39 protein-coding genes, 1 tRNA gene and 6 rRNA genes (1 of these 46 running past the window's edge) are annotated in these 57,671 nt (G+C 40.8%); 30 read left to right on the forward strand and 16 right to left on the reverse strand.

Annotation, left to right across the window (positions count from 1 at the left end; genetic code table 11):
• Window positions 1-126: 126 nt before the first annotated feature.
• Window positions 127-2,685: a penicillin-binding protein 1A gene (locus CMT41_RS01980; RefSeq protein ID WP_058026196.1), complete on the reverse strand. Its 2,559-nt coding sequence runs from the start codon at window positions 2,683-2,685 to the stop codon at window positions 127-129.
• Between the two features lie 127 nt (window positions 2,686-2,812).
• On the opposite strand from CMT41_RS01980, the gene CMT41_RS01985 reads away from it, so the two are divergent.
• From CMT41_RS01985 to CMT41_RS02025, 9 genes are all read left to right on the forward strand, one after another.
• Entirely contained in the window at window positions 2,813-3,892 is a 1,080-nt protein-coding gene (locus CMT41_RS01985) for a pilus assembly protein PilM (RefSeq protein ID WP_057179492.1), read from the forward strand.
• Entirely contained in the window at window positions 3,880-4,455 is a 576-nt protein-coding gene (locus CMT41_RS01990; RefSeq protein WP_057179493.1) for a PilN domain-containing protein, read from the forward strand. The genes CMT41_RS01985 and CMT41_RS01990 overlap by 13 nt, the downstream gene beginning before the upstream one ends.
• Window positions 4,455-5,051, forward strand: coding sequence for a type 4a pilus biogenesis protein PilO (locus CMT41_RS01995; RefSeq protein ID WP_057179494.1), 597 nt, complete (start codon window positions 4,455-4,457; stop codon window positions 5,049-5,051). The genes CMT41_RS01990 and CMT41_RS01995 overlap by 1 nt, the downstream gene beginning before the upstream one ends.
• Window positions 5,048-5,605: a pilus assembly protein PilP gene (locus tag CMT41_RS02000; protein WP_058026197.1), complete on the forward strand. Its 558-nt coding sequence runs from the start codon at window positions 5,048-5,050 to the stop codon at window positions 5,603-5,605. The genes CMT41_RS01995 and CMT41_RS02000 overlap by 4 nt, the downstream gene beginning before the upstream one ends.
• A gap of 11 nt (window positions 5,606-5,616) precedes the next feature.
• Entirely contained in the window at window positions 5,617-7,695 is a 2,079-nt protein-coding gene (locus CMT41_RS02005) for a type IV pilus secretin PilQ (RefSeq protein ID WP_058026198.1), read from the forward strand.
• A gap of 242 nt (window positions 7,696-7,937) precedes the next feature.
• Window positions 7,938-8,456, forward strand: coding sequence for a shikimate kinase AroK (gene aroK, locus CMT41_RS02010; RefSeq protein ID WP_057179497.1), 519 nt, complete (start codon window positions 7,938-7,940; stop codon window positions 8,454-8,456).
• Between the two features lie 36 nt (window positions 8,457-8,492).
• A complete protein-coding gene (aroB, locus tag CMT41_RS02015) occupies window positions 8,493-9,557 on the forward strand; it encodes a 3-dehydroquinate synthase (RefSeq protein ID WP_057179498.1) in 1,065 nt (354 codons plus the stop codon).
• A 63-nt stretch (window positions 9,558-9,620) separates the two neighbouring features.
• Complete coding sequence (locus tag CMT41_RS02020) at window positions 9,621-11,069, forward strand: SPOR domain-containing protein (RefSeq protein ID WP_058026199.1); 1,449 nt, start codon at window positions 9,621-9,623, stop codon at window positions 11,067-11,069.
• A 58-nt stretch (window positions 11,070-11,127) separates the two neighbouring features.
• On the forward strand, window positions 11,128-11,946 hold the full coding sequence (locus tag CMT41_RS02025; protein WP_057179500.1) for a Dam family site-specific DNA-(adenine-N6)-methyltransferase: 819 nt from the start codon (window positions 11,128-11,130) through the stop codon (window positions 11,944-11,946).
• Between the two features lie 11 nt (window positions 11,947-11,957).
• Here the strand turns inward: CMT41_RS02025 and CMT41_RS02030 are convergent, their stop codons facing one another.
• Together CMT41_RS02030 and CMT41_RS02040 are read right to left on the reverse strand one after the other, a co-directional pair.
• A complete protein-coding gene (locus CMT41_RS02030) occupies window positions 11,958-12,146 on the reverse strand; it encodes a DUF2970 domain-containing protein (RefSeq protein WP_057179501.1) in 189 nt (62 codons plus the stop codon).
• A 426-nt stretch (window positions 12,147-12,572) separates the two neighbouring features.
• The gene (locus tag CMT41_RS02040; RefSeq protein ID WP_057179510.1) at window positions 12,573-13,253 is read right to left on the reverse strand and encodes a TorF family putative porin; all 681 of its coding nucleotides are present in this window, start codon (window positions 13,251-13,253) and stop codon (window positions 12,573-12,575) included.
• A 313-nt stretch (window positions 13,254-13,566) separates the two neighbouring features.
• Between CMT41_RS02040 and rpe the strand changes: the two genes are divergently transcribed.
• Together rpe and trpS are read left to right on the forward strand one after the other, a co-directional pair.
• On the forward strand, window positions 13,567-14,247 hold the full coding sequence (rpe, locus tag CMT41_RS02045; RefSeq protein ID WP_057179503.1) for a ribulose-phosphate 3-epimerase: 681 nt from the start codon (window positions 13,567-13,569) through the stop codon (window positions 14,245-14,247).
• 41 nt (window positions 14,248-14,288) lie between these two features.
• A complete protein-coding gene (trpS, locus tag CMT41_RS02050; protein WP_057179504.1) occupies window positions 14,289-15,296 on the forward strand; it encodes a tryptophan--tRNA ligase in 1,008 nt (335 codons plus the stop codon).
• A gap of 80 nt (window positions 15,297-15,376) precedes the next feature.
• Here the strand turns inward: trpS and CMT41_RS02055 are convergent, their stop codons facing one another.
• Both CMT41_RS02055 and CMT41_RS02060 read right to left on the reverse strand, forming a co-directional pair.
• Entirely contained in the window at window positions 15,377-16,423 is a 1,047-nt protein-coding gene (locus CMT41_RS02055; protein ID WP_058026201.1) for an FHA domain-containing protein, read from the reverse strand.
• The gene (locus CMT41_RS02060; protein ID WP_057179506.1) at window positions 16,414-17,685 is read right to left on the reverse strand and encodes a S1 family peptidase; all 1,272 of its coding nucleotides are present in this window, start codon (window positions 17,683-17,685) and stop codon (window positions 16,414-16,416) included. The genes CMT41_RS02055 and CMT41_RS02060 overlap by 10 nt, the downstream gene beginning before the upstream one ends.
• Before the next feature lie 645 nt (window positions 17,686-18,330).
• On the opposite strand from CMT41_RS02060, the gene CMT41_RS02065 reads away from it, so the two are divergent.
• Window positions 18,331-18,552 (forward strand): hypothetical protein, encoded by a 222-nt coding sequence (locus CMT41_RS02065; RefSeq protein ID WP_058026202.1) that lies wholly within the window; start codon window positions 18,331-18,333, stop codon window positions 18,550-18,552.
• A 729-nt stretch (window positions 18,553-19,281) separates the two neighbouring features.
• Window positions 19,282-20,085: a PEP-CTERM sorting domain-containing protein gene (locus tag CMT41_RS02070; RefSeq protein ID WP_157466246.1), complete on the forward strand. Its 804-nt coding sequence runs from the start codon at window positions 19,282-19,284 to the stop codon at window positions 20,083-20,085.
• Between the two features lie 183 nt (window positions 20,086-20,268).
• On the opposite strand, the gene CMT41_RS02075 is transcribed toward CMT41_RS02070, so the two are convergent.
• Together CMT41_RS02075 and CMT41_RS02080 are read right to left on the reverse strand one after the other, a co-directional pair.
• Window positions 20,269-21,234: a siroheme synthase gene (locus CMT41_RS02075; protein ID WP_058026204.1), complete on the reverse strand. Its 966-nt coding sequence runs from the start codon at window positions 21,232-21,234 to the stop codon at window positions 20,269-20,271.
• A 117-nt stretch (window positions 21,235-21,351) separates the two neighbouring features.
• On the reverse strand, window positions 21,352-21,843 hold the full coding sequence (locus tag CMT41_RS02080; RefSeq protein ID WP_058026205.1) for a putative 4-hydroxy-4-methyl-2-oxoglutarate aldolase: 492 nt from the start codon (window positions 21,841-21,843) through the stop codon (window positions 21,352-21,354).
• 171 nt (window positions 21,844-22,014) lie between these two features.
• On the opposite strand from CMT41_RS02080, the gene prmA reads away from it, so the two are divergent.
• Entirely contained in the window at window positions 22,015-22,896 is an 882-nt protein-coding gene (prmA, locus tag CMT41_RS02085) for a 50S ribosomal protein L11 methyltransferase (protein ID WP_057179514.1), read from the forward strand.
• 268 nt (window positions 22,897-23,164) lie between these two features.
• Here the strand turns inward: prmA and CMT41_RS02090 are convergent, their stop codons facing one another.
• The 7 genes from CMT41_RS02090 to CMT41_RS18915 all read right to left on the reverse strand — a co-directional run bounded on the left by CMT41_RS02090 (window position 23,165) and on the right by CMT41_RS18915 (window position 30,060).
• Entirely contained in the window at window positions 23,165-24,970 is a 1,806-nt protein-coding gene (locus tag CMT41_RS02090; protein WP_157466248.1) for a GGDEF domain-containing protein, read from the reverse strand.
• A 96-nt stretch (window positions 24,971-25,066) separates the two neighbouring features.
• Entirely contained in the window at window positions 25,067-25,324 is a 258-nt protein-coding gene (locus CMT41_RS02095) for a hypothetical protein (RefSeq protein WP_057179516.1), read from the reverse strand.
• 57 nt (window positions 25,325-25,381) lie between these two features.
• On the reverse strand, window positions 25,382-26,203 hold the full coding sequence (locus CMT41_RS02100) for an SAM-dependent methyltransferase (RefSeq protein WP_058026207.1): 822 nt from the start codon (window positions 26,201-26,203) through the stop codon (window positions 25,382-25,384).
• A gap of 198 nt (window positions 26,204-26,401) precedes the next feature.
• Window positions 26,402-26,983 carry a GNAT family N-acetyltransferase gene (locus CMT41_RS02105; protein ID WP_057179518.1) on the reverse strand — a complete coding sequence of 194 codons (582 nt, stop codon included), beginning with the start codon at window positions 26,981-26,983 and terminating at the stop codon, window positions 26,402-26,404.
• 98 nt (window positions 26,984-27,081) lie between these two features.
• A complete protein-coding gene (locus CMT41_RS02110) occupies window positions 27,082-28,947 on the reverse strand; it encodes a GGDEF domain-containing protein (RefSeq protein ID WP_157466250.1) in 1,866 nt (621 codons plus the stop codon).
• Window positions 28,948-28,992: 45 nt separating this feature from the next.
• On the reverse strand, window positions 28,993-29,271 hold the full coding sequence (locus CMT41_RS02115) for a hypothetical protein (RefSeq protein WP_057179520.1): 279 nt from the start codon (window positions 29,269-29,271) through the stop codon (window positions 28,993-28,995).
• 642 nt (window positions 29,272-29,913) lie between these two features.
• Complete coding sequence (locus tag CMT41_RS18915) at window positions 29,914-30,060, reverse strand: hypothetical protein (protein WP_157466252.1); 147 nt, start codon at window positions 30,058-30,060, stop codon at window positions 29,914-29,916.
• 337 nt (window positions 30,061-30,397) lie between these two features.
• Here CMT41_RS18915 and dusB point away from each other — a divergent pair, with 337 nt between their 5' ends.
• The 13 genes from dusB (at window position 30,398) to CMT41_RS02180 (ending at window position 50,751) form a co-directional block, all read left to right on the forward strand.
• On the forward strand, window positions 30,398-31,435 hold the full coding sequence (gene dusB / locus CMT41_RS02120; RefSeq protein WP_058026209.1) for a tRNA dihydrouridine synthase DusB: 1,038 nt from the start codon (window positions 30,398-30,400) through the stop codon (window positions 31,433-31,435).
• A 41-nt stretch (window positions 31,436-31,476) separates the two neighbouring features.
• Window positions 31,477-31,764, forward strand: a complete 288-nt coding sequence (gene fis / locus CMT41_RS02125; protein ID WP_019029596.1) for a DNA-binding transcriptional regulator Fis — start codon at window positions 31,477-31,479, stop codon at window positions 31,762-31,764.
• 192 nt (window positions 31,765-31,956) lie between these two features.
• Window positions 31,957-33,558 (forward strand): bifunctional phosphoribosylaminoimidazolecarboxamide formyltransferase/IMP cyclohydrolase, encoded by a 1,602-nt coding sequence (purH, locus tag CMT41_RS02130; protein WP_057179522.1) that lies wholly within the window; start codon window positions 31,957-31,959, stop codon window positions 33,556-33,558.
• Between the two features lie 448 nt (window positions 33,559-34,006).
• Window positions 34,007-34,861, forward strand: a complete 855-nt coding sequence (locus CMT41_RS02135) for a class I SAM-dependent methyltransferase (RefSeq protein WP_057179523.1) — start codon at window positions 34,007-34,009, stop codon at window positions 34,859-34,861.
• 40 nt (window positions 34,862-34,901) lie between these two features.
• Window positions 34,902-36,197 carry a phosphoribosylamine--glycine ligase gene (gene purD, locus CMT41_RS02140; RefSeq protein WP_057179524.1) on the forward strand — a complete coding sequence of 432 codons (1,296 nt, stop codon included), beginning with the start codon at window positions 34,902-34,904 and terminating at the stop codon, window positions 36,195-36,197.
• A gap of 879 nt (window positions 36,198-37,076) precedes the next feature.
• Window positions 37,077-38,632, forward strand: a 16S ribosomal RNA gene (locus CMT41_RS02145).
• 676 nt (window positions 38,633-39,308) lie between these two features.
• A 23S ribosomal RNA gene (locus CMT41_RS02150) occupies window positions 39,309-42,213 on the forward strand.
• Window positions 42,214-42,345: 132 nt separating this feature from the next.
• A 5S ribosomal RNA gene (gene rrf / locus CMT41_RS02155) occupies window positions 42,346-42,460 on the forward strand.
• Between the two features lie 597 nt (window positions 42,461-43,057).
• Window positions 43,058-44,613 (forward strand): 16S ribosomal RNA (locus tag CMT41_RS02160).
• A 229-nt stretch (window positions 44,614-44,842) separates the two neighbouring features.
• Window positions 44,843-44,918: transfer RNA gene (locus tag CMT41_RS02165), tRNA-Ala, on the forward strand.
• 620 nt (window positions 44,919-45,538) lie between these two features.
• A 23S ribosomal RNA gene (locus CMT41_RS02170) occupies window positions 45,539-48,443 on the forward strand.
• A 130-nt stretch (window positions 48,444-48,573) separates the two neighbouring features.
• Window positions 48,574-48,688, forward strand: a 5S ribosomal RNA gene (gene rrf / locus CMT41_RS02175).
• Together the 16S, 23S and 5S rRNA genes with 1 tRNA gene alongside form the textbook arrangement of a ribosomal RNA operon.
• Window positions 48,689-49,929: 1,241 nt before the next feature.
• The gene (locus tag CMT41_RS02180) at window positions 49,930-50,751 is read left to right on the forward strand and encodes a crotonase/enoyl-CoA hydratase family protein (protein ID WP_058026210.1); all 822 of its coding nucleotides are present in this window, start codon (window positions 49,930-49,932) and stop codon (window positions 50,749-50,751) included.
• A 760-nt stretch (window positions 50,752-51,511) separates the two neighbouring features.
• On the opposite strand, the gene CMT41_RS02190 is transcribed toward CMT41_RS02180, so the two are convergent.
• Window positions 51,512-53,602: a YjbH domain-containing protein gene (locus CMT41_RS02190; protein WP_058026212.1), complete on the reverse strand. Its 2,091-nt coding sequence runs from the start codon at window positions 53,600-53,602 to the stop codon at window positions 51,512-51,514.
• A gap of 153 nt (window positions 53,603-53,755) precedes the next feature.
• Window positions 53,756-54,796 carry a hypothetical protein gene (locus CMT41_RS02195; RefSeq protein ID WP_058026213.1) on the reverse strand — a complete coding sequence of 347 codons (1,041 nt, stop codon included), beginning with the start codon at window positions 54,794-54,796 and terminating at the stop codon, window positions 53,756-53,758.
• Window positions 54,797-55,779: 983 nt separating this feature from the next.
• Here CMT41_RS02195 and CMT41_RS02200 point away from each other — a divergent pair.
• From CMT41_RS02200 to CMT41_RS02210, 3 genes are all read left to right on the forward strand, one after another.
• Complete coding sequence (locus CMT41_RS02200; RefSeq protein ID WP_058026214.1) at window positions 55,780-56,907, forward strand: polysaccharide export protein; 1,128 nt, start codon at window positions 55,780-55,782, stop codon at window positions 56,905-56,907.
• Window positions 56,908-56,912: 5 nt separating this feature from the next.
• The gene (locus CMT41_RS02205) at window positions 56,913-57,371 is read left to right on the forward strand and encodes a low molecular weight protein-tyrosine-phosphatase (RefSeq protein ID WP_058028115.1); all 459 of its coding nucleotides are present in this window, start codon (window positions 56,913-56,915) and stop codon (window positions 57,369-57,371) included.
• Window positions 57,372-57,650: 279 nt separating this feature from the next.
• A protein-coding gene (locus CMT41_RS02210; RefSeq protein ID WP_058026215.1) for a polysaccharide biosynthesis tyrosine autokinase crosses the window boundary here: on the forward strand, window positions 57,651-57,671 show its 5' end (the start). The gene runs 2,289 nt beyond the window's last position; the window shows 21 of its 2,310 coding nt (coding positions 1-21); its start codon is at window positions 57,651-57,653; its stop codon lies off the right edge, out of view.

Below are 57,671 nucleotides of genomic sequence, written 5' to 3' on the forward strand. Positions count from 1 at the left end.
AAAGCCATTGCTATAGAGCCTCACTAAAGCAAGTACTAAAGGCAAGGCAAAAAAATTAAAGCAGCTAACTTAAAATGTTAGCTGCTTTTTATTATTTTAACATGGGATACTGTTGTTCTTGCAGGATTAGAACAACTCTTCTTCCTCTTCTTTTTGCATACTGCCAGATAATATTGCGCTAGTATTATCTGCACTGACATAGTCAGTTGGTACATGTCCTAGGCGGAAATACTCAAATTGACTCGTTCTATCGGTTTTAGTGGTTAATTTTCCGGTTGCTTTATCAATACGTACTGAAACTATATCAACAGGTAGCTGAAAAGCTTCAACTTCAATATCCGCTAAGGCAACGCGCATAAATTCAATCCAAGCAGGTTGTGCTGATTTAGCACCGAACTCTTTACCCGTGGTTTGATTCTTGCCTAAATTATTATTATAAACTGTTTGGCCTAGGATATGACGGGGATCATCAAAGCCTATCCATGAGGTAGTTATTAAACGTCGACTAAAACCTGAAAACCAAGCATCTTTTGCTTCGTTAGTGGTACCCGTTTTACCGGCAATATCACGGCGTTTTAAGGTTCTAGCGCGCCAGCCAGTTCCTTGCCAACCAGGTTTTACCGACCAATCTGCATCCCAAATAGCACTATTAAGCGCTTGGGTAATTAAAAATGCATTCTGTGGGCTGATAATGCGAGTCGCTTGTTTAACTTTAGTAATTTGAGGGTTTTCGGCCAGCGTACTACTACTACTATCCTGAAAGTCTGTTTCTTGTGCTGGCATGCCTAAATTATTTGCTGGCAGGCAAGGGTCACAAGCTAAGGCTGGATTGGCCTGATAAATAACGTCTCCGTCACTGTTTTCTATACGTTCAATTAAATACGGTTCAATTAAAAAACCACCATTGGCAAAAGTGGCGAAGCCAGTAGCAACTTCTAATGGTGTTAAAGAGGCAGAGCCAAGTGCTAAGGTTTCATTGTGAGGTAAGTCGTTAGCATTAAAACCGAAAGCAGTTAAATGTTTGATGGTATTAGTAACGCCGATACTTTGTAATAATCGTACCGCGATAACATTTTTTGATTGCGCTAAAGCTAAACGAACTCTTAAAAGACCAGCATAAGTTTCCGGGGAGTTTCTGGGTCGCCAAACCACACCTGAACTCCTGTCCCATTGATTTATTGGTGCGTCGTTGACCAATGATGCTAGGGTAAAGCCGTGTTCAAGGGCGGCAGAATAGATAAATGGCTTAATGTTTGAGCCTACTTGACGTTTTGCTTGCGTAACACGGTTAAACTGACTTTGTTTGAAACTAAAACCGCCTACCGCTGCTTTAATGGCGCCATCATCTGGGGATAATGACACTATGGCGGCACTTGCTGTTGGCAGTTGTCCTAAACGGTAGCTACTGTCCGCCATTTTACTGACTAGAATAATATCACCGTAGTGGAGAATATCACTTGCTACTTTGGGTGGTCGGCCTTGTTTTTGATCATTAATATAAGGTCGTGCCCAGGCTAATCCAGGCCAGTCAATGGTAGCAAGTTCGTTATTACGTAATTGGATAGTAACAGACTTATTTTCAACAGCGGTAACCACCGCAGGAACAAGCATTTGATAAGAATTGTTTTGAGCAAGGACGTTGGTAATTTCGTCTTGTGTTAGCAATTGAGCTTGTTGTTCGGTAAGTTTATTGATTTTTGTTGCTTGCTTTGGTCTAAGGGAATTTAAAGGGCCGCGAAATCCGTGGCGCTGATCATAGTTCAATAAATTATTCACTAATGCTTGCTGGGCAGCCGTTTGAAGTTTTGCCGTAACCGTAGTGAAAACTTTATAACCTTCTGTATATGCTTTTTCTTTACCATAACGTTTAAGAATTTCTTGGTGAGCCATTTCAGCGATATAGGGGGCATTAAGCTCTATCTCAGCGCCATGTTTCTTAGCGCTAATGGGGGCAGCTTTTGCACTTTGGTATTCTTGCTCACTGATATAGCCGCTAACTAGCATACGCTGTAATACCACTGCGCGCCGGGCTTTAGCGCGTGATGGCGAACGGATAGGGTTTAATGTTGAGGGTGCTTTAGGCAAACCTGCTAGCACGGCAATTTGTGCTAGGTTGAGCTGCTTAATGTTTTTACCATAATAAACTTGCGCGGCAGCACCAAAACCAAAGGCTCTATGACCCAGCTCAATTTTATTAATGTATAGCATTAATATCTCATCTTTACTGAGCAATTTTTCAATGTGGAAGGATAAGAATATTTCTCGAATTTTTCGGGTATATGTTACTTCTCGAGTGAGGAAAAAATTACGTGCTACCTGCATGGTGATGGTACTTGCGCCGCCTTTGTCTTGTCCCATTAATTTACCAAGTATTGCGCGGCCCATGCCTATGGGATCAACACCAAAATGCAAATAAAAGCGGTCATCTTCTGTGGCCAATAAAGCGTCGATAAGTTGTTGTGGTACTTGCTCAAATGTTAAGGGTATGCGTTTCTTTTCACCAAACTGTGAGATTAACAAACCATCTCGACTATAAACTTGCATGGGTGTTTGCCAGTGCAAGTCTTTTAATGAGTCTACACTGGGTAAGTCTGAACGCATTGATAGATATAAAATATAGACGGAAATGAATGCTAAAATGAGCACTATCAGACTGACTTTTAATAATTTTTTGATTAAAAACACAACAGAAGACCAAGTAAGTGGATTAAAATGTAAGATAATACTAGTATATCGTGTAAAAGCATGTAATAAATGTATTTATGCGTATTTTACGTCTAAAATAATTACAAAAATAGAATCGTAGGTTGTTATGCTAGACAAACTGTGGAAAAAGAAGAATACAATGATGGTGGGGATCGATATTGGTTCTCATTCTGCCAAAGCTGTATTGTTGAGTCAGGGAAGTGAAGGTTTTGTAATGGAGGACTTTGCCATAGAACCAATGCCACGAGGTTCGGTGGTGGACCGTGAAATTCAAGATATTGAATCGGTAGGCGCTGTTATTGCGAAACTTAGAAAGAAAATATCAGCTAAAGCTACCGACGCCGCTGCTGCGGTATCAGGACAAACGGTTATTACCAAAGTTATCTATATGGATGTCGCCTTAACTGAAGAGGAACTTGCTAGCCAAATTGAAATTGAAGCAGACAGTCTTATTCCATTCCCCTTAGATGAAGTCAGTTTAGACTTTGAAACCCTTGATGTTAACGAGTCCGATCCTAGTAAAGTTAATGTTTTACTCAGTGCAGCACGCACTGAGTCCATTGAAGCTCGTGTTGCTGCTCTCGAAGCAGGTGACTTTCAAGCCAAGGTAATTGATGTTGAATCATATGCCGTTGGTCGAGCTTATGATCTTTGTTTAACGCAATTGCCAGAGGATGCTAAAGATAAAGTTGTTGCGATAGTAGATATCGGTTCAACGGTAACACTTTTTTCTGCTACAGACGCGGGTAAACATATTTATAGCCGTGATCAAATGTTCGGTGGTGAGCAATATACTCGCTCAATTGTTTCATATTATAATAAATCTTTTGAACAAGCTGAAGAGGCTAAAACCACAAATGATTTACCGCCAAATTATACCTTTGAAGTCTTAGCTCCATTTCACACCGTATTAATGCAACAAATACGTCGAGCCATTCAAATGTTTCTGACTACTAGTGGCCAAGAAAAAGTTGATTATTTATTAATTTCTGGTGGCACAGCTGCATTAGAAGGACTTGAAAGTTTACTTACTGAAGAACTGGGTATTCATACCGTTATTGCTAACCCCTTTCATGATATGTCAATCAGTGACTCAGTCGATAAAGACGAACTTGCTAATGTCGCTGCTCAATTGATGGTAGCAACTGGCTTAGCTTTAAGGAGTTTTACGCCATGGCACATATAAATCTACTGCCTTGGCGTGAAGCAGCCCTCAAGGCACAACAAAAAGAATACTTCAGTATTTTAGCCGCAGTTGGTCTAACCGTATTAGCACTAGTACTTATCATTAATTTTTATTTTCAAGCTCGTATTGATGGACAAAACAGTAAAAATCAATATCTTAAAAATGAGATTGTGCAACTGGATATTAAAATTGATGAAATAAAAACCCTCAATGATAAAAAAGCATCTTTACAGAAACGAATTGAAGTTGTTGAACAATTACAGCGTAGTCGAAATGTAGGTACGCAAGTACTTGATGAAATAGCAAAGATTATTCCCAATGGTATATATATTACGGAAATGGAAAAAAAGGGTAATACTTTACACCTGATTGGAAAAAGTGAATCGAATAACCATTTAGCTAATATGATTCGAGCGGTTGAATTATCTGACTTTTTTATTGATGCTACACCTGAGTCGATTACGGCTGACGATGGCTCACCTAAGTTACTTAGCAGCTTTATCATGAAAGTTAAAATAAAGGGGTTAATGGATGATGCTAAAACAAGCAAGGGAGGCAAATAATGAAGTTTGATGCATCCCAATTTGACAATCTCGAACTTGATAATATTGGCCAGTGGCCTGCTGCAGCCAAGTTGTTGCTAGCTATTTTTTTAGCGGTTACCGTGGCATTTTTGGGTTATATGGGCTTAATCAGTGATCAAATTAAGCAACTTGATCGTGCTTTTGCTGAAGAGATCACCTTAAAACAGTCATACCGGACAAAATATCATGTATCGGCAAATTTAGATTTGTTCAGAGCACAAATGACAGAAGCTGAAGATACTTTCGCCATTCAACTTAGAAGCTTACCAAATAGTCATGAAATTCCTGGCTTATTAGATGATATAACTTTTGTGGGTACCACCAGTGGTCTTGATTTTGTTAAATTAGAATGGCAACCAGAAATTAGTAAAGAAATATACATTGAATTACCCATCAATATCGAAGTAATAGGCTCGTACCATTCATTTGGTCAATTCGTCAGTAAAATTGCCGCTTTGCCAAGGATTGTAACAGTGCATGATTTTAAAATTAAGATTGAACGAGACGATAAAGGTACCCTAAATTTAAAGTTACAAGCTAAAACCTACCGTTATCAACAGGAGGTAGCCAAATGACCACTGATAGATTAACGGCTAAAACAATAAAGATACTTGGTGTCGTATCACTCGCTTTAGTTTCTGGCTGTTTTGATGATACCACGGCAATAAAAACCCATATGGCTCAAGTGAAAGCAACAACAACTAATTACATTGACCCTATGCCAGAGGTACATCCTTTTAATCATATTGCTTATTCAGCCGATGATTTGCGTAGCCCCTTTGTATTACCCAAACCTGAAGCAATTCAGCAAAAAATGCAACAAATGGCGGGCTGTTTAAGTCCTGATACTAACCGCCGAAAACAACCGTTAGAAAAGTATGCTTTAAGTGACTTAACAATGCGTGGCACCTTAGGTGATGCAAGTAAACTATGGGCTTTATTAGAAGCCTCAGATTTAAGTTTACATCGAGTGGCTGCTGGAAATTACCTAGGCTTATACAATGGTCGTATCACACAAGTGAGTGCAAAAACAGTGAAAATAATTGAATTAGCACCAGATGGTGCCGGATGTTGGGCAGAGCGTGAAACTAAATTGAGTATCGTACAATCTGAAGTGTCAAATAAGTAAAGGAATTAATAATGCTATTTAATCAAATGAAAAATTATAAAGGCTTTATTGCTATTAAAGAACTCTGGCTTACGGCACTATTACTGTTATCAACTACTTTACTGTCAATATCAGTCAGTGCTACTGAACATAACAATGAACTGCTCGGTATTTCTTATAACACCATACAAAGCGATCAGATTGTTTTAGTTTTTAGCTTTGCTGAAAATATTACTACTCTTCCAGAAATTCAAACATCAATGACACCCGCTTTTGTTGAAGTAACTTTTGATGCCAAAGCATATGGGCAAGAATTTAAAGAAACATTTGTTAATCATGCGGGTGTTAAACGTATTAATTTAGATGCGGGCACTGGTAAAGTAATCGCTTTAATTCACTTGGAAAAACTTGCTGTTTTTGATGTTGCTCTACTTAACGACAAAGAGTTTGCCATTACTTTTAACTATGGCGAATCAGCAGATGTGGTTGAAGCGTTAAGGCCTGCGGGTGAAGCGTATATCAACCATATAGAGTCAATAGACTTTAGATTAAATAGTGAAAATGAAGGGCAAATATTAATTTACCTTAAAGATAGTATGTTAGCCGCAGATGTTAATGACAATTTAGGTAAATTAAATGTTGAATTCCATAATACTGAAATTATGGATGATTTACTTTATAAATTAGATGTAACTGACTTTGGTACGCTAGTAACTAGTATTGAAACGTTTAGGGAAGGCCGTAATGCGCGTCTAGTCATTGAAGTTGACAGTGGCTTTATCTTTAGCCAGAAACAGGAAGAAAACCTGTTTATATTGACGGTCAAAGAGAAACCGGTAAAAGCACCTGCTTATTTAGGAGAAACTGAGGATTTTCAAGGCCGCAGTATTTCATTGAGTTTTCAAGATATCCCGGTACGGACAGTGCTACAGATTATTGCCGATTATAATGGCTTTAATTTAATTATCAGCGATACAGTCACAGGTAATATTACGCTACGTCTTGATGGTGTGCCATGGGATCAAGCATTAAGTATTATTTTAAAAGTTAAGGGTTTGGATAAGCGGATGCAGGGCAATATATTAATGGTTGCGCCCAGTGAAGAACTCGCTGCCCGTGAAGCACAAGCCTTGCAAGCAAAACAGCAAGTTGAGGAACTAGCGACTTTATATTCTGAGTTTGTACAAATAAACTATGCAAAAGCGGCTGATTTTGCAGAATTAATTAAAAATGATGATACCAGTATATTATCTGCACGCGGTAGCGTCTCAGTCGATGAACGTACTAATACCTTGCTGATTCGTGATACTGCTAAAAGCATTGAAGACATTAAACGCATGGTTACAATTCTTGATGTTCCTATTCGTCAAGTTGTTATCGAAGCTAGGATGGTTACGGTAAAAGACAGTGTTAACGAAGAGTTAGGTATTCGGTGGGGGGCAACAAATACCGATGGTGAAGGCACTACATCCGGAAGTTTAGAAGGTGTTGATATAGCTCGTGGTGGCTCTGTTCCTTCATTAGTCGATAGATTGAATGTTAATCTTCCTGTGGTAACGCCAGCTGGAACTATTGCCTTCCAGATTGCTAGATTAGCCAGTGGTACTATTTTAGATCTTGAACTTTCTGCGCTTGAAAAAGAGAATAAAGGTGAGGTTATTGCTAGTCCACGTATTACTACCGCAAATCAGAAAGAAGCTTATATTGAACAAGGTGTTGAAATTCCTTATCAAGAGGCATCATCAAGTGGTGCGACCTCAACACAATTCAAAAAAGCAGTATTAAGTTTAACGGTAACGCCACATATTACTCCGGATGATAAAATCATTTTAGATCTAGTCATTACTCAAGATACTGTTTCAGACGTTAGAAGTGGCTTTGCTCCTGCGATTGATACCCAGCGTATAGGAACACAGGTATTGGTTAATAATGGTGAAACCATTGTACTAGGTGGTATTTATCAACAAGCAATTATAAGTACAGTTACTAAAATTCCGATTTTAGGTGATATACCCTATTTAGGTTGGTTATTTAGAAGCACAAGTCAGGTAAATGAGAAAAAAGAGCTATTGATCTTCGTTACGCCTAGAATTGTTACTGAAGAATATTAGCGTCTTGGATTAGATAAACGCCATCAAATACCGCCATATTCGGTGGTTTGATGGGTTTATTATTTAAAAATCGAATTTTTAACTAAGATATTACTATTGTTACTTGCATTTGATAGCCAACACTTGCGATAATTACGCCCTTGTAATTTCTGAGGGAGACCTCTTTTTTGCCAAAAGCACTTTTTCATTGAAATATAGGCTTCTGGCTGTTCTGTTAACACAACGAGTATTAAGTAAATCTAATGGCAGAAAAACGTAACATATTCCTTATAGGTCCTATGGGTGCAGGTAAAAGTACTATCGGTAGAGAGATAGCCGAACGATTGCACCTTGAATTTTTTGACTCTGATCAGGAGATAGAGCGCCGTACAGGAGCAGACATTGCTTGGGTTTTTGATCTTGAAGGTGAAGAAGGCTTCCGCAAAAGAGAAGAATCTGTAATTGAAGATTTGAGTGAGAAACAAGGTATTGTTTTAGCAACAGGTGGTGGTTCAGTAATAAGCGCTAGTGTTCGTAATCGCTTATCTGCTCGCGGTATCGTTGTTTACCTTGAAACAACAATCGACAAACAAGTTGCACGTACACAAAGAGATCGTCGTCGTCCACTATTACAAACATCTGAAGAGCCTCGTACAGTTTTGGAAAATCTGGCTGTAGAGCGTAACCCACTATACGAAGAAATTGCTGATATCATAGTACAAACTGATGAGCAAAGTGCCAAAGTTGTTGCACACAAAATCATAGAGCGACTTGATTTTTAAATTTCTCCACGGTGGAACTCGGGGTAGTATTCTAATATGGCAATTCTTAATCTTGATTTAGGTACACGTAGTTATCCTATATATATTGATTCAGGTCTGTTAAGTAAAACAGATCTGCTCTCTTCGCATATTCGGGCCAAGCGTGTTTGTATTGTATCAAACGATATTGTTGCTCCTTTATATATCGATGCACTTAAAGCAAAATTAACCGATTTTACCGTAGATGAAGTAATTCTTCCTGATGGTGAAGCTGAAAAAAGCTTAGCAAATTTTGAAGTTATCATGTCGCACTTGTTAACGAATGAGCATGGTCGAGATACTACTTTAATAGCCCTAGGTGGCGGTGTTATTGGTGATATAACGGGCTTTGCCGCAGCATGTTACCAGCGCGGTATTGATTTCATTCAAATACCAACAACGTTACTGTCACAGGTTGACTCTTCGGTTGGAGGGAAAACGGCGGTTAATCATCCTCTTGGTAAAAATATGATTGGCGCTTTTTACCAGCCTAAAGCTGTTTTCATTGATATTGATAGTCTGGCAACTCTGCCTGTCCGTGAGTTTAATGCAGGAATGGCTGAAGTAATTAAGTATGGTATCTTAGGTGATAAAGTATTTTTTGAGTGGCTTGAAGACAATATTTCTGGGATAAAGTCGGCCGACAAGCAGATTTTAGCGCAGATGATTGAAAAGTGCTGTCAATGTAAAGCTGATATTGTGGCAAGTGATGAAACCGAAACGGGCATCAGAGCTTTACTCAACTTAGGGCATACCTTTGGTCATGCCATCGAAGCTGAGCAGGGCTATGGCAAGTGGTTGCACGGTGAAGCAGTAGCAACTGGCATGGTCCTTGCTGCTAAATTAGCAGTAGCAATGAATTTGCTTGAAGTGTCAGAATTACGACGAATGGAAAAATTAATTTTAGCGTTTGACCTACCGGTAATAGCTCCACAGGATATGGGTTTTACTGAATTTATCCGTCATATGCGCCGAGATAAAAAGAATATTGCCGGTAAGCTCAGGTTTATTATACCAACCGCGATAGGCCAGTCAGAAATTCGTGATGATGTCAGCCAGGATACACTTCAAGAAATTCTATAATTATTTTCTTCTGATGGGCTTAGCTAGCATGAAGAAGAATTTACAGTATAGAAAGGATTAAGTATGTCCGCACTAGAGAATACTTCCACCACAGAGCTAACCCGAGCAGAAAATATACCCTTGTCTGAAAATGTGCCCTCAGCTATTAGTGTTCCCACACGGATAGATCATAACTTACGCTATACAAAACAAGCAGTGTTAGTTATAGGCAGAAATACCGAGCAATACTCTCAATTAGCTAGCCAGTATCTGGTCAGCCTTTCTAATGACCCTTCTACAGGGGCAGAGAGTCATATTAATGTTGCCTTTGTCTCAGCCTCAACAAAATTAAACGATATTCAAATTCGCTGTCGCTTGATTGAACAGTTGTTTATAAATACCCTATTTGATCCTGAGCAGTCATTAGCAGTAAGTGTTTTACGATTTGCCAAACAGCAGGGTGAAGCTATTTCTATAGTCATAGACCATGCACACGCCCTGTCTTTGCAGCTTAAGTATGAATTGTCACAATTAGTCAGCTTAGCAAAAAAAGACCAACTAATAATTAATGTCGTACTTTTTGGTTTAACCGAGGCCGCTAAGCAGTTATCGCTAAATAAAAGTTTATTTAAAGATAAAATGGTAGTTATTGAAGCTACATCTGGGCAAGTACTTAGCTTAGATGACAAAAAAATACACCATGAAAAAGCTACTAGTTCATTAACGTTTGGGCAGAAAGTAAGTTTGTTTTTCGTGATGTTAATGCTGTTAGCTATACTTATTTGGGGCTATCAAGTAATTGCCGATGCCTTAAATAAGCAAAGTAACCCGTTAGATAAACAGCTTAATAAATTTGATGTTAGTGATACCGTTTTACCCGCGAGGGACTCAATAGAGAGTGCAGATGAGCGAGTAGTTAGAAAAATGGCAAAGAAACAAAAACGAGTCACGGCTGATGAGTTAATTAAAGTCGGTAGCGGGGGAGCAGCGTCGAGTGAAGAGATTAATAGAGCCATATTGGCTTTACCTGTTTTAAGTCATGCTAAGCAGGTGCCTGCGAATGCCAGTGATGTCATCAACGCTTTAGCAAACTCATTTAATAATATAACAACAGGAGCAAGTCCTTCTATTGACGTGACTAACAAAAAGACAGAGTCAACGGCCGAAAAGAAAATTATTATAGAGCAAGCCGAGGACAAACAAATTCAACCGATTAGGCTGGCAAAAATTGCTAGTCATTACTATCAAAACCAAGCGGTAGTCTATGAGTATGGTTATGTTATTCAGTTAGCTGGTTTTTCCGATAGTAAGTTGTGGCATGAATTTATCGAAAATCATCGGTCAGAGAACTTGTTCAGCTATCAAAGGCTATTAACAGAGCAGCGTTTTATTGTGGTCACTTCAAGGGTTTATCCAAATAAAACCATGGCAAAATCAGCGATAAAGTTGTTGCCAGCAAGTCTGCTAATACGTGAACCATGGCTTAAGGATATTTCATTGGTAATCAGTGAAATAAATACCTTTAAGGGCTAATACAAGCTACAATCCGCCTTTAAATTTATCAAGTGAAGTCGCGGGTTTAATCGGTAGCATGAATAATAAACATCGAGCGTTTTTGAAGTGGGCTGGCGGTAAATATAGCCTGTGTGATGTTATTTCAAAAATGCTACCTAATGAACGTCGTCTTATTGAGCCTTTTGTTGGTGCCGGTTCGGTATTTCTAAATACTGACTTTGATGAATATATTCTTAATGATATTAACCAAGATTTAATAAACCTTTATAAAATTGTCCAAGAAAAACCTGATAGTTTCATTGAGGATGCGCGTAAATTTTTTAATCCTGAGCATAATCAAGCCGAGATCTATTACCAATTACGTATTGATTTCAATGCCAGTAAAGACAGTTACTTTCGCTCCCTAGTTTTTTTATACATGAATCGTCACGGTTATAACGGCTTATGTCGTTATAACAAGAAAGGTGGCTATAATGTTCCTTTCGGTAAATATAAACGTCCTTATTTCCCCGAGGCTGAATTAAACTATTTTGCTGAAAAATCGCAAAAAGCAACCTTTGTCTGTGAAGGTTATCGTCAAACCTTTGCGCGAGCAGAACAGGGTGATGTGATTTATTGTGATCCACCGTACGTACCACTGAGTAAAACGGCAAGTTTTACCAGTTACGCCGGCAATGGCTTTGGCTTAGATGAGCAAGCTGATCTTGCCACTGCCGCGGAAGAAGTTAGCGAAAAAGGCACTATTTCTGTGGTGATTTCTAATCATGATACCATTTGGACCCGAAAAATTTATGAGCATGCGGTAAAGATAAAATCAGTCAAGGTAGCTCGCACCATTAGTCAAAATGCGACTAAGCGTAAAAAGGTCGCAGAGTTACTGGCATTATATAAATAAGCTGGTCCGAATTAATTTGGTATAACTAAGCTAACAATGGCGATTAAGCAAGCGATAAAAATCAGTACAGATATAAGGCCAACAATAATAAAGTGACTAAGTTTACCCTGGGAAAAATCACGTTTGCGAGCACTTTCACTTTGCACGCCAAAAAATGCCGCGGCAACACTCTTAAAAGTATCTTTTAAGCTGCTCTGCATAACAAAGAACGTCTTAATGGAAGCTATAATGAATAAGCTCAACTAAATCTAAAAAGTGTAAATGTGTGGATTTACTGTCACCAGATAACCAGGATAACCAGCTTTTATTTGACATATTACTCGCTTGGCAGGGGTGGTTTACATGGTTCATTGGCAGATTTGATGCAACCGTCATACACAAGCTAGGTTGTTGTATTTGAGCGGTTTGTTTGTCGCTATATTGACTGAAGCTAACTAAAGTAGCTAGGGTCAAAGTACATGCAAAGATTAGTTGCATAAATTTTGATAAGTGTGGGTTTGTCATCATCCGTTTTGACATTTTGAGGTACTATCCATTATAACAGGCGAACCAGTATAACCTAGGTTCACCTTAATGTCTTTGACTGTTTCTTAGGTGCATTACTCATCAAAATGAGTAATCAATGCCTATAGGTCAATATCAATACTATAAGCAAGGTAGAATTTCATATCATCACTGTCTATACCGTCATCGTAATCTGTTTTTGAAACGCCAAAGGTGAAACCGTCTTTGCTTATTGAAACTCCAATGTCAGTTGAGTCAGTAGAGAAATCGCCACTGTAATTACCAATGTGGAAAGCAACTTCTGCATCGTTAGCTAAAGTAAAAGCGTAGTCAATGTTTGCATATAGTGAATCACCAAATTCTGCACCGTCGCCACCACCTTCTGAATCGGCTAATACAGCTAGCCCAAAAGTGAAACCACCCGTTGAAATGCTTGCATAGATTTCAGAGAAGGCATTTTTATCAGCAATTGAATCAGGGTATGCGAAGTAAATATAGCCGACATCATAAGAAAAACTTGCATTGATGTCGCCACTAAAGCCCAAGTATAAGTCTAGTTCAGTTTTCATGTCGCCCCAAGAAGCGTTTGATACCCAAGTACCGGCATAAAAGCCAGAATTTGTTGCGTAATCAATACCACCTGAAAGAGCCACATCACCACCTGTTTGTTCTAAGCCACGCCATAAGTAGTTGTTAGTAGCAGCAAAGTTGGCTGACAAGCCTTCAGTAGCTGATGCTTGGAATGAAATAGCAGAAGCTGCTAATAGTGATGTGATAACCATGGTAGTTATTGTTTTTTTCATAATTAGCTCTTGTTGTTGTTTGTTATAAAAAGTGTCTGCTAGATGCTTTGCAAGCATAATGCCCAAATCAAAAAAGATAATGTTTATTATCTACCGACTTTTTTATTACTAAAAATCATGTGGTTAGTATCAAGTTATTTTACATGAATTTTAATTAGTTGCTTACTTAACATCTGAGCTGAGCAATATTGGTGCGATTTTTTAGTAAATGTGCAAAAAAAGTGCAGTGGTATATGAAGTAACAATGGCGGGTAACTCGCATTTTCAATTAGCATGGGTATAATAGCGGCATATTTTTTTAGGATATACACTAATGTCACCATTTTTAATTGCTCCCTCTATTTTATCCGCCGATTTTGCTCGTTTAGGGGATGATGTTGCTAAGGTTTTAGCCGCCGGTGCCGACGTTGTTCATTTTGATGTCATGGATAATCACTTTGTACCAAATTTAACCTTCGGACCCATGATCTGTCAATCGTTACGTGATTACGGTATTAAAGCGCCCATTGATGTGCATTTAATGGTTAGGCAAGTTGATACGCTCATCCCTGCATTTGCTAAGGCCGGGGCTGATATAATCACCTTTCACCCGGAAGCAAGTGATCATATTGATAGAAACTTACAGCTAATTAAAGACCATGGCTGTAAAGCCGGCCTAGTCCTTAATCCTGCTACCCCTTTGCATTGTTTAGACTTTGTTATGGACAAACTTGACGTTATTTTATTAATGTCGGTCAATCCAGGCTTTGGTGGCCAATCTTTTATTCCGGCAACATTAGATAAATTACGTTTGGTAAAAGAAAAGATTAAACAAAGTGGCTATGATATACGTTTGCAAGTTGATGGTGGTGTTAAAGTGAACAATATTGCAGAAATTGCCGAGGCGGGTGCCGATATGTTTGTTGCGGGCTCGGCAATATTTTCTCAAGCTGATTATAAAGTGGCAATTGATGAAATGCGCGCAGAGTTAGCCACAGTATCGCAGTCAGTATAAGTAAACATAAGTTGAAATTTAGTATTTTAAGGGTATAAGAAATGACTAGTAAACCTATTGTATTAAGTGGCTGTCAGCCATCAGGCGAGTTAACTATCGGTAATTATTTAGGCGCATTAAAGCAATGGGTTAATATGCAATCGACCCATGAATGTTATTACATGCTTGTTGATCAACATGCCATTACCGTTCGCCCTAAAGCTGAGGATTTACGTAAAGCAACCTTAGATGGTTTAGCCTTATATCTTGCCTGTGGTGTTGACCCTGAGCAAAGTACTATTTTTATTCAGTCCCATGTACCTGAGCATGCGCAATTGAGCTGGGTACTTAATTGCTATACGCAAATGGGTGAATTAAATCGCATGACACAATATAAAGATAAGTCACAAAAGTCTGAAGTAAATATGAACTCAGGCTTATTTACTTATCCGGTATTGATGGCTGCTGATATATTACTTTACGGGGCTAACAAAGTGCCAGTAGGGGATGATCAAAAACAACACTTAGAATTAGCAAGAGTGATAGCTACGCGCTTTAATAATATTTATGGCGATATTTTTACTGTACCTGAGCCTTTTATTCCAGAGCATGGCGCACGGGTAATGAGCTTGCTTGAACCGACTAAAAAAATGTCTAAGTCGGATACTAATCCGGGTAACTTCATTGGTTTGTTAGAAGATCCTAAAAAGATTGCCAAGAAAATAAAACGCGCAGTTACTGATTCTGATGAGCAAGCGCGCATATATTTTGATAGCGAAGAAAAACCAGGCGTGTCGAATTTATTGTCGTTATTATCTTGTGCTACCGGACAAAGCATTGCTGACCTAGTACCAGCCTATGAAGATAAAATGTATGGTCATTTAAAAGGTGATGTCGCCAATGCGGTAGTAGCCTTATTAGAACCAATTCAAACCAAATACCATGAATATAGACAAGACCAAGCTTTCTTAGAGCAAGTCATGCGTAATGGTGCTGAAAAAGCTTCTGCTCGTGCGAGTAAAGTACTTCGCTCTGTATATGATGCGGTTGGTTTTATTCCTCGCCCATAGCTAGCCGTTTAACATAATTAATATAAAAGGCTTATTTTCTTATGAAAATAAGCCTTTTATCTAGTTAAGTTTTTAACCTTTTAATCTTGTTGTGCTGCTTTATTTGCTTGTTCAAATAATATATCACTTTGCTTTAAAAAAGTTTCAACATTATTGCTTGGCGCCATTAAATATCTGGGTGCCATTATCGTGGCATTATATTGTGGATGTGGATTAAACTCAGGCTTCTTACTGTATTGTAATAAGTAAGTACCGCCAAAGAGTAGTGCCGTAATACTTAACGCTACAACAATTCTACGTTTTGCACTAACATGAAAGCCAATATAGCTATTTAACCAAAACAGGCTAAAAGCTAGTCCAATGGGTACTAGCGTACTAATCAAACCGAGTAATGAATTACTCGAGGCGTTAAAAGCAATAATTTCTTCCAATAGATCACTAAGCCACAGCAGAATAAAAAAGCTAAAGCTAATACCAAGTTGAGCGAGTATCCGTGGATCATGCTTAGTGAGGTGAGACACTAAAGCCACACCTGCAGGCCATAAAGCAAATAATAAGCTCATACTAAAAGCGCTAACAAACAACTGGCTTATATTGGTTTCAGTTGGCTGGTTTAAATAGGAAATGTTTCCCGCTATCAGTATAAACAAAGCAATACTGATAAATACTGCAATAGGGTGGCGGATGAAGTCTATTAGCGACTCAAAGGGGCTAAAGGCAATGGTATCTGCTACTTGATGATCACTAAATAGTATTCTTAATTGGCTTTTACCTAAAACAATAACATCACCATCATTAATTACTTGTTGATGGTCATCTTTATTACTTGATTTGCTACCTTCTAATATTGTGCCATTTACTGAGTTATTATCATTAAGGCGCCAAGCACCTTGAGCAAAACTTAACGATAAGTGCTGCGGACAAATATGAGGGTCAGTTAAAATAATATCATTGTGATAACCCCGGCCAATGGAAATTTCGCTTTGCTTGAGTCGGTGACGATGCAGCAATTTATGATTACGGGTAATTTCTTCAATAATGATCTCACCTTGTTCACAGGGTAAATCATTACTTGTCATTGGCTCTGTTGCTGTGCAGCCATGCTCAGTATCTTTAATTATTTCCATGATACCGCCTCCATAAATTTACCAGTAAAAGCCAGGGCATTTTTTTTGCTGACACCGGCTAGAGTAAAGTGGCTGACTAAAGCTTGTTGATTTTTATCGATACTAGCGCCTAGATATAAGACATCAAATAATCCTGGGAATTCTTTGTAAGCACGAGTACAGAAAATACTTTTATTTTTAATTTCTTGGCTTGAACCAGCGGTACTTGCCGGTGTAATTATGTCATGGTGACATTGATACTCAGTGACATCATCTTTACCTGCTCTATTGCCCGCACCAGCTCGTGATATTTGCCGTTGATATAAATGATAAAATTTATTATCACTTAAATTCTTTGCTTGCATATAACGAAATTCAATTTCAACACTGCCAGTAAAAAAGTGTGACGAAAGATAAGTGTTTTCATCTAAAGAGCAATTAGCAATGGCCGCTAAAATAAGGGCATCTTTTTTATCCGCATTAGAGTCACCCCAGCAGCGAATGAAAGGTACGTCAATAATCGGGATCATAGCCTTACCGGCAAGCTCTTTACTTTGCCAAGTATTATTAAGTAGTGCTGACATTAGTTTATTTTGGTTGGCCATTAATTGAGCTGACATTTGTTGCTTAATATCTGTCGGTGCATTTTTTTTATAGTCACTGAAAAGTGTCACCAATTTTTCATGTGGAACCAAAAAACCAATTTGGTTACCCGATGTGGCTACATTAATGCCAACTACCTTTTCATCTTTGTTAACCACAGGACCACCACTCATGCCTGAATTAATAGAACCAGTGAAATGGATACGCTCATTGAACGATTCTTTTTTTAAACCGTTATAAGTACCGGGTACCACAATCATGCCTAAGTCATGAGGGTTGCCCAGAGCAAATAACTGCTCACCTTTAATCGGCTTTTTATCCGAAAGTATGAAGTAGGGCATATCAAGGTCAACATGACGTTTTACTAAGGCTAGATCATTAATAACATCGACACTCACCAAGTCGACTTGCCCCGATTTTCCTTGGTAGTCTAAATATTCAATGCGATATTTTTCTGGGTGACGGGCATAGCTAGATATTACATGGTAGTTAGTGGCAATAATGCCGTCTGCACTGATCTGAAAACCAGAGCCAATCGACGATTTCTCGCCACTGGCTTTATCAATCAATTTTATTTGATAAAGGGAAGGTGTTAGCTGGGCGAAAATTTCTTCAGCTTGCTCGGCGGCAAAAATAGTATGACTTAATAGTATAAAAACTAAGGTAAAAAGAGTTTTCATTCATCTTCCTGTGGATAAGCAATTCATCCATTGTGACACTAAATTAGCATTTGTCACTCTCTCAATAACATTAATCATCTTGCTTGATTGATGTCATTGTTTACCATGTTGAAGCCAAGTATGTTTTTCCCTAAATACCAATGAATAAACTTGCCATGACCAGCCTTAATAATCAACAAGCTGAGCAGTACTTACTTAACAAACCTGAGGCTAGCTTAGATTATCCTTTTGGCTATGATGTTAAAATTTTCAACGTTAAAAATTAAATTTTTGCTACTTTAGTGCTTGGAAACGTGGCTAAAGGAGATGCTAAAGACGTTATGCTGCGTGATATATTTCCGTCAGTTATTTCTGGCTATCATATCTGAATAAAATTCATTAATCATTAACGCTACTATTGTTGATTTACGCATGAGTTAATAACAAAGATATTAATTACTTTTTTACCATCACCGGGTTTACTTTTTAATATTTCGCTTCTTTTTATCCTTACCCTATGTCAAATTGAAAGTAGTCTAGAATCGAAAGCTCTTTTTGAGTTAATTTACTTTTTGTTTATAATGAAAAATCAACATCAGTGGTTAATAACAAAGGCTATCTAATGCAACGAAGACGATTTATTCAGAGAGAGGTATAGCACTCTATATGAGTTCATTACTGGCTTGTTCTAGTGTTATAAAAAAGGTATCAGTATCGAAAGAGAAAAGATTATATATCGATGGCTTATCTTTTATTCCGTCTGATCTGAATGATGTTAAAGCGGCGGAAATAGATGCTTTTATTGCTGACATCTCAGCTATTGAGGAAGTAAAACGTCCAGATGGTAGCTTGAATTATAAACGTACGTATCTGTGTGGTAAATCCTGAAATTATTGAAAGTGCGCAGGTATTTTATCAGGGATGATGAAAAAGCGGCGTGGTACATGGACGTACATTAACGCGGCACCTCGAAGTACTTGATTGAATGAAAGATAGGTTTTATTCGCAGCGCCGAGAGAGTCCAGAGAGGCTCGGCGATAGCCCTCTTTGGGTGTAGTCGCCACCGCGACGCGAAAGCAGTTAAGAATACAGACAACTTTAAATACTAGATTATATCAAGTCATACATAGTAAGGGCTTAAAATGCGCTAGCCGTGGTCCGGCTAGCGTTAAAACCAAATTAACCCTTGCCTTAATTGACAAATATTGACTCATAATCAGTAAAGCCCACCATTATCATAAGTACCATTTGGCATGACAAATGATGTATTAGGGCTAGCCAATGAACAAAGTGGTCCGTAAGGAGAGCCGTAATAGTCAGTGCGGCTTAGCTCTTGTCTGATATTTTGTAAATAGTTTCTATTCTGATCGTAACGATAATTACGCCACTGCTAATTGTATAAAAATAAATTTAGCAGTGAAAATAGCGAGTAAAAGTGTCATGTTTTTTTACACTTGTACAATTAGTTTGGTTGTGGTTTATTTTATCTTATTGTCTTTACTATGGTATTTGCATGTGGTATGCCCTATGCATTTCTTTGTACAAGGGAAGGGAAACCCACAAGTTAATTTTAAATTATAGAGATTATATTTTTAATATATTACTGAGGGCAAACTAATGAGAATGATAAAAAGAGCTCTGGCTATCGCGGTCATGGTACTAGCAAGTTTTTCTGCTTCGGCTGGTCTGATTAATGTTGGTGGTGTGGTCTGGGACCCAGATGATGGTGCTGATTTACGTGGCGGTTCGGCGATAATTTATCAACAGATTAATATATTGACGCTTGAATTGAGTGGGTACGGTAGATTAACTTCGATAAATGGCTATGCGGACATATGCCCTGGCTGTGAATTAAGCTATCAATTTGGTGGTTACACTATTTCTGCTGACGCAGCGGCAGCTGGCGATACAAATTTCAAAGGTGGTTGGATGGAATTTTGGGTCGATACATCACCAGACATTCTCACAGTCACTGATCAGGAAAAGTTAACCTTACAAAATACAGGGGGATCAGATGATGATGGTGATAATTTATTATGGCTTGCATTAAGGGGACATATCTTTGCTGGTGATGAAACCACATTTATTGGTAGTAGTTCACTTACAGGTCTATTGAATGGAGCAGGTGCTCTGGATGTTGTTGGGGGGGTAGCAATGTGGAACTTTGACACTAATATGTGGCCTCTCTCTAATGGATCTATGACTGATATTGTATTTTCGGGTGATTTTGATAGTTGGTCCAATGGCTGGGTAGTCAATGGAGTAACACAAGATTCCTTTGATGAAAGCGGAACTGCTGTTAGGTATTCAACAGGTAGTGCCGACTTCCATGGTTATTCCATCCCTGAGCCAAACACCCTAGGAATTTTTGCTTTAGGTTTAATTTTACTCGCTTTTGGTGTACGTATTAAGAAAGTTTAATGGTTATTCAGTGAGTCAATAATCTAATCAAATAAAAGGCCTTCATAAATGAAGGTCTTTTTTATTATTATCTAGTTCGATTACATTGAACATAAGCGCAGGTAGCTTTAGTGATAAACACTGTAAAAAAAACCGACAGTTATTGTACTCTATTGCTTTTAGATCATTCAGTAAGCAATAAAGCTAACTGCCGCTAGTGATGATTTTGGTGCTAATGCCACTAGTAATTAATGCCGCATTACTAGGCAACTCTTCATTACCTGCCAGTAAGTAAATAACGTGTTGCCCTTGCTGAGCAAGCTCTAACGCATGTTGGTAATTTACTAATATAGTTGAGCGGATACTTTGCGGATACTTTTCTGCATCACGGCGCACATATTCAATCAACTCTATATTTACCGCATCGTCATAAAAAACAGCATCAGCAAACTGTAAAGCGCGGTGAGCGTTTAAGGTTAAATCATCGGGGTTACCAGCTTTGGTATGGATAAAAATTATTGCGCCAGCCGGAGGCGCAATTTTTTCTTTCAAGCTGGCAATTAACTGCTGCTCAGCTTTGTGTTGTTTACCATCCAGTAAATTTTGCCCGATTGCACCACGCAAGGTGTTTTCCCAAAAGGTGCGGCGATTGCGTATACCTTTAATACGGGCTTTGACATGGTCACGAAATTTTAACGAAAAATCAGCCAGACGACCGTAACCCTGGGGTAGAGTTTTCTCTATTTGCTCGCGTAACATGCGAATTAAAATAGGTGCGCTACCTGAGCTTGATAAAGCAATAATCATAGGGGAACGATCAATAATAGCTGGCGTGATATAAGTGCATAGGGCCGGTTGATCAACCACATTGGCCAGAATGTTAAATGCTACCGCTTCATGATAAACACTTTCATTGACTGTTTTATTATCCGTGGCGGCTATTATCAAAGTAATGCCGTCTAATAAACCAGCTTTATAGTTATGTTTTAACCAAGTGAGTTGATTTTCGCTAATCAAACGTGCCACGCCATCAGTAACGCTGGCTGACATTATGGTGATTTTTGTGGTGGTTTTTAACAGTAATTCAATTTTACGGGCGGCCACATCGCCACCACCAACCACCATGGCATTAATTTTACTGCCATCAAGAAAAACGGGAAAATACTTCATCTACTAACCAACTCTATTACATCTCTTTATCTGCCCACATTAACATAGCAATAAACAGAAAACCTTAATCTGAATTAAGTTGACCTTTTCATTGTTGATAGTTAGGTGTTAGAACGGCTATAGCTCACTTAATGTTAACCTTGCTTCACTAACCGCTAAACCATTGGCATCGCCATAAATAGTCCAGCCAGGAATAAAGTCAATACCAGCAAAATTTACGACAATGTTAATGTCACCGACACCTAACTTTTCTGTTTTTATTGGATTACAACCAAGGGCTTTTACCGCAATCGCTAAAGTGGCAATAGTGCCCGCATCACGAATACAGCCATTGATAACCACAGCCTGCCAATTATTTTTAACCGCATTCTCTGCAATCATATCGCCTAATAGCGCCCGCTTCATACTGCCTTTACCATCAACTACTAATACCTTACCGGTACCATCGGTCGCTAATAGCTCTTTCACTTTGGAATTATCTTCAAAGCAAGCAACGGTGACTATTTCGCCAGAAAAAATAATGTTTTTACCGTAATCATTAAAGGGTACCTGTACGAGGGAAAGTTGTTCAGGGTATTGATCAAAGAGATCAGGCAGTAAATCCAGCATGGTAATTTCCGTTTTATCATTTATTATGCCTACTCTAGCAGTAATGAATGATAAACTAGCATCAAGCTTATTTATGGCTACTATTTACCAATTATATCTACTCTTTGCACTAACGACAAAGGCAAGTATAACAAGTAGCAGCAAACACCAAATACCAGTAGAGAATATCAGATGCCTTGGATACAACTTAGATTAAGTGCCAACGAAGATAATGCCGAAAAATACAGTGACTGGCTCACAGCCTGTGGCTCACAAGCCGTTACTTTTCTCGATGCCAAAGACACACCCATATATGAACCACTACCCGGTGATGAGGTTATCTACTGGTCGAATACCGTCGTTATGGGCTTATTTGAAGCTAGTCATGATATGGACAAAGTTATCCATTACTTGCAAGGTATTCACCCTGATAAAGAGCAAATGCAATACAAGCTAGAACAATTAGAAGACAAAGACTGGGAACGTGAATGGATGGACAACTTCCACCCAATGAAATTCGGCCAGCGTCTATGGATTTGTCCTAGCTGGCGCGACGTGCCAGACCCTGACGCGGTAAATGTTATGTTAGACCCAGGCCTGGCTTTTGGTACAGGTACACACCCAACCACAGCATTATGTTTAACTTGGTTAGATGGCTTAGACCTTCAAGATAAAACCGTGGTTGATTTTGGTTGTGGCTCAGGTATTTTATCAATAGCGGCCCTAAAATTAGGTGCCAAGAAAGTTATTGCTATTGATATCGATCCACAAGCACTACAAGCAAGTCTTGCCAATGCGGAGCGTAACAATGTTTCCGATAGACTTGAATTATATCTACCTAAAGATCAGCCTAAATTTAAAGCCGACGTCGTCGTGGCAAATATTCTCGCTGGACCATTGCGCGAGTTAGCGCCTACTATCATTGAATTCGTTGGTGATAAAGGTTTATTAGCGTTATCAGGTGTCTTAGAAGAGCAAGCACAAACACTACAAGAAATTTACGGCCAGTGGTGTGACATGGCGCCAATTAGCGTACAAGAAGAATGGGTTCGTTTAAACGGACAACGTAAGTAAGCTTTAGAGTCAGCCGCGAAGTGCTCCTATCGGGAGCTCTCCAAGTCACACTTCGTAATCCCAGTAGTACTTCTTTCGGGGATTATTTCAAGCTAAACCTCGCCATCCCCGAAATGTTATTCTTCAAGCGTCACCTCCGAGTTGTTAGTACTTCAGCGTCATCCCCGAAATGTTATTCCTCAAGTGTCATCCCCGAGTTTTATTGTCGGGGAGCCAGGGCTTTCTTAGATCCCCGTTGCACTTGAAGATGCATGTTACAGGACTCAGCTTAAGAAGCAACACGCCATGAACCCTCTAATGATTCACTTATTTCTGGCGTTTCGGGTTCATATATAGTGACTCTATTTCGACCCGAGTGTTTAGAGTCATAAGTAGCAAAATCGGCATCAGCTAATAATTTTTCTAAATCAAAGCCCGATCTTTTTACATCGGTAACACCAAAGCTGGCGGTAATGCTAAAATTATTACCAGACTCTTCGGTAATGGTGTTTTCAATGGCAGCCCTACAAGCTTCGGCGAGTCGCACCGCGCCTTCAATATTACAACTTGGTAATAAAATACAAAACTCTTCTCCGCCTAGGCGAGCAAAAACATCATTTGTACGGCCGATAGTTTTACACACTCTAATCGTTTCTTTGAGTGCCCAATCGCCACAGATATGGCCAAAAGTATCATTAATTTTTTTGAAATGATCTAAGTCGAACATTATTAGGCTTAAATCTTGTTGAGCCGTTTTACAATATTTTAATGTACTCACGGCTAGTTGGGTAAAGTGTCTACGGTTATAGATACCGGTTAGTTCATCATACTCAGACAGTACTTTGACCCGTTTATGAGATTGCCATAAACGCGCGCCACCAATAGCTAGCATAATGATAATTAAAGTCATCGCAGTAATAATCAGTTGAATATTGGCAACCTTGCTCTTGGCTAATACCTGCTCAGCAGTCAAAAAATCATTTTCTTTATTGAGTAATTTAATTTGCTTTTCATGTTCAAAAGCTTGCAACTCAGCCAGTTTGAATGCCAAATACTTAGATTTCTCACCTTCTAAGCGCTCTGTTTCTGCTTCACTAAATTTCTCATGATAGCTCAATGCTAAATCGATATTTTTTTCTTGCTTAGCAATAAGATAAAGAAGCCTGTAGCTGTCAGTATTCTGAAAAGCATTGATGTACTTATTGGCTTTCACTGCTTCTAATGCGTACTTTTTTGCATCAAGTAAGTTATCTAATTTAAAGTAACTATTAGCTAATATGTTATGCATACTAACTGTTAACATAGGATAGAGTGTTGCGTTGATTTCATCGTAGTGGGGCAATAAGGTCATAAGGGCTTTGTCAGCTTTAAGCGCCTTTAAGTATAATTTTGCTCTATATACACGAATAATATTGGTATATACCTTATTCTCAGCATTGATGCATATGCTTAGAGCGGCATCAATACTTTCATCATCCGGTTTTGCTTGTTGAAGGTTCATCCTTGCTTCAAGTGATAACTGCTCGACAAAGCAATTATGTTGCAGGGATAAGTTTTCTCGTTTAATTAAAGCAACATCGTTAAGGACTAAATTATACTGTTGGATTTGGTTGTAAAACATCATGGTCGTAAGGATACTTACTTGATAATGCTCCTCATCTTTAATTAAAGAGAGCATTTCTTTATTTAAAGCAATATGCCTTAAACCGTCAGACCAGTCCTTTTTTGCTGCGGCAACGTTTATTAACGTGTAGTTAGCTCTAAACCTAAGCAGGTTATTTGCACTAGATGTTAATAATTCTGTTAATAGATTATCTGCTAGATCATATTCACCACGGTAAGTTGCTAAGTACCCTTGAAGAAATTGATAATAATAACCTTGCTCAACATTAAATGAATCTTTTATCTGCGACAACTCGAGCAATAATTTTTTGTATACCAGTGGGTCATCGCGTCTATTTCTATCCGCTAATAAAAGCTTATCTGATATCTCTTTAGACGTTACTCTCAATGATAGGTGAGATGTTATTGTATTTGGTTGAAAGGTTGTCGATGCGACCACTTTACTTGGTATAACCCAAGCTAAAGTGGTCATAGATATCCATAGGAGTATGGGCCACCTCTTTGAGTGACAACTGTCTTTTAGTTCCTTTAAAATGCAGATGTTTTTCATGTTTAGCTTATTGTATTTTTAAACGTTAGTTGCGAATGTCTTGATGCAAGTGAAAATTTCCATCTCATTACCATCTTCTGGGACCATCAATGGCACACATTTAATCATGGGTAAATCATATATTGTCTCAGCTAAACGTTCGATGTTTTTGCTGCTAATGGCAAAAACTTGAGATTCAGTGAGATCGGTAGTAACTAACATACTCGTTAGTGCACGATCATTACTTAGTGAAGAGTCACTGGCCATTTGTATTAATACCTCAATTACCTTATTCATACTACTTACCTCCATGTTATTTAATTATTAATGTATTTACCGTTTTTCTTTGCTCGCTTATAACACCAGCGTTAATTCAGGACCATTTTTTATACGATCTTCTTTTTTATCTATTGCAGCTAACTTCGCTAGTATTGCCTCGTTAGGCTGCATTTTTCTGCACGGTGGAAGTACCAAGGTGGTATGCATAAATAGTTCAGCATCAACAAGGTCGGTTAAGGAAATTTTGTCCTCACGCATGGCATCAATGGCAATGCCCTTAGCTTGATATAAGATAACTTGATGATCTGCTGGATAATGCTCAAGCAGTAGATCAACTAATACCTGACGATAAGCTTTCCCCGTAGAGAACTTACCTAAAGACTTATCGCCAGCAAGGGCGACCTGCCATAAAATTAAATGTGCAGCGGTATCAATGTTACGTTTATAGAACATAAACTGACTGGTTTCATAATGAATGCAGCCAGTCTTTCCCGGATCTATAGCTAAATCGGCATAAAGACAATCTTCAGCCGAAATGCCAGGTTCCATGGTCGCAGGTAACTCTTCTAATTTGGCTTTTTTAATGGCTCTATGACTAACACAGGCAAATACACCGGGGTGGCCATAAAAGGCGGCAACAACTTTTTTACCGTCGCGCACCTGGCTTAGAATAGCCTCGACCATTTCGTTGTAGGTTATATTGCGATTTTTGCCTTCCTGGTAGAAGCGTTGCAGGCAGCGGACATCCGTATTGATTTCTTCTAGCCACTTTTGCGCAAAACCATTAGCCATCAGTGAGAATACTATGTCGGCTTGTTCGATATGGCTTCTAGCGATAGGGCTAATATGCGCGCCTAAAGTCATGCCAGTACCCACACAGACTAAACTACCTGACATAATAAATTCCTTTTAGTTATTATTAAATTTGTCTTGAGAACTGTTTGATAACGACTTGTAAACTAGCAAAAAGTAAAGTTTTACACTTGTAGCTATTTTGTAACTAAATTAGCAGAAGTAAGCATAGGGAGCAATCAGTATGTGACTAAATCGACTTGTTTTTATCTGTAAACTTAACTAATAGAGCATTGCATTCTATTAGCTGGTTATAGCGGCGGATGTGTGCGTAATAATCTTACTTTGCCACTGATCTTGATCAAAATACTGATAACCATAATCTGTGGTGGTATCTTGTAAACTAGCTTCGTAGACATAGCCGATTTTTTTCAATATACGTTGCGTAGCTCTATTTTTGTTCCGATAAAAAGCATTGATTCTATTAATATTAAGTTGTTTAAATCCGTATTCCATTATCGCGGCAACGGCTTCTTCAGGTAACAATTTCCCATTGGCTTTAGTGGCTAACATAATGCCAATTTCAACTTGTTCAATAGTTGCACTGCTTGCTTTAGTGGCTTGTCTTGCGGCTAACCAAGAAAATGCTTGTGTACCTATTATTTCATTGCTTTTGTTATCAATAATTGCCCAAGTGCGTACCGTATTTTTATCTAGCTTGTTGGCTTTTAAGGCACGATGAAAAGCCGCACTCGCTTGTTTTTGTGTTAGCGGCTCGCCAATAATACGCATCATTTTTTTATCTGTGTATTGATAACAATAAAAACTTTCGTCTGCGGTTATTAATGGCCTGATTAATAACCGTTCAGTGGTAAAACTATGCATGAAATTCTTAATAAATAAAATTGCTGAAATTGCTAAAACTGATTGTGGTAGATAAGTAGCAGTTAGCAGTTAGCAGTTAGTTGTTAGTTGTTAGTGGCTTAGCTATAGCTCCATGAGCTATCTAATTTTTCTTCTGCTTCATTTGCCGGCACCTCAAAAAGAGTGACCCTATTACGACCTGAATTTTTTGAGGCATAGGCAGCAAAGTCAGCATCAGCCAATAGCTTGTCTAAATCAAAACCAGAGCGCTTAACATCAGTAACACCAAAGCTGGCGGTAATGGTAAACTCACAACCAGACGCATCCGTAATTATATCTTCAATAGCAGCGCGACAAGCTTCAGCCCTAAGCATAGCCACATCAATATTACAGCTAGGTAATACGATGCAAAATTCTTCACCACCTATACGGGCAAAAATATCATTTTTTCTCCCGATACTTTTACACGCTTTTGTCACTGCTTTTAATGCCCAATCACCACAAGCATGACCAAAACAATCGTTAACTTTTTTGAAGTGGTCTAAATCGAACATGATCAAACTAAAATCTTGCTGAGCATTTTTGCAATACTTTAACGCGCTATTAGTTACCTGAGTAAAGTGACCACGATTAAAAATACCCGTTAGTGAATCCCACTCTGCCAGTTCTTTCACCCGTTTATGTGTGCGCCAAAAGCGTAAGGCAAATAAGACTAGCGCGACAATAATGAAGGTTAATAACACCAAGACTAAATGTCTGTTTGCTATTTTCGTTTCAGCTAATGCTTGTTCAGCAGCAAGTACATTGTTTTTCTCATTTAATAAATCTATTTTATTCTGTTGTACCAGGTTCTTATTTTTAGCTAACTGAAAAGCTAAGTTTTTAGTTTTTATGTCATCTGAATACAGTCTTTCTAACTCGGCATATTTTTCGTGAAAGTTCAGCGCAGAACTGGGATTGTTTTCTGTTTTTGCTATTTGGTAAAGTAGTTGGTATGTTCTAGTGGCTTGGTTAACATTATTGTTGTTTTTATTGGATAACAGTGCTTTTTCTGCATAATGCTTACTGCTAGCTATATCATTAGCTTGCCAGTAAGCTTGTGCTAGAGTGTTGTTTACCCCGGTAATTAATTCAGGGTAATAGCTACTGTCTAGTTCTTGCATATAGGGTAATAGGCTATCGAGTGCGCCATTTACATCTTGTTCAGCTAAATAGGCTTTTGCTTGATAAACACGAATAATACTGGTGACCATAATATCATTCGTTTTTTTACAGCTATTGATTGCAATAGCTGTATCAGGATCACTACTTTTTAGTTCATTTAAATAAAACTTTACTTCAAGGGCTAATTGTTTTGATATACAGTCAAGTTTTGGTGATAAAATTTGTGCTGATAACTCTTTGATATAATGTAAGGAGAGATCATATTGCTTCATATTTTTATAAAAAATAATGGTAGTAATTAAGTACGCCTGATAATAGTCACTATTTTCTATTGATGTCGATGTCTTAATATTTGTGGCAACTAGTTCTAAGCCCTCATACCACATTTTTTTGACAGCATACACATGTACTAAGGTGTAACTGGCGCGAAACTTAGTTAGCTGGCTAGCATCGGACGCCAGGATGCTTTTAAATTGCTTTTCTGCTTTATCAAGTTCACCTCTGAAAGTATAGCCATAACCTTTTAAAAAATTAAATAAATGCTGCTGTTCTATAGTGAAGTCGTCTTTTATCGACAGGTTTTGCATTAATTGCTGGAATTTTAATGGTTGAAAACGTCTTATTTCATCGGCAAGTTTAAGTGTCGCTGAAATATCATCCTGATGAGTTAGGATTAGTTGTTCTGAAAGAACAGGATTGGGTAAGTTTTCTTGTTGGCCACTAGCTAAATTGCAGCAAGTGACTAGCCATAACAATAGTACTCCTTTAATGTGAAGTCGCTTATATTTATTACTTTCAATTGAATTTGAATTTGAATTCACAGCAGCACTATTCCTTTAGCTGGCTAATTTTACAATTTAGTCTTATTAGCCATTAACGGCGCAGTTAAGATGATTTTTAGCTTCATCATTATTAGTTTCTTCTTGATTTTCCTGCTCATTGTCTTCAGGGGCAACTACGATTGAACACATAGATACAGGGAAGTCAGTAATAGTTTCAGCTAGGCGTTCACTGTCCAGTGCTAATATTGCTTGTTTTTGTTCATTTGAAATATCGGTGTTTGCTAATAGTGCTGTTATTTCTTTATTAGTTATTAAGCTTGCATCATTCGCCATCGTTGCTAATACGTTTATTACCTTACTCATACTGCTTACTCCCTTTTATTGTTTTTGTGAAACCTGTTTAAGGTGTTAATTGATAAAATTAACTATTTTTAATCAATTACCTTGGCTGCTAAATTAGCAGGTTTAAGGGGAAGAGGGAATGATTAGCCTTGATTTTACTAACAATGTTTAATCGGTAAGCTGCGATATTACTTTAACTTTTATGTATCGCCGAGCGTTTACTATGTAAGGCAAACTTATTAGCGCTCAGTTGCTGCTCTGCTAATAAGGTGAAGTAGGGCGTAATGTCCTTTTCTGGATATTGCCACATTAGTTTCTTAAAACTGGCTAAGTCTTCACTTTGCGCTTGGTTGAAAGACTATGGGTAACTTAACGCAGGAGTAATATTATGCTCAGTGAAGTAGTCGCTAAAATCAAAGCTTTTATTTAGCTGGTGATAAGCCAGCCCTAAAATGCCATTGGCATCAGCAAATGTTTTACTTTACTTTGCTGAATGAACTAAGGCTACGGGTGCATTCGTTAGTTTCATGCTCTGACTTTTTGCTATGTCTTGCGGGTGTTCAGATTCATGGCAATGTCCATGAATATTGATATTGGTATAAATAACCGGGCCATTCCAGCGGCCAACACCGTAGTTAACTTCTTGAACTGCGCTGCTAGCCGTTAACTTTTTATCAAAATTTGCTGGGTAAGCGGAGCTTTTACCACTAGGGTACTGCTACCGGTGTCGAGTAACAGATTTACCGGCGATTTTTCACTGCCAAGGTGTAAAGTAACACTGTAGTCACCTTTGCCAAATACATTGCTCATTGGCATTCTTAAAATAGTATTTAGGGTCTTTGTCATTATATTTATAATTATTATTGCTTTAGCAATTAGTTTGCCAAGTGGTGTTATTTTACTCTGCCACAGTTGCAGGCGTTATTCGAGCTAAGTTTCGCCATATTTGGCTTTGTCTTTTTTTGGTGTATTTGTCAACAAATTTGTGAGTAAATTGTACGATTTACGCTCACATTAATGCTTTAATAAATGTCAATATCAAAAAGGTAAAAATAATCAAATATTGTTCAAATTCTATGCTTTTCAATTGAAATAAAGCCGTGTAAACTTAGCGCCCTTTTGTAAGGTAGCTCAAAAAAACAGCAGTATGAAAATAGGCACATATCAACTTAATTCGCAGGTAATACTTGCTCCTATGGCAGGAATAACCGATCAACCTTTTCGACAATTATGTTGTCAATTGGGTGCGGCTTTAGCAGTTTCTGAAATGCTTTCCTCAAATCCGAAAGTGTGGCATACCGAAAAGTCTAAATTGAGAATGTTGCATAGTGATGCCGCAGGAATCCGCAGTGTACAAATTGCCGGAAGTTGTCCTGATGAATTAGCTTTTGCCGCCAAGGTTAATGCTGATAACGGCGCACAAATTATTGATATCAATATGGGCTGCCCAGCAAAAAAGGTAAATAAGAAATTAGCGGGTTCTGCTTTATTAAAAGAACCAGCACTGGTTGAGCGTATTGTTCAGGCTGTGGTAAAAGCGGTAGATATTCCGGTTACGCTAAAAATTCGCACAGGATGGTGTGAAGAGTCTCGTAATGGTATAGAAATAGCTAAAATTGCTGAAAATAGTGGTATAGCATCACTCGCAGTGCATGGCCGTACCCGTAATGACTTTTATAAAGGCAATGCGGAATACGACACTATTAAAGCAATAAAAGCGGCTATTTCAATTCCGGTAGTGGCAAATGGTGATATTACTTCACCTGAAAAGGCGCTACAGGTTTTAAGCTATACGGGTGCAGATGCCATAATGATTGGCCGTGGTGCACAGGGTCGTCCGTGGATTTTTCGAGAAATTAATCATTTCTTGGCAACGGGCAATAAAATGCTTGCACCTACATTGGACGAAGTACGTTCAATAGTATTGGCTCACGTTATGGAGTTACATCAGTTTTACGGCGATTTCAAAGGTGTGATGATTGCCCGAAAACACGTCTCTTGGTATATACATAATCTGGTTGAGACCTCCGATGGTTTCAGTACAGCGTTTAATTCTGACCAAGGCAAAGCGTTTAGAGCTATTTTTAATGCTTTAGCGTCTACCTATGAACAATTGGCGACGTTAGGCAAATTTTTTGATGATTTTGTTACTGCTCCTTCCAGGGAGCAGTACAAGTTGTCGTAGTTTTATTTTTATTTTATTAACAAAAGAAAGAGTTATATCATATGTTCGAACAAAATATTTCTTCTCCATTTATCACTGGCGATATTCAAACACAAACTAAAACGTCTCCATTACGTAGCCAAGCTAAAATCGCAATTAGTAACTACTTATCACAATTAAATGGTAACGATGTTGATGATATGTATGACCTTGTATTGAGCGAAATTGAAGCGCCAATGTTAGAAGAAGTTATGATGTACACTCGCGGTAACCAAACACGCGCTGCCAACTTACTTGGCATCAATCGCGGCACGTTACGCAAGAAACTTAAAAAATACGGTATGAACTAATATCGAATTTATATTGAAAAGCACCCTAGGGTGCTTTTTATGTTTATACCAGTCCACATAAAGGCGTTCTCTCTTTAACGGAATGGTTTTAAATCACTCTAAATCACTTTAAATAATCATGTAACCTCGCAAGTTAACGGCATGTCGGCACAAAGTTAGCAGTAAGTTACAACTAAAAAGGTAAATAAAGAAATGGATACTCCACGTCCAATTAAACGCGCACTATTAAGTGTTTCTGATAAAACGGGAATTGTTGAATTTGCTCGTCGCTTAAGTGAGAAAGGTGTTGATCTTCTTTCTACTGGCGGTACCGCAAAATTATTGGCTGAAAACGGCATCAAGGTAACTGAAGTGTCTGACTACACCGGTCACCCAGAAATTATGGATGGTCGTGTTAAAACATTACATCCTAAGATACATGGCGGCATCTTAGCCCGTCGTGGTATTGATGAAGCGGTAATGGCAGAAAACAATATCAGCGCAATTGATATGGTTGTGGTTAACTTATACCCATTTGCTAATGCAGTAAGTGATGAAAACTGTTCATTAGAAAATGCTATTGAAAATATTGATATTGGCGGCCCAACTATGGTTCGTGCTGCGGCAAAGAACCATAAAGACGTGACTATTGTTGTTAACGCACATGATTACGACCGTGTATTAACTGAATTAGATAACAACAATGATTCACTAACCTATAAAACACGTTTTGATTTAGCGATTGCTGCTTATGAGCATACCGCTAGTTATGACGGTATGATTGCTAACTACTTTGGTAAAATGTTACCCGCGTACGGCGAGAAAGACTCTACTGCTTCCTTTGAAAATAAAGTGAAATTCCCACGTACTTTTAATAGCCAGTTTATTAAAACACAAGATTTACGTTACGGTGAAAACTCGCATCAAGAGGCTGCTTTTTATAAAGAAGCTAACCCAGGAGAAGGCTCCATTTCTACTGCGACTCAATTACAAGGCAAAGCATTATCTTATAACAACATTGCTGATACTGATGCCGCGTTAGAGTGTGTTAAAGAATTTGATGAACCAGCTTGTGTAATCGTTAAACATGCTAACCCTTGTGGTGTTGCTATTGGTGATAATATTCTAGCGGCTTATGAAGGTGCTTATAAAACTGACCCTACTTCAGCGTTTGGTGGCATTATCGCTTTTAACCGCGAATTAGATGCTGATACAGCTGAAGCCATTGTTTCTCGTCAATTCGTAGAAGTAATTATCGCGCCAAGCATTTCTGCGGCTGCAGCAAAAATTGTTGCTGCTAAGCCGAACTTACGTTTATTAGAATGTGGCCAGTGGCATAGCAAATCGACTGGTTTTGATTTTAAACGTGTTAATGGTGGTTTATTAGTACAAGATACTGACCACGGCAGCGTAACGAGTGACGAGTTAAAAGTCGTTACTAAACGTAAACCAACAGCAGACGAAATGCGTGATCTACAATTTTGCTGGAAAGTAGCAAAATACGTTAAATCTAACGCCATCGTATATGTTAAAAATAGCATGACTATTGGTGTCGGCGCAGGTCAAATGAGCCGCGTATATTCAGCGAAAGTTGCTGGTATTAAAGCTGCAGATGAAAATCTAGAAGTTAAAGGCTCTGTAATGGCATCTGATGCATTCTTCCCATTCCGTGATGGTTTAGATGCAGCCGCTGAAGCAGGCATTACTGCAGTAATTCAGCCAGGTGGCTCTATGCGTGATAACGAAGTTATTGCCGCAGCAGACGAACATAACATCGCCATGGTATTCACCGGAATGCGCCACTTCCGCCACTAAAATTGCTCCTTGTCGCTGCTAAGTCCAATTTAGGCGTCAAAAGTACTCACTGACATTCGTCAGCTCCGTGCTTTTTTCTTGAAATTGAACAGAGCAGCTTAAAGGAACTTCATTTAGGTTCGATGATTTAGTATGAAAGAAAGCAGTGTTGATTTATTTACTTACATTAAAATCAACGCTGCTTATTTGTTTAATACCACTTAAATTAATTAAGGTTACAGTTTTCAATGAGGGTAAAAGTTCAGTAACAAGGCGCTTGGTTGACTAATAGCTGGCTATTAGGATTGAAAGCAACGACGTTATTGAATTTTTAGAGCATTTGACAATGAATTCTTAATTAGTGTAATTGGTATGATATCTGTTATAAATATTGCCGTTAATTAATACCTTAATCGTTATATGAGATATATCGACTTAAATACTAATAATTCTTTCAAGGACCATAGTTATGACAATTAAAACTAACGCGCTTAAATCAATCGCTATTGCAGTAACCTTAAGCTGCAGTGCAATAAGTTTATCTGCAACTGCGCATGACACTCATGCCCATGAAGCTAATGCCAACAATAGCGTTTCTTCAAAGGCACTTGCAAACGCAGTTGCTGGTGATCATCGTACCGCTAAAAACAAAGCGCGTGATCAATATCGTCACCCTATTGAAACGTTAAATTTTTTCGGTTTTACCCCAACCATGACTGTCGTTGAAATTACCCCAGGTGGCGGCTGGTACACAGAAATATTAGCGCCGGCGTTAAAAGGCACGGGTAAACTATACGGTGCCCATTACCCAGACACGGGTGAAGATGACTACTATAGTAATTCGCGTAAAAAATTAGTGAAAAAATTAGCTTCAGACGTGGTTTTTAGTGAAGTGGTTTTAACCGACTTTACCCCACGTCAAGAAAGTGAATTAGCACCACAAGGTACTGCCGATCTTATCTTAACCTTTAGAAATCTACATAACTGGAAAGATGCCGGTGTTGAGCAAGTATTTAAAGATGCTTTTAATGCGTTGAAGCCAGGTGGCGTTTTAGGTGTGGTTGAGCACAGATTACCAGCGGGCGCTGATGCCGAAAAAGCAGGAGGCTATGTTTCAGAAGCAAAAACAATCAAGCAAGCTAAAGCTGCTGGTTTTAGATTTGTTGCGTCGAGTGAGATTAACGCTAACCCAAAAGATTTAGCGCAATATACAGTCTGGACGTTACCGCCTTCATTAGCATTGGGCGAAAAAGACAGGGCAAAATATTTAGCGATTGGCGAAAGCGATCGCATGACTTTAAAATTTGTTAAACCAGCAAAGTAAGTGTTGGTTTAGCGCATAAGAAAATAAATAGGAAAAACATATGAAAATCTTAGTTATTGGCGGCGGTGGTCGTGAACATGCACTAGCATGGAAAGCGGCTCAATCAAGTCAGGTTAGCAAAGTGTTTGTTGCCCCAGGTAATGCTGGTACAGCAAGCGAAGCAAAGTTAGAAAATGTTGCTATCGATATTAGTGACAATGCTGCCTTGGTTGCTTTTGCTCAAAGTGAAGACGTTGCCTTAACTATTGTTGGTCCTGAACAACCCCTTGTTGATGGCGTTGTTGATGCTTTCCAAGCGCAAGGTTTAGCTATTTTTGGTCCAAGTGCCAAAGCCGCTCAGCTTGAAGGTTCAAAGTCATTTACTAAAGACTTCCTAGCTCGTAATAATATCCCTTCAGGTAGCTATGAAAAATTCACTGAAGTTGAACCAGCACTTGCTTATGTTCGTGCCCAGGGCGCACCCATTGTTGTTAAAGCCGATGGTTTAGCCGCAGGAAAAGGCGTTATAGTTGCCCTTACCGTTAAAGAAGCAGAAGACGCTATTACCGATATGTTAGCGGGTAATGCTTTTGGTGATGCGGGTCATCGCGTAGTGATTGAAGAGTTTCTTGAAGGTGAAGAAGCAAGCTTTATCGTCATGGTTGATGGTAAGAATGTTTTACCAATGGCAACAAGCCAAGATCATAAACGTGCCTTAAATGGTGACTTAGGTCCAAACACTGGTGGCATGGGTGCATATTCTCCCGCAGCAGTGGTAACTCCTGAAATCCATGATCGTATTATGGCCGAAGTTATTATGCCAACGGTTGCAGGTATGGCAGCCGAGGGAGCACCTTACAGTGGTTTCTTATATGCAGGCTTAATGATAGCAAGCGATGGCACGCCAAACGTCATTGAATATAACTGCCGTTTTGGTGATCCTGAAACGCAACCTATCATGATGCGCTTACAATCAGATTTAGTTGAGCTATGTTTAGCCGCTACCCGTGGTGAATTAGATAAAGTAACCATCGACTTTGATAGTCGTGCTGCCGTCGGTGTGGTGCTTGCCGCACAAAGTTATCCAGCGAGTTACCCTAAAGGTGATGTAATTTCAGGCTTAGATGCTAACAATAATGTCTCAGCAAAAATATTCCATGCCGGTACTAAGCTTAATGAGCAAGGTGAGGTAGTTACTAATGGCGGCCGTGTACTCTGTGCAACCGCATTAGGTAATACAGTAACCGAAGCTCAACAAACCGCTTATGAACTATTGCACCAAATTAGCTGGCAAGGTGTAGAGTTTAGGACAGATATCGCTTACCGCGCTATTGCCCGTGAACAAGAAAGTACTTAACTAAAACTAGAACACAGCTAGTGTAATCGTAGAGAGGGTAAGAGGGAAAGATCATCTCAATGATCTTACTACTCATTTAACCTGTGATCATCTAGTTAACTATACAAAAACCGACCTTAGTGTCGGTTTTTTCATTATTTGCTAGAAAGTAAGCTTATGACTGCACTATATCAGCCGCTTTAGTTGCACTAAGTGCTAGGTTAAAAGCCTTGTCAAAATTGAGCCTTGTGTAAAAAAATGACCAAGGATCCTATGCGATCGTGCTTTATAGGCCAATATGAAAGCGATATGTATAATAAATACGCGAACGGGCGGAAAGGTGAAAATAACCCTTGATCAAAAATGAAAAGTCTCTAAAATGCGCATCAAGTTCCAAGGGGTAACCCAAAGAGCTGTTTTGATAAGTTATCTACTTCCTTTTAAGGTAAATCAACTAACTTAAGCTACGTTTTGAAGTGTTTTAAAATACTTTACTTTTTATCAAAAAAAACGTTGACATCAAAACTCGGAGGCGTACAATGCGCATCCTGCTTCGGGCAAACGGCAACGTTAGCAAGGAGCGAAGGTACTTAGCGAATGCGACTAAGACCTATTTTCTTTAACAATTAGTTATCATGCAATTTGTGTGGGCACTCACATTAATGTTGTTTTACATAGTTTTCCTTTCGAGGAGAACAAAAACGCTTAATGAATGATGTTCATGCAAATAAATATAAGTTACTTATTTCTAGCGAGATAGGTAGCGACTATGTAATGCTTCTTTTACTTGTAGGCGGGCTTATTTTTTAACGAAAGTATTCACGCATTACTTTTAAAAGAAACGACAGAATTCATTGAGCAGTAACACATCGCTTGCGATGAGGTTACACAAACGATTTTTAATTGAAGAGTTTGATCATGGCTCAGATTGAACGCTGGCGGCAGGCTTAACACATGCAAGTCGAACGGTAACATGAACTAGCTTGCTAGTTTGATGACGAGTGGCGGACGGGTGAGTAATGCTTGGGAATATGCCTTGGAGTGGGGGACAACAGTTGGAAACGACTGCTAATACCGCATAACGTGCTTTTTGTAGTGAAAAGTACCAAAGGGGGGGATCTTCGGACCTCCCGCTTCTTGATTAGCCCAAGTGAGATTAGCTAGTTGGTAAGGTAAAGGCTTACCAAGGCGACGATCTCTAGCTGGTTTGAGAGGATGATCAGCCACACTGGGACTGAGACACGGCCCAGACTCCTACGGGAGGCAGCAGTGGGGAATATTGCACAATGGGCGAAAGCCTGATGCAGCCATGCCGCGTGTGTGAAGAAGGCCTTCGGGTTGTAAAGCACTTTCAGTTGTGAGGAAAGGTGGTGATTTAATAAATCATCACTGTGACGTTAGCAACAGAAGAAGCACCGGCTAACTTCGTGCCAGCAGCCGCGGTAATACGAGGGGTGCAAGCGTTAATCGGAATTACTGGGCGTAAAGCGTTCGTAGGCGGTTATTTAAGCAAGATGTGAAAGCCCAGGGCTCAACCTTGGAACTGCATTTTGAACTGGGTAACTAGAGTACTGTAGAGGGTGGTGGAATTTCCAGTGTAGCGGTGAAATGCGTAGAGATTGGAAGGAACATCAGTGGCGAAGGCGGCCACCTGGACAGATACTGACGCTGAGGAACGAAAGCGTGGGGAGCGAACAGGATTAGATACCCTGGTAGTCCACGCCGTAAACGATGTCAACTAGCCGTTCGTGGACTTGATCCGTGAGTGGCGCAGCTAACGCACTAAGTTGACCGCCTGGGGAGTACGGCCGCAAGGTTAAAACTCAAATGAATTGACGGGGGCCCGCACAAGCGGTGGAGCATGTGGTTTAATTCGATGCAACGCGAAGAACCTTACCATCCCTTGACATCCTCAGAAGCCAGTAGAGATACAGGCGTGCCTTCGGGAACTGAGTGACAGGTGCTGCATGGCTGTCGTCAGCTCGTGTTGTGAAATGTTGGGTTAAGTCCCGCAACGAGCGCAACCCCTATCCTTATTTGCCAGCGCGTTATGGCGGGAACTCTAAGGAGACTGCCGGTGATAAACCGGAGGAAGGTGGGGACGACGTCAAGTCATCATGGCCCTTACGGGATGGGCTACACACGTGCTACAATGGCAGGTACAGAGGGCTGCAATACCGCGAGGTGGAGCGAATCCCACAAAGCCTGTCGTAGTCCGGATCGGAGTCTGCAACTCGACTCCGTGAAGTCGGAATCGCTAGTAATCGTGGATCAGAACGCCACGGTGAATACGTTCCCGGGCCTTGTACACACCGCCCGTCACACCATGGGAGTGGGATGCAAAAGAAGTGGCTAGTTTAACCTTCGGGAGGACGGTCACCACTTTGTGTTTCATGACTGGGGTGAAGTCGTAACAAGGTAACCCTAGGGGAACCTGGGGTTGGATCACCTCCTTATCTTGAAGTAAAATTGCTTAATGAAAGCTTCGGCTTTACGAGTGTTCACACAAATTACATGATAACAAATATGAAGAAGAACCCACTTTTACTGTAAAGTAAGGGCTATAGCTCAGCTGGGCAAATAACTTCTTCACTAAAGAAAGAAGCCAAACTTAAAGTGTTGTAGGCGGGAATTTATTCGCGCTTATGAAAACAACTTAAGTTTGGTTTTTTAAACCACTTTTTAAGCGAATGTGCCTTAAATTGAAGTTCTTTAACAATCTGGAAAGCTGATATAAATATCGGTATTTATGTCGTAACGAACGGTGTCGCGCTGAACGTTACAATGATATAAATACCAACAAAAGCGATACAATCTCTCCCAAGAGGTTGTATCAACATTCGATTAATGTCTACTCGACATTGATTGTCTTATCAAGTAACTCATCTTATATGAACCTTTCGAGGTAAGTATATTGAGTACGTGAAAATGTCAGACTTTACAATTAGTTCGGATTAGTCTCCGAACATTCTAGTAAAATGTTTTATCTTTTGTTTTTACGATAAATAATTCATTTCGACGGGATTTGTGCTTTAAACAAGGCGCTTAGATATGAAGTGTAGTTTGTTCTACACGAATATTTAAGCAACGAAGTATAAAGGTCAAATAACAAGAAACTACTTAGGGTTGTATGGTTAAGTGACTAAGCGTATGTGGTGGATGCCTTGGCAGTTAGAGGCGATGAAGGACGTGTTAATCTGCGAAAAGCTCAGGTAAGGTGATAACAACCGTAATAGCCTGAGATGTCCGAATGGGGAAACCCACTTAGCATAAGCTAGGTATCGTTAACTGAATACATAGGTTAACGAGGCAAACCGGGAGAACTGAAACATCTAAGTACCCCGAGGAAAAGAAATCAACCGAGATTTCGTTAGTAGCGGCGAGCGAACGCGAATCAGCCCTTAAGCTTATTGGGCGCTAGTGGAATCTACTGGAAAGTAGAACGATACAGGGTGATAGTCCCGTACACAAAAGCAACCTTTAAGTGAAATCGAGTAGGACGGAGCACGTGAAACTTTGTCTGAATATGGGGGGACCATCCTCCAAGGCTAAATACTACTAACTGACCGATAGTGAACCAGTACCGTGAGGGAAAGGCGAAAAGAACCCCTGTGAGGGGAGTGAAATAGAACCTGAAACCGCATACGTACAAGCAGTGGGAGCCAAATTTAGTTTGGTGACTGCGTACCTTTTGTATAATGGGTCAGCGACTTATATTCTGTAGCAAGGTTAACCGATTAGGGGAGCCGTAGCGAAAGCGAGTGTTAACTGCGCGTTTAGTTGCAGGGTATAGACCCGAAACCCGGCGATCTACCCATGGGCAGGTTGAAGGTTGAGTAACATCAACTGGAGGACCGAACACACGTATGTTGAAAAATGCGGTGATGACTTGTGGGTCGGAGTGAAAGGCTAATCAAGCCGGGAGATAGCTGGTTCTCCCCGAAATCTATTTAGGTAGAGCCTCGGACGAATACCATTGGGGGTAGAGCACTGTTAAGGCTAGGGGGTCATCCCGACTTACCAACCCTTTGCAAACTCCGAATACCAATGAGTACTATCCGGGAGACACACTGTGGGTGCTAACGTCCATTGTGAAGAGGGAAACAACCCAGACCGCCAGCTAAGGTCCCAAAGTACTAGTTAAGTGGGAAACGATGTGGAAAGGCATAGACAGCTAGGAGGTTGGCTTAGAAGCAGCCATCCTTTAAAGAAAGCGTAATAGCTCACTAGTCGAGTCGGTCTGCGCGGAAGATGTAACGGGGCTAAACTAGTCACCGAAGCTGCGGATTTGCAATTTATTGCAAGTGGTAGGGGAGCGTTCTGTAAGCCGTTGAAGGTAGATTGAGAAGTCTGCTGGAGGTATCAGAAGTGCGAATGCTGACATGAGTAACGATAAGGGGAGTGAAAAACTCCCCCGCCGAAAGACCAAGGTTTCCTGTCCCATGTTAATCAGGGCAGGGTAAGTCGGCCCCTAAGGCGAGGCGGAAACGCGTAGTCGATGGGAAACAGATTAATATTTCTGTACTTCATTATATTGCGAAGGAGGGACGGAGTAGGCTAGGTGAGCACGGCGTTGGTAGTCCGTGTGAAAGGCTGAAGGTTGGGAGATTAGGTAAATCCGGTCTCCTCCTTTTATTAGGAAAACTGAGAGCTGAGACGAGTCACTACGGTGATGAAGTCATTGATGCCACACTTCCAGGAAAAGCTTCTAAGCTTCAGATATAGTGGAACCGTACCCCAAACCGACACAGGTGGTTGGGTAGAGAATACTAAGGCGCTTGAGAGAACTCGGGTGAAGGAACTAGGCAAAATAGTACCGTAACTTCGGGAGAAGGTACGCTGGTATAGGGTGAAGGAACTTGCTTCCGGAGCCTAAACCAGTCGAAGTAACCAGGTGGCTGGAACTGTTTATTAAAAACACAGCACTGTGCAAAATCGAAAGATGACGTATACGGTGTGACGCCTGCCCGGTGCCGGAAGGTTAATTGATTCGGTTAGACTTAGGTCGAAGCTGATGATCGAAGCCCCGGTAAACGGCGGCCGTAACTATAACGGTCCTAAGGTAGCGAAATTCCTTGTCGGGTAAGTTCCGACCTGCACGAATGGCGTAATCATGGCCACACTGTCTCCACCCGAGACTCAGTGAAATTGAATTTGCGGTTAAGATGCCGTATACCCGCGGCTAGACGGAAAGACCCCGTGAACCTTTACTATAGCTTGACAGTGAACATTGCTCCTACATGTGTAGGATAGGTGGGAGGCTATGAAACCATGTCGCTAGATGTGGTGGAGCCAACCTTGAAATACCACCCTTGTATGCGTGATGTTCTAACCTAGGGCCGTAATCCGGCTTGGGGACACTGTCTGGTGGGTAGTTTGACTGGGGCGGTCTCCTCCCAAAGAGTAACGGAGGAGCACGAAGGTTGGCTAAGTACGGTCGGACATCGTACGGTTAGTGCAATGGCATAAGCCAGCTTAACTGCGAGACAGACACGTCGAGCAGGTACGAAAGTAGGTCATAGTGATCCGGTGGTTCTGTATGGAAGGGCCATCGCTCAACGGATAAAAGGTACTCCGGGGATAACAGGCTGATACCGCCCAAGAGTTCATATCGACGGCGGTGTTTGGCACCTCGATGTCGGCTCATCACATCCTGGGGCTGAAGTCGGTCCCAAGGGTATGGCTGTTCGCCATTTAAAGTGGTACGCGAGCTGGGTTTAGAACGTCGTGAGACAGTTCGGTCCCTATCTGCCGTGGGCGTTTGAGAATTGAAGAGGGCTGCTCCTAGTACGAGAGGACCGGAGTGGACGAACCACTGGTGTTCGGGTTGTCATGCCAATGGCATTGCCCGGTAGCTACGTTCGGAACTGATAACCGCTGAAAGCATCTAAGCGGGAAGCAGGCTTTGAGATGAGTTCTCACTGGGACTTTAAGTCCCCTAAAGGGTCGTTGGAGACTACAACGTTGATAGGTCAGGTGTGTAAGGACTGCGAGGTCTTGAGCTAACTGATACTAATTGCCCGTGAGGCTTAACCATACAACACCCAAGTAGTTTTTGACTATAAAGTGTGTGTGAGACTGACATAAATATATAAAACACGTACTCGTGTTACTTGAATTGCTTTTGTAAACTTTTTATATCAAATTTCCAAGATTGTACCCTTTTTTGTTTAGCGACCATAGCGCTGTGGCCCCACCTGATCCCATTCCGAACTCAGAAGTGAAACGCAGTTGCGCCGATGGTAGTGTGGGAGTTCCCATGTGAGAGTAGGACATTGCTAAACTTCTATTTAAGTTTCGATAATGAAACGCAAACGCCGATGGCCGTGTGACTTATGTTGCAGTTAAGCCCATGTGAGAGCGTAGCGGGACATTGCTAAACTTCTAATTTGTGCTTTGGCACACGAGAAGCCCGTCACAATGGTGACGGGCTACTTGAGAAACACTATTTTTTAACTTAATTGCTTGGTAAATAAGCAGATTAAGGTAAAAAATAAGGTTTTATAAAACGCTTACTTTTATATAAGATTAAGTGTTGACATTAAAACTAGGAAGCGTACAATGCGCATCCTGCTTCGGGCAAACGGCAACGTTAGCAAGGAGTGAAGGTACTTAGCGAATGCGACTAAGACCTCTTTTCTTTAACAATTAGTTATCATGCAATTTGTGTGGACACTCACATTAATGTTGTTTTACATAGTTTTCCTTTCGGGGAGAACAAAAACGCTTAATGAATGATGTTCATGCAAATAAATATAAGTTACTTATTTCTAGCGGGATAGGTAGCGACTATGTAATGCGATATCAACTTCGGTTGGTATCACGACAGAATTCATTGAGCAGTAACACATCGCTTGCGATGAGGTTACACAAACGATTTTTAATTGAAGAGTTTGATCATGGCTCAGATTGAACGCTGGCGGCAGGCTTAACACATGCAAGTCGAACGGTAACATGAACTAGCTTGCTAGTTTGATGACGAGTGGCGGACGGGTGAGTAATGCTTGGGAATATGCCTTGGAGTGGGGGACAACAGTTGGAAACGACTGCTAATACCGCATAACGTGCTTTTTGTAGTGAAAAGTACCAAAGGGGGGGATCTTCGGACCTCCCGCTTCTTGATTAGCCCAAGTGAGATTAGCTAGTTGGTAAGGTAAAGGCTTACCAAGGCGACGATCTCTAGCTGGTTTGAGAGGATGATCAGCCACACTGGGACTGAGACACGGCCCAGACTCCTACGGGAGGCAGCAGTGGGGAATATTGCACAATGGGCGAAAGCCTGATGCAGCCATGCCGCGTGTGTGAAGAAGGCCTTCGGGTTGTAAAGCACTTTCAGTTGTGAGGAAAGGTGGTGATTTAATAAATCATCACTGTGACGTTAGCAACAGAAGAAGCACCGGCTAACTTCGTGCCAGCAGCCGCGGTAATACGAGGGGTGCAAGCGTTAATCGGAATTACTGGGCGTAAAGCGTTCGTAGGCGGTTATTTAAGCAAGATGTGAAAGCCCAGGGCTCAACCTTGGAACTGCATTTTGAACTGGGTAACTAGAGTACTGTAGAGGGTGGTGGAATTTCCAGTGTAGCGGTGAAATGCGTAGAGATTGGAAGGAACATCAGTGGCGAAGGCGGCCACCTGGACAGATACTGACGCTGAGGAACGAAAGCGTGGGGAGCGAACAGGATTAGATACCCTGGTAGTCCACGCCGTAAACGATGTCAACTAGCCGTTCGTGGACTTGATCCGTGAGTGGCGCAGCTAACGCACTAAGTTGACCGCCTGGGGAGTACGGCCGCAAGGTTAAAACTCAAATGAATTGACGGGGGCCCGCACAAGCGGTGGAGCATGTGGTTTAATTCGATGCAACGCGAAGAACCTTACCATCCCTTGACATCCTCAGAAGCCAGTAGAGATACAGGCGTGCCTTCGGGAACTGAGTGACAGGTGCTGCATGGCTGTCGTCAGCTCGTGTTGTGAAATGTTGGGTTAAGTCCCGCAACGAGCGCAACCCCTATCCTTATTTGCCAGCGCGTTATGGCGGGAACTCTAAGGAGACTGCCGGTGATAAACCGGAGGAAGGTGGGGACGACGTCAAGTCATCATGGCCCTTACGGGATGGGCTACACACGTGCTACAATGGCAGGTACAGAGGGCTGCAATACCGCGAGGTGGAGCGAATCCCACAAAGCCTGTCGTAGTCCGGATCGGAGTCTGCAACTCGACTCCGTGAAGTCGGAATCGCTAGTAATCGTGGATCAGAACGCCACGGTGAATACGTTCCCGGGCCTTGTACACACCGCCCGTCACACCATGGGAGTGGGATGCAAAAGAAGTGGCTAGTTTAACCTTCGGGAGGACGGTCACCACTTTGTGTTTCATGACTGGGGTGAAGTCGTAACAAGGTAACCCTAGGGGAACCTGGGGTTGGATCACCTCCTTATCTTGAAGTAAAATTGCTTAATGAGAGCTTCGGTTCTACGAGTGTTCACACAAATTACATGATAACAAAAATGAAGAAGAACCAACCCACTAAAGCTTTTATGTTTTAGGCGGAGTTAATTTTCTTTACTTCAAGGCGCTTGAACATTGAAGGAATGAATGTAGATAACTACATGATTGACTGAGATGCGAATACAACGATGAAGTTAAGTAAAGGAATTCGCATAAATGGGGCTATAGCTCAGCTGGGAGAGCACCTGCCTTGCACGCAGGGGGTCAGCAGTTCGATCCTGCTTAGCTCCACCATTTAATTTTACTCTGCGTTAGTTCGCAGCTCGTGTAGTAAACTACACGTCGCTACCAACTGCCTTGATTAAAAGTAAATGGATATTTTCTTCTTCAATAAAAAGAGAATAGAAGCCAAATTTAAGCTTAACTTTTAAAGTTATTTTAAATTTGGTTTTTTTAAACCACTTTTTAAGCGAATGTGCCTTAAATTGAAGTTCTTTAACAATCTGGAAAGCTGATATAAATATCGGTATTTATGTCGTAACGAACGGTGTCGCGCTGAACGTTGCAATGATATAAATACCAACAAAAGCGATGCAATCTCTCCCAAGAGGTTGTATCAACATTCGATTGATGTCTACTCGACATTGATTGTCTTATCAAGTAACTCATCTTATATGAACCTTTCGAGGTAAGTATATTGAGTACGTGAAAATGTCAGACTTTACAATTAGTTCGGATTAGTCTCCGAACATTCTAGTAAAATGTTTTATCTTTTGTTTTACAATAAATAATTCATTTCGACGGGGTTTGTGCTTTAAACAAGGCGCTTAGATATGAAGTGTAGTTTGTTCTACACGAATATTTAAGCAACGAAGATTAAAGGTCAAATAACAAGAAACTACTTAGGGTTGTATGGTTAAGTGACTAAGCGTATGTGGTGGATGCCTTGGCAGTTAGAGGCGATGAAGGACGTGTTAATCTGCGAAAAGCTCAGGTAAGGTGATAACAACCGTAATAGCCTGAGATGTCCGAATGGGGAAACCCACTTAGCATAAGCTAGGTATCGTTAACTGAATACATAGGTTAACGAGGCAAACCGGGAGAACTGAAACATCTAAGTACCCCGAGGAAAAGAAATCAACCGAGATTTCGTTAGTAGCGGCGAGCGAACGCGAATCAGCCCTTAAGCTTATTGGGCGCTAGTGGAATCTACTGGAAAGTAGAACGATACAGGGTGATAGTCCCGTACACAAAAGCAACCTTTAAGTGAAATCGAGTAGGACGGAGCACGTGAAACTTTGTCTGAATATGGGGGGACCATCCTCCAAGGCTAAATACTACTAACTGACCGATAGTGAACCAGTACCGTGAGGGAAAGGCGAAAAGAACCCCTGTGAGGGGAGTGAAATAGAACCTGAAACCGCATACGTACAAGCAGTGGGAGCCAAATTTAGTTTGGTGACTGCGTACCTTTTGTATAATGGGTCAGCGACTTATATTCTGTAGCAAGGTTAACCGATTAGGGGAGCCGTAGCGAAAGCGAGTGTTAACTGCGCGTTTAGTTGCAGGGTATAGACCCGAAACCCGGCGATCTACCCATGGGCAGGTTGAAGGTTGAGTAACATCAACTGGAGGACCGAACACACGTATGTTGAAAAATGCGGTGATGACTTGTGGGTCGGAGTGAAAGGCTAATCAAGCCGGGAGATAGCTGGTTCTCCCCGAAATCTATTTAGGTAGAGCCTCGGACGAATACCATTGGGGGTAGAGCACTGTTAAGGCTAGGGGGTCATCCCGACTTACCAACCCTTTGCAAACTCCGAATACCAATGAGTACTATCCGGGAGACACACTGTGGGTGCTAACGTCCATTGTGAAGAGGGAAACAACCCAGACCGCCAGCTAAGGTCCCAAAGTACTAGTTAAGTGGGAAACGATGTGGAAAGGCATAGACAGCTAGGAGGTTGGCTTAGAAGCAGCCATCCTTTAAAGAAAGCGTAATAGCTCACTAGTCGAGTCGGTCTGCGCGGAAGATGTAACGGGGCTAAACTAGTCACCGAAGCTGCGGATTTGCAATTTATTGCAAGTGGTAGGGGAGCGTTCTGTAAGCCGTTGAAGGTAGATTGAGAAGTCTGCTGGAGGTATCAGAAGTGCGAATGCTGACATGAGTAACGATAAGGGGAGTGAAAAACTCCCCCGCCGAAAGACCAAGGTTTCCTGTCCCATGTTAATCAGGGCAGGGTAAGTCGGCCCCTAAGGCGAGGCGGAAACGCGTAGTCGATGGGAAACAGATTAATATTTCTGTACTTCATTATATTGCGAAGGAGGGACGGAGTAGGCTAGGTGAGCACGGCGTTGGTAGTCCGTGTGAAAGGCTGAAGGTTGGGAGATTAGGTAAATCCGGTCTCCTCCTTTTATTAGGAAAACTGAGAGCTGAGACGAGTCACTACGGTGATGAAGTCATTGATGCCACACTTCCAGGAAAAGCTTCTAAGCTTCAGATATAGTGGAACCGTACCCCAAACCGACACAGGTGGTTGGGTAGAGAATACTAAGGCGCTTGAGAGAACTCGGGTGAAGGAACTAGGCAAAATAGTACCGTAACTTCGGGAGAAGGTACGCTGGTATAGGGTGAAGGAACTTGCTTCCGGAGCCTAAACCAGTCGAAGTAACCAGGTGGCTGGAACTGTTTATTAAAAACACAGCACTGTGCAAAATCGAAAGATGACGTATACGGTGTGACGCCTGCCCGGTGCCGGAAGGTTAATTGATTCGGTTAGACTTAGGTCGAAGCTGATGATCGAAGCCCCGGTAAACGGCGGCCGTAACTATAACGGTCCTAAGGTAGCGAAATTCCTTGTCGGGTAAGTTCCGACCTGCACGAATGGCGTAATCATGGCCACACTGTCTCCACCCGAGACTCAGTGAAATTGAATTTGCGGTTAAGATGCCGTATACCCGCGGCTAGACGGAAAGACCCCGTGAACCTTTACTATAGCTTGACAGTGAACATTGCTCCTACATGTGTAGGATAGGTGGGAGGCTATGAAACCATGTCGCTAGATGTGGTGGAGCCAACCTTGAAATACCACCCTTGTATGCGTGATGTTCTAACCTAGGGCCGTAATCCGGCTTGGGGACACTGTCTGGTGGGTAGTTTGACTGGGGCGGTCTCCTCCCAAAGAGTAACGGAGGAGCACGAAGGTTGGCTAAGTACGGTCGGACATCGTACGGTTAGTGCAATGGCATAAGCCAGCTTAACTGCGAGACAGACACGTCGAGCAGGTACGAAAGTAGGTCATAGTGATCCGGTGGTTCTGTATGGAAGGGCCATCGCTCAACGGATAAAAGGTACTCCGGGGATAACAGGCTGATACCGCCCAAGAGTTCATATCGACGGCGGTGTTTGGCACCTCGATGTCGGCTCATCACATCCTGGGGCTGAAGTCGGTCCCAAGGGTATGGCTGTTCGCCATTTAAAGTGGTACGCGAGCTGGGTTTAGAACGTCGTGAGACAGTTCGGTCCCTATCTGCCGTGGGCGTTTGAGAATTGAAGAGGGCTGCTCCTAGTACGAGAGGACCGGAGTGGACGAACCACTGGTGTTCGGGTTGTCATGCCAATGGCATTGCCCGGTAGCTACGTTCGGAACTGATAACCGCTGAAAGCATCTAAGCGGGAAGCAGGCTTTGAGATGAGTTCTCACTGGGACTTTAAGTCCCCTAAAGGGTCGTTGGAGACTACAACGTTGATAGGTCAGGTGTGTAAGGACTGCGAGGTCTTGAGCTAACTGATACTAATTGCCCGTGAGGCTTAACCATACAACACCCAAGTAGTTTTTGACTATAAAGTGTGTGTGAGACTGACATAAATATATAAAACACGTACTCGTGTTACTTGAATTGCTTTTGTAAACTTTTTATATCAAATTTCTAGATTGACCCTTTTTTGTTTAGCGACCATAGCGCTGTGGCCCCACCTGATCCCATTCCGAACTCAGAAGTGAAACGCAGTTGCGCCGATGGTAGTGTGGGAGTTCCCATGTGAGAGTAGGACATTGCTAAACTTCTATTTGTGCTTAGGCACTGAGAATCCCGATTCGAAAGAGTCGGGCTTTTTACTGTCTGGGATTTGAAACAATTAATAATAAGCGCGAATAAATTCCCGCCTACAGTATGAGAGCTGTGTAGGCGGGATTTCAATCGCGCAAGGTAATAGCGCCGAAGATAGTAAGCGTGTGGGTGTTTTCTCTTTATGTGAGAGTAGGACATTCTCGATTTCTATTAAGAAAAGCCCGCAACATTGTTGCGGGCTTTTTCTGTCTGGGATTTGAAACAATCACTAATAAGCGCGAATAAATTCCCGCCTACAATATGAGAGCTGTGTAGGCGGGATTTCAATCGCGCAAGGTCGCGCAAGGTAATAGCGCCGAAGATAGTAAGCGTGTGGGTGTTTTTCTCCTTATGTGAGAGTAGGACATTCTCGATTTCTATTAAGAAAAACCCGCAACATTGTTGCGGGCTTTTTCTGTCTGGGATTTGAAACAATTACTAATAAGCGCGAATAAATTCCCGCCTACAGTATGAGAGCTGTGTAGGCGGGATTTCAATCGCGCAAGGTCGCGCAAGGTAATAGCGCCGAAGATAGTAAGCGTGTGGGTGTTTTTCTCTTTATGTGAGAGTAGGACATTCTCGATTTCTATTAAGAAAAGCCCGCAACATTGTTGCGGGCTTTTTCTGTCTGGGATTTGAAACAATTAATAATAAGCGCGAATAAATTCCCGCCTACAGTATGAGAGCTGTGTAGGCGGGATTTCAGTCGCGCAAGGTAATAGCGGTGGAGGTGTAAGCGTGTGGGTGTTTTTCTCTTTATGTGAGGTCACTCCTGTGCATCAGGATAATAAGCTCAGGATAATATGCTCCTGCATTATCCTAATAAGTGGCATCCATGCCACGTCTGCATTATCTTATAAGGTACGTCCTGTACCGTCTGCATTGTCAAATAAATTACATCAATGTAACGTCATGATACTTATGATATTAGTGCATCAATTCACGGTTTCTATTAAGAAAAGCCCGATTCATAAGAGTCGAGCTTTTTGCTATCTGGGATTTGAAACAATCACTAATAAGCGCGAATAAATTCCCGCCTACACGACCAAACGAAGATCCCCGCCTAAAGTACCAAACGTATTTTCGCCGATGCTTCCCTGATCAAAGTCATCTCTTAAATATTCCAATCGACTTACCATAAAATATACGTTACGTTGTGGTCATACCAGATATTAACAGTAGAAGCAGATTGTATATGACTAAGCAGAGCATAGATAAACGCATTGAATTGCAGATAACCGATAATATTGCCCATGTCAGGTTTAATAGGGCTGAAAAACATAATGCTCTTGATATGCCAATGTTTTATGCTATCCGTGAGACTATTAAACGCTTGCAGCGTGATCGTTCGATAAGAGCGGTTATTGTTGAGGGTAAAGGTGAAGATTTTTGTTCCGGCTTAGACCTTAAAGCGGTAATGAAGTCGGCCAAGGCACCATTACAGCTACTGTTCAAATGGTTACCTTGGCAAGCTAATTTAGCTCAGTACGTTTCTGTTGGTTGGAGAAAGATACCTGTACCTGTGATCATGGTTATTCATGGTCGTTGTTGGGGCGGAGGTTTGCAAATTGCTTTGGGTGGCGACTTCCGTATTGCTGCTCCTGATAGTTCCATTGCAATTATGGAGTCTCGTTGGGGCTTAATCCCAGATATGGGCGGAACTGTTGCGTTAAAGGAAATACTTAACTTAGATGTAGCTAAAGAGCTTGCTATGACAGGAGCCATTATTAATGGCGAGCAAGCGCTCGGCTATGGACTCGTTACCCATGTAGATGAAGATCCCTATGGCAAAGCCTTACAACTGGCACAAACCATTTGCCAGCAGTCACCCGATGCTGTCGCCGCGACCAAAAAACTTTATAACAAAAGTTGGTGGAGTAAACCCGGTTTTGCTCTCGCTAGAGAGTCTTATTATCAAATAAAAATTTTATTGGGCCGGAACCGAAAAATTAAAACCTATAACCAACTTAATCAAGATAAAAAACCAAGAGCGTTTATTAACCGACAAAACTGGTAACCATTCTCGTGGTGGCTTAGTCGGACGGTACCGGACGTACCTTATAAGATAATGCAGACGTGGCATGGATGCCACTTATGAAGATAATGCAGGAGCACATTATCCTGAGTAATTATCTTGAGCATATTCTCCTGAATCCAAGTCTACCTTGTCCTGAAACAAGAACATGGATCTTCGATAAGAGAACTCGAAGATGACGAATGCCGTAGGCGGGAACTTGTTCGCGCTAATACCTGTTAGCGTTTTCAAACAAGCGCGATTGAAATCCCGCCTACATATGCCCCTAACCTGTAGGCGGGAATTTATTCGCGCATCACTTAGGAGTTCATTCGCGCTTTGGGCTGGATCTTCGACAAGAGAACTCGAAGATGACAACATTGGGCAAGAGCACTCGAAGATGACGAATGCCGTAGGCGGGAACTTGTTCGCGCTAATACCTGTTAGCGTTTTCAAACAAGCGCGATTGAAATCCCGCCTACATATGCCCCTAACCTGTAGGCGGGAATTTATTCGCGCATCACTTATAAATATATTCGTGCTTTGGGCTGGATCTTCGATAAGAGACCTCGAAGATGACAACATTGCCCAGAGCACTCGAAGATGACGAATGCCGTAGGCGGGAACTTGTTCGCGCTAATACCTGTTAGCGTTTTCAAACAAGCGCGATTGAAATCCCGCCTACATATGCCCCTAACCTGTAAGCGGGAATTTATTCGCGCATCACTTAGAAATTTATTCGCGCTTTAGCTAACGTGCTTGACTAACGCGCTTGATAATACGCTTGTCTTAAGCGATTCGAATTTTCATAAATATACTCACTGCCTAAACGGTTGTTATTATAAAAAGTACTATCAAGGTTATAAAACAGCTGGGTACTATCGCCACTGCCTGGTGTGAGGTTGTTATGACTTTTTCCTACCAGTGTATTCACTGAATACTGCCATTTAGGCTTGCCCCTTACCTGAAAATATTTATTATTGTAATCTTTACGTGGCGTTAATGGTATTGAAAAACCCAGGCCAATAAATTGGTTGGCTTCTTCATTATCTACCTTGGTATCTTTATAGGTTAAGTTAAGGGTAACATCGCCAAACAGTCGCTCTAATTTAACCACAACACCTTTATCTTGTTGCCAATATTGTCCAACCTGTACTTCCGCCGAGGCGTTAAAATGTGCGTTATAATATCGGTACTTAGCGACTATAACATCTCTTTGTTGCGGCTCTGCTTTCTTCCAACAGGTAGGGAATAAAATATTACAGCCTTGATAATGCTCTCTTTCCGGTGTGATTTGGTTTTCATACCTTGCGGTTAATAAGTTGATTTTATGACTACCAGCAAAACTTTGCCAGCGTACTTCGTTGGCAAGGTAATTATAAGTATCACGATACCTGCCCACAGAAGCCATGTTCTTTATCGAGTAGGGTAATGCAAAGGTCTGATGGACGCTGTATTGTTTCAGCCCCGTTGTTTGTTTGTCATCAGCAAAAAATTCGCCATCTTTAAAGTTTGTGGTTTCCGCTATTTGTTTGGTGTGTTGCGCGGTTATGGTAGCACCAGGCCATAATGGCACTTCAAGGTGGCTAATCAAAGCGAGGGACGCATCAAATACACCAAACTCAGTACCAACTCTCGTTACAAGGCCAGGCCAAAAAGTAATACGAGGTTTAAACCATAGACTATTACTATCCTGTAGAGCCGCTGTGGTATTTATTCGTTGGCTGCCAAAAGTATCAGTAGATATATCAAGCTTTAATGGCTGATTATCGGTTAAGAAGGCATCATATTCAGCTAAGCTACCTTTAACCACAAGAATAGGTATTTCTCGTTCTTTCAGTACCAGTTTAAAGTGCGAGTAATTGTGTTGAATATGTTTACTGAGAATGCCCAAAGCCACGCCAAGCCCATCTATTTGGTTGCGGTTATAAACGTGGTTTTCTAGTTCTACATAGACGGTATTATAATCAGCTTCAGCAACTTCAATCGCTTCAAAACCTTCCTTAGCCAGTAGTTCTAGAACTAGTAAACGTTCAGCAGTAGCAGAACGTTCGATAACGCCAGACTGCACATCTAAGGGGGAATATGCTTGAGTATGTACTAAGTTGCTGTTTTGCTCGCGGTATGGCGATGAAGTATTAGCGCCATTAAAATCCAGGGGAATAGTTAATCCTAGCCCATAATAAAAATCATCTTTTAGCGCTTCGTTGCTACTTGATACCAGTAGGTCGGTAGTTAATTGTATGCCACTATTAAGCCAGCTTTTAGGTGATGATATATGTAAAGCTAATTGTGTGTCGGCGGCATCATATTCTGCCGAGAGCTTTACCCACTCATAAGGTTGCCAAGCAATACCAGCAAAAACGCCATCTAGTCGGCCTTGGTTTGAGTCACTTTTACCCAAGCCTAGGGAAACATTAACGTCATCAAAAAGGTTTTTTGAAGCGACAACATATTGAGCATCAAAGTAGTTGGCAGCGCCACCGACATCTTGCATGCCAAGCGCTAAACTAAACCAATCTTTGGGAATAAAAGGCATACCTAGTTTGATATTTGCTGATAAATCTGTCGGACCACTGCCACTAACCGAGTCTTTGTACTCAGCTAAGCGTCCAGAAACTTCAACATATTCCCACAAACCAATACCAAAGTTATAATTATCACCATGGCGATAACCATCCCTGGTTTCCACTTGATTGCCATATTGTAGGTAAAAGGTGCCTTCAGTAAATAATGTCGCCGTGGGGGTGTTTATTAAACCACTATAACCTTGAAAAGACATGCTTGCCTTAGGCTCAGCAGCAACAGTAACAACGGGGAGCAAAGCCAATGCAAAAAGAATACAGCGCTTCATATAAACAAATCCTAGCAAGGTGAATTACAACAAGAAAAGTGGTAAGTAAAACAAGTAGTGTCGAAGGTAAAGTAGTAAGTAAAGTGAGAAATAATAAATGTTTAGCACATAAAAAACCCGCCAAGTGGCGGGTTTTATTAAACTATGGCTAAACTAGCCTTCGCCACCAGTACCACCGGTACCAACAACTATCTCACCAATAATTTTGGTAATTTCTTCTGGAACAACTTGGGCAGGTATAGGTTTAAAATCAATTTTTCCATCAGGGTCTACTAATGTTAAAATCTCTGCAGCTTGAATGGAAATCTCAGCTTGTACTAAATTAATTCGATTCATCGCTACTGAGTTATCAGCACCTAAATCAACACCAGGGTTTTCAAAAATAGCTGTTGCTATCTCGTTAACACTTTCAAAATATTTCTTTATCGAATAACCTACGGTAGATACAGTTGAGCCATCAGTAATTACATTAATATTAGCTAATGATGCGTTGACTAAAGTTAAGGTTGAAGCATTAATGTTATCAGTTGGTACATTTTCTGATACTGAAGCATCGACAATGTTTAGCGAAAATAAATCAACACCAGCAAGGTCTACACCGATAATAGCACCAACAACTTCTGAACCGGCAATTTTTAATGCTGTTGCTTTTTCAGCAGTTAAGTTACTCAAGTCAATAGCAGTACCTTCAACAGATGCTGCAGCGAGGATAGCGTCTGTTGCCATAGTGCTTAAAGCATTTACATTTACTGCAGCAGCATCCGATACTTCGCTATCAGCGAAAGTAAAGCTAGATAAAACTAAACCATCTAGGTCAGTAGCTTGTACCAGGTCACCTCGGAGAACTTCACCACATTTTACTGCAGCATCACAAATCATAGTTGTATCGTCATCAGCAGTAACTTTAACGACATAAGCACCCGAAATTTGTCCGCCAGTAGTATCGGTAAGTGTCAACGTATAAGAACCATCAGTGCCCGTTTGTACCGAATCGCCGATTGCAGTAGTAAGATCAGCAGCACTAAATAATGTAACAGTGGCGCCTATTAATGTCCCTTTAACCGCTCCGCCTGAGATTTCTAATGTTGTTGGTGGTGGTATATCAACCACAGGTGGAGTTTTTTTATCATTGTGACAAGCGGTTAAAGCCAAAGCGATACTGGCAGCTAGCGTGGCGCGAACTATTTTTTTCATTTTTAATTGCCTTATAAATGTATATAATTATGAGTTGCTTATTAGCAGAGAATTCTATAGTGACGAGTGGCTTATTACTATAGAATTCAGTGTAATGTACAAAGTCTATTGTAGTTGGTAGATGTTAGATGAAGAGCGTAATTTATACAAGCTAATTTATCGTGACAGAAACGACGAAAATAGTGGTGATATTGCTTTGTCTATTTACCAATAAATGAGTGGTATTTATCAAGGTAAAAACAGCTTCAACAACCAGCCCACAAGTCATTCCCGTGGTTACTTAGTCGGGAATTCTGTAGGCGGGAATTTATTCGCGCATCACTTAGACATTTATTCGTGCATCACTTAGAGATTTATTCGCGCTTTGGGCTGGATCTTCGACAAGAGAACTCGAAGATGACAAGCATCAACAGCATCAACAGCATCAACAGCCTCACCAACCGTCATTCCCGAAGTATCTTGTCGTAAATTTTGTAGGCGGGAATTTATTCGCGCATCACTTAGATATTTATTCGCGCATCACTTAGATATTTATTCGTGCATCACTTAGCAATTATGTTGAATCCAAGCACATTCGCCTCAATCCATAACTCCTGCTATATAGAGGGTGTTAGAGGGTAGTATAAAATATCAGCATTAAAACTTGATTATTTTTCAATACTCTACTACGAAAATCACGGTATTTCTTCTTTCTCTGTAGACAGGGAGCTATTTCTTCAGTAAGATTCTGCGCAAATAAAGCTTTCAAATTGTGTGCTACAAAAACAGGACACCACTGGTCTGCTATAGATAACAAATTCGATTTTTCCTTTAAATACAAGCTACTAAATAATAGTGCTGTATATAGGCAGAATAAAACCTAAATAAAAGCTATATAAAAAAGCAAATACTGCACCCATTGTTGAAAGTGCTACCTTGCACAAAAAAGCAATAATAACAGGGCAGTTGCACGAAGCTAGCGAAGGAAAGAGCAAATCTATACAATGTTAAAATACTCTAAAAAATTGGTTATCTCATTGTCACTAGTGATATTGAGTGGTTGTAGCATGATCCCTGGCAGTCATATGGAAGGCATAGATGTTGATCCTGAAACCTCTACCCTAGAACAAGACTTATCTAAGGTTAAAATCTCCATAATTGACTCGGCACTCATTGCTCGATTAAAAGACAGTCAACAAGTCGGCTTAAAAGCTAAAAAATATACACCAATAATCACCGAAGGTTATGATTATGTCTTGGGCATTGGTGATGTCTTATCCATTGGTGTTTGGGATCATCCTGAACTCACTATTCCTGCCGCCGTACAACGTACCGCAGAATTTGATGGCTTTAGAATTCAAACCGATGGCACTATTACCTATGCTTATGCCGCTAATATACCTGCCGCAGGTAAAACCATTAGCCAACTGCATAAAGTTTTAGTGGCAAAGCTTAGTCAAGTTATCGAAAAACCGCAGTTAGATCTGAAAGTAGTTGCCTTTAGAAGCCAAAGAACCTACGTAACCGGTGAAGTAAAAAGGCCAGGGGCATTGCCGATAACCGAGATCCCACTGACCTTAATAGACGCCATTAACCAAGCCGGTGGTTTAAGTGAACGAGCCGATTGGCGTACCGTTATTTTTACCAGTGGCGAGCAAACCGAAATCATCAGACTTGATGACTTTTATACCAAGGGTGATTTAAGTCAAAATAGATTACTTAAACATGGTGATATTATTCATGTAAACCGCTCTGATAACCAAAAGGTATTTGTTTTAGGTGACGTAAGAAAAGCCGGCAGTATTGAAATTAACCGTTACGGCTTAAGTCTTGCTGAAGCATTAAGTGATGTGGGTGGTTTGAATGACGCAACAGCAGATGCTAACGGTATATTTGTATTACGTAAACGCCCTGCTAACGATGAAGGCATTATTGCTGATGTTTATCAACTACATGCACAAAACATAGTGGCGCTTGTGTTAGCCGACCAATTTAAATTACAACCACGTGATATTATTTATGTCACTACTGCACCAATCGCTCGTTGGAATCGTCTAATCAGCCAGTTAGTACCAACACTACAAGGGCTTGAGAATATCTCCACCCTTAAAACACAAGGTGCTTTCTTCTAATGGCCATGTTTAACGCTATTTTAGTGGTCTGTGCTGGCAATATTTGCCGCAGCCCGACAGCAGAATACCTGTTTAAAGACAAGCTGAAGGGAAATCTTCAAGATAACTCAGCGGCTAGCCAGATAAAAGTCTCGTCAGCGGGCTTAACCGCTTTAGTAGGTAAAGGTGCAGAAGCGACGGCAACCAACATAGCCTTAACAAAAAATATTGATATGAGCGGCCATAAAGGCCGTCAGTTAAGCTCAACGCTAATCGCTGAAAATGATTTGATACTGGTGATGGAAGAGCGGCACCTAACAGATTTATTGGGCCAATATCCACAAGCCAGAGGCAAAACCTTTTTACTGGGTAAATGGATCGATGATACCGAAATACCAGACCCTTACCGTCAAAGTCATGAAGCGTTTGACCATGTTTATCAGTTAATTGATAAAGCCTGCAGCGCTTGGATAAAATATATTTAAAGCAGAACTGAAAGCAGAACCAATAAAAAATTATGCCAATGACGTGTACTCAGGAACTCTTGGTAAACGTCATCTTCGAAGTCTTTGATCGAAGATCCATTGCTGTTTATACACTGGATCCAGGACAATAAGCTCCATGCATTGTCTAATAAGTGCCATCCATAGCACGTCCGATTAAAACACTACGGGGATGACGATCCTGAACCAAGTACATAAGCATGAAAAATTATAACGATTAAGTTTAAATTCACAAAAATTTATTAAAAGTTACTCAAAAATATGTCAATGAACGAAAATATA

The sequence above is a fragment of the Colwellia sp. MT41 genome, from assembly GCF_001444365.1.
Classification (GTDB): domain Bacteria; phylum Pseudomonadota; class Gammaproteobacteria; order Enterobacterales; family Alteromonadaceae; genus Colwellia; species Colwellia marinimaniae.

Excerpts from the sequence above, each read along its gene's own strand:
- CMT41_RS01985 (WP_057179492.1), top strand. The coding sequence starts at position 2,813 with ATGCTAGACAAACTGTGGAAAAAGAAGAATACAATGATGGTGGGGATC.
- CMT41_RS01990 (WP_057179493.1), top strand. The coding sequence starts at position 3,880 with ATGGCACATATAAATCTACTGCCTTGGCGTGAAGCAGCCCTCAAGGCA.
- CMT41_RS01995 (WP_057179494.1), top strand. The coding sequence starts at position 4,455 with ATGAAGTTTGATGCATCCCAATTTGACAATCTCGAACTTGATAATATT.
- CMT41_RS02000 (WP_058026197.1), top strand. The coding sequence starts at position 5,048 with ATGACCACTGATAGATTAACGGCTAAAACAATAAAGATACTTGGTGTC.
- CMT41_RS02005 (WP_058026198.1), top strand. The coding sequence starts at position 5,617 with ATGCTATTTAATCAAATGAAAAATTATAAAGGCTTTATTGCTATTAAA.
- aroK (WP_057179497.1), top strand. The coding sequence starts at position 7,938 with ATGGCAGAAAAACGTAACATATTCCTTATAGGTCCTATGGGTGCAGGT.
- aroB (WP_057179498.1), top strand. The coding sequence starts at position 8,493 with ATGGCAATTCTTAATCTTGATTTAGGTACACGTAGTTATCCTATATAT.
- CMT41_RS02020 (WP_058026199.1), top strand. The coding sequence starts at position 9,621 with ATGTCCGCACTAGAGAATACTTCCACCACAGAGCTAACCCGAGCAGAA.
- CMT41_RS02025 (WP_057179500.1), top strand. The coding sequence starts at position 11,128 with ATGAATAATAAACATCGAGCGTTTTTGAAGTGGGCTGGCGGTAAATAT.
- CMT41_RS02030 (WP_057179501.1), bottom strand. The coding sequence starts at position 12,146 with ATGCAGAGCAGCTTAAAAGATACTTTTAAGAGTGTTGCCGCGGCATTT.
- CMT41_RS02040 (WP_057179510.1), bottom strand. The coding sequence starts at position 13,253 with ATGAAAAAAACAATAACTACCATGGTTATCACATCACTATTAGCAGCT.
- rpe (WP_057179503.1), top strand. The coding sequence starts at position 13,567 with ATGTCACCATTTTTAATTGCTCCCTCTATTTTATCCGCCGATTTTGCT.
- trpS (WP_057179504.1), top strand. The coding sequence starts at position 14,289 with ATGACTAGTAAACCTATTGTATTAAGTGGCTGTCAGCCATCAGGCGAG.
- CMT41_RS02055 (WP_058026201.1), bottom strand. The coding sequence starts at position 16,423 with ATGGAAATAATTAAAGATACTGAGCATGGCTGCACAGCAACAGAGCCA.
- CMT41_RS02060 (WP_057179506.1), bottom strand. The coding sequence starts at position 17,685 with ATGAAAACTCTTTTTACCTTAGTTTTTATACTATTAAGTCATACTATT.
- CMT41_RS02065 (WP_058026202.1), top strand. The coding sequence starts at position 18,331 with ATGAGTTCATTACTGGCTTGTTCTAGTGTTATAAAAAAGGTATCAGTA.
- CMT41_RS02070 (WP_157466246.1), top strand. The coding sequence starts at position 19,282 with ATGAGAATGATAAAAAGAGCTCTGGCTATCGCGGTCATGGTACTAGCA.
- CMT41_RS02075 (WP_058026204.1), bottom strand. The coding sequence starts at position 21,234 with ATGAAGTATTTTCCCGTTTTTCTTGATGGCAGTAAAATTAATGCCATG.
- CMT41_RS02080 (WP_058026205.1), bottom strand. The coding sequence starts at position 21,843 with ATGCTGGATTTACTGCCTGATCTCTTTGATCAATACCCTGAACAACTT.
- prmA (WP_057179514.1), top strand. The coding sequence starts at position 22,015 with ATGCCTTGGATACAACTTAGATTAAGTGCCAACGAAGATAATGCCGAA.
- CMT41_RS02090 (WP_157466248.1), bottom strand. The coding sequence starts at position 24,970 with ATGACCACTTTAGCTTGGGTTATACCAAGTAAAGTGGTCGCATCGACA.
- CMT41_RS02095 (WP_057179516.1), bottom strand. The coding sequence starts at position 25,324 with ATGAATAAGGTAATTGAGGTATTAATACAAATGGCCAGTGACTCTTCA.
- CMT41_RS02100 (WP_058026207.1), bottom strand. The coding sequence starts at position 26,203 with ATGTCAGGTAGTTTAGTCTGTGTGGGTACTGGCATGACTTTAGGCGCG.
- CMT41_RS02105 (WP_057179518.1), bottom strand. The coding sequence starts at position 26,983 with ATGCATAGTTTTACCACTGAACGGTTATTAATCAGGCCATTAATAACC.
- CMT41_RS02115 (WP_057179520.1), bottom strand. The coding sequence starts at position 29,271 with ATGAGTAAGGTAATAAACGTATTAGCAACGATGGCGAATGATGCAAGC.
- CMT41_RS18915 (WP_157466252.1), bottom strand. The coding sequence starts at position 30,060 with ATGAGCAATGTATTTGGCAAAGGTGACTACAGTGTTACTTTACACCTT.
- dusB (WP_058026209.1), top strand. The coding sequence starts at position 30,398 with ATGAAAATAGGCACATATCAACTTAATTCGCAGGTAATACTTGCTCCT.
- fis (WP_019029596.1), top strand. The coding sequence starts at position 31,477 with ATGTTCGAACAAAATATTTCTTCTCCATTTATCACTGGCGATATTCAA.
- purH (WP_057179522.1), top strand. The coding sequence starts at position 31,957 with ATGGATACTCCACGTCCAATTAAACGCGCACTATTAAGTGTTTCTGAT.
- CMT41_RS02135 (WP_057179523.1), top strand. The coding sequence starts at position 34,007 with ATGACAATTAAAACTAACGCGCTTAAATCAATCGCTATTGCAGTAACC.
- purD (WP_057179524.1), top strand. The coding sequence starts at position 34,902 with ATGAAAATCTTAGTTATTGGCGGCGGTGGTCGTGAACATGCACTAGCA.
- CMT41_RS02180 (WP_058026210.1), top strand. The coding sequence starts at position 49,930 with ATGACTAAGCAGAGCATAGATAAACGCATTGAATTGCAGATAACCGAT.
- CMT41_RS02190 (WP_058026212.1), bottom strand. The coding sequence starts at position 53,602 with ATGAAGCGCTGTATTCTTTTTGCATTGGCTTTGCTCCCCGTTGTTACT.
- CMT41_RS02195 (WP_058026213.1), bottom strand. The coding sequence starts at position 54,796 with ATGAAAAAAATAGTTCGCGCCACGCTAGCTGCCAGTATCGCTTTGGCT.
- CMT41_RS02200 (WP_058026214.1), top strand. The coding sequence starts at position 55,780 with ATGTTAAAATACTCTAAAAAATTGGTTATCTCATTGTCACTAGTGATA.
- CMT41_RS02205 (WP_058028115.1), top strand. The coding sequence starts at position 56,913 with ATGTTTAACGCTATTTTAGTGGTCTGTGCTGGCAATATTTGCCGCAGC.